The following is a 57671-nucleotide window of genomic DNA, read 5'->3' on the forward strand; positions in this document are numbered from 1 at the left end:
ATTTTCGCTGAGCCATGGATGGCGAATCGAAAATCCCCGTTCGAAGCCCGACCCGCCCCGTAGGGGAATAGATATACGGCCGCGGAGCGGCCTTTCCTTGACGGGTCGCCGCAGGCGTGGCCCCGAGGGGGCTACCCGCCGGCTCTTGCTCCAAGGCGCCAACGCTCGAAAGCCAAACGCGATGCCGAAGGCGAGCCCACCCCCAGCGGATTTGCGAAGAACCTTCGTCCTACCCCTCGACCTCGCACCACACAGCTACCGGCAAGCCATCGAACACCCGCTCAAGGCCAACACGACCACCCGCCAGGTCCGCACCTGAAAAAACGCTCACCCAACGACCCTCGGGCAGAACCACCGATGTGCCCGCCCAGCAATCGTCGGCAATGGCCGGCGTGTCCTGGCCGGCGACCCACTCCGCCGTGTGCCGTGCCACAGCCACGAACAACCGCTGCCCCCGGTACTCACGCGTAAAGCCGATCACGTGCTCGCTGGCCAAACCCTCGGCCGTCAGCGGGCGGTAGTCGCCGCGGGCGAACAGGTCGGGGTACTCGCGGCGCGTGTCCAGCAGACGGGCGATGACCGCCTGCTTGACCGCGCCGTCGCGCCAGTGCTCGATCGCCTCGCGGGGCGATTCGCCCTGCGCCAGCGAAGCTGCGCGCGCCGGGAAATCCACGGGGCGGCGATTGTCCGGATCCACGAGGCTGAAATCCCAGTAGTCGCTGCCCTGGTAAAGATCGGGCACGCCGGGCGTGGTGATGCGCAGCACCGTCTGGGCCAGGCCGTTGGCGGCACCCGGCGTGGCGATGTAATTCGCGAACGCGGCGAACTCCGCTGCCACCTCGCTGGACAGGATGGTGCGCAGGAAATCCTCGCAGGCGTCTTCGTAAGGCTCGTTGGGCGAGGTCCAGCGCGACCAGCGCTTGGCTTCGCGCAGGGCCTTTCGCTGCCATGCCGCGATACGCGAGGCGAAGCGCTCGACGCCCTCGGTATCGTCGGGGGCGAGGTTCAGTGGCCACGCCCCCACCAGCATCTGGTAGAGCATCAGTTCGTCGCCGGCGGCCGGCGCCATGCGGCCCTCGGCGCGCTGGCGGAAATCCGCATGGCGGACACGCCAGCGCTCCGCCGTGACCACCCAGCGTTCGGCCACCTCGGACAGCACGGCCAGGCGGGCGCGCAGGTCTTCGCCGCGCTTGTGGTCGTGGGTCGCCGTGGCCAGCAGGTTGTGCGGCAGGGTCTGCATCCTTTCCGCGCAGCGGGCATGGAAATCGTCCACCGACATGGCCAGGCGACCGGCATCGACACCCACCTCGTTACGTGAGAGCAGTCGGCCGTACCGATACCCCGCCGTATCCTCCACGGCCTTGGCCGCCACGGGAGACGTGGCCTGCTGGAACACCGCTATCGCGCGCTCGCGCGCCCGGCGCACGGGGCCCGGGGGCAGCGAACGCGGCGCCTCGCCGCCCAGCCACGACGACACCAGGGTCAGCAGGTCGCCGTCCTCGGTGCGCAGCGTGCGCGACGCGCCTTCGACGGCGCGGGCGAAGAAGGCTTCGTCGATCTCGTCCCGGCCCATGCCGCCGGCATAGGTGCGGTACACGGGGAAATGGACCAGCAGTTCGACGAGGACGCGGCGCACCGCGGCCAGCGACACGTCGCGCGTGGCGACATCGGCACGCGCCGCGGCGAACAGGGCGCGCGCGGTGCGGTCCAGCTCGGATTCGAAACTGTCGACCAGGATCTGCCGGCGCGCCCTTACCGACTGCGTCCCGAAATCCGCCGACTCACCGGTCAGCTTGCGCCAAAGCTCGGTCAACGGGGCTTCGCCACGCTGGCAATGCAGCACCGCCGAGACCTGGTCCATGAACTCGTAGCCGGTGGTGCCGTCCGTGCGCCAGTCGAGGCGCAGGCCTTCGTCCTCGGCCAGGATCTTCTCGACCACGATGTATGCGCCGCCTTGCGGTGCCGACGCCGGACGCTGCGGACGCAGCTTGTCCAGGCGGTGACGCAACTGACGGCAATAGCGACGCGGATCGGCCAGTCCATCGACATGGTCGCAGCGCACGCCGTCGATCAGGCCTTCGGCGTACAGGCGGAAGATGGTCTTGTGCGTGTCCTCGAACACTGCCGTGCGCTCGATGCGCAAGCCGACCAGTTCGTTGACGTCGAAGAACCGGCGGTAGTTGACCATGTCGCTGGCCAGCTTCCAGAAGGCCAGGCGATAGTGCTGTTTTTCGATCAGCGCGTGCAGCCGCTGCCGGCCCTCGTCCGTCGAGGGATCGTGCGCGGCCACCGCGTCGTCGCCCAGGCCGGCGACCGATGCCGGCGACAACGGCAGGCGATCGTCGTACACGCCGAGCATCCAGGTCTCGCCGCGGCGAACCAGCCGAAGGTGGCCCGCGCGCAGCGTTTCGTCATAACCGGCGCCCAGCATCGGCAATAGCAGGCGTCCGCGTAGCAACGGATCGGGCGTGGTCCACTCGATATCGAAGTACCCCGCGTAACGGCTTTCCCGGCCGTGCCGCAGCACGTCCATCCACCAGCCGTTCTCACTGCCGACACCCATGTGATTAGGCACGATGTCGACGACCAGACCCATGCCGTGTTCACGCAAGGCGGCGATGAGACGGCGCAGTGCATCTTCGCCACCGATTTCCGGATTGACCTCGTGGCAGTCGACCACGTCGTAGCCGTGTGTCGAGCCGGCACGGGCGCGCAGAATGGGCGAGGCATAGAGATGGCTCGCGCCGAGGCTGGCGTAATAAGGGACGACCGGCACGGCGTCGTCGAGCGTGAAGCCGGCATGGAACTGCAGGCGAGCCAGGGCGCGTGGTGGGGTCATGTACGGTTCCGGGTCTGGTCGATCGCCGCGCAGACGGCATGGGCAATGGGGCCGTCGAAAAGTCGTGCCGACGAATCAGGCATGCGCCGCCGCCAGTTCGGATGAATGGCGTCGGTGGGTCCCGGGAGGTTGGGTTGTTCGTGCAGGCCGAGCACATCCTCCACGGGGAAGATCGCCAGCGGTGCGGGCGCCTGCGAGACGTGGCGCGCGGCAGCCACGACCACCGGGGAGATGTCGTCGACTCCGGGCGGAGCGTCCTCGTTCCAGGCCGAACCGGAAGCGCACATCGCACGCCAGAGGGCATTGCGCTCTCCCGCGCGCTGGGCCACCTCGTCCACGGCGGGATCGTCCAGGCCAGTGAGCTTGCGCCACGCCACGTCGCGCCCGCTCCACCAGCCCGCGACGGTCGGGATGTCGTGGGTGCTGGTCGTGGCCATGGCGCTATCGGACCATTCGCGCGGCGAGACGAAACCGCCGTCCTCGGCGCGCTCGAACCACAGCACGCGGATACCCAGCACGCCCTTGTCGGCAATCGCATGGCGAAAGTCGGCCGGCACGGTGCCGAGATCCTCACCGATCACGATGGCGCGATGCAGGTGCGACTCGAGCGCGATCAGCCGCAGCATGTCGGTCAGCGGGTAACGCAGGTAGGCGCCTTCGGTGGCACCGGCCCCGTGCGGCACCAGCCACAAGCGCTTCAATCCGAGCACATGGTCGATACGCACGCCGCCGGCATGTGCCAGCGCGGCGCGCAGCATTCCGATGAAGCCGCGGAACCCCGTCTCGCGCAGACCGCGGGGCGAGAAGGTGGTGAGGCCCCAGTCCTGGCCCAGGCGGTTCAGGGCGTCCGGCGGCGCACCGACGGACAGGCCGGAAAGCATTTCCGTCTGGTGCGCCCAGGCATGGCTGCCACCGGAGTCCGCACCCACCGCCAGGTCGGCGACGAGCCCGATGGCCATGCCCGCATCCCGGGCGGCTTTCTGTGCCCCTTCCAGCCCCTGCGCGGCCAGCCACTGCAACCACGCATGGAAGGCCACCTCACGGGCGTGCTCGTTGACGAACGAGGTAACCTCGCGCGATGCGGGGTCGTGGTACTCCTTCGGCCAGCCCTGCCAACCGCCCGGGCGGCCGTGCGCGGTGAAATGGCCATGCAGCGCCTCGAAGCGCGCATGGCGTTCCAGCGGCTCGCCCTGCTCGCGCCGGAACGCCATGAAGCGTTCGGAGTGCGCCAGGTCGACGGACGCCCACTCGAACAACGAACGCAAGACCGTCATCCGCGCGCGGGCCGCGCGCGGCCAGTCGATCAACTCGAGCCATTCCAGCTCGGCCAGTTCCTGGCGCAGGTTGTGCGTATCGATTACCGCGCGTACCGTCTGCTCGCCGCTGGTGCGCACAGGATCGACATACAGCCCGTTGAGAAACAGACGGCTGGACGGCGCGTAAGGACTGTAACGTTCCGGCGCCGCGGCAAACAGCGCGTGCAGCGGGCTGATGGCCAGGGCGTCGGCGCCCTTCTCCGCGGCGGCCTTCGCACAGAGCTCGAGTGCGCTGAAGTCGCCGATGCCACCGTCGCCGGGACGACGCAGGGCGGCCATCTGCACGGCCATGCCCCATGGCCGGCGGGCACCGGCGATATCGCCGACGCCGAAGCCTCGTGGCGGTGCGATGGCAAGAGTGATCTCGTCCTCGTCCAGCATCAGGGTGTAGTACCCCGGGATGGACGGGGCGGCGATGTCACCGACGCCCGAGGCCAATTCGCCTTCAGCCACGCGGCCACCTTCGCTGTCCAGCACCTTCCACACGCGTCCGCGTGGCAGTGGGGGAATGGCGACCCGCTCGCCCGCGTCGGCGGTAATCATGCGCGGCGGTCGGCGCCCCGTGCGCTCCAGCTCGAGCAGGCGCAGGCTGGCTTCGACATCGTCGCCGTTGTCGGCCGGCAAACCCACGGCACGGAGCACCGCGCGCAGGGTGGCATCGGGCGTCGTCTGCGGCCGGCCCAGCGCATCGCGCCAGTCGACATCGATACCGGCCTGTCCGGCGAGCAGCGCAAGACGATCGTCGAGGGGGACGTTCACGGATCAGGACTCCAGGCAGGCGACGGTGCGACGGGCCGGAATGGACCCGCGCGAAACGGAAGCGACGTCCGCGGCATCGCCGTGCAGCCAGGCCGCGGACGGCGATGGTGGCTGCTGGATCGTGATGTCGGTGTCGCCGAGGTTGACGTACAGGGTCAGCGTAGCCGCACCGAGTTTCCATGCGGCACGGAAGGCGCGAACGCCCAGGGCCTCCGCACCGCTGGCGGTGGCTTCGCCGATATGCGGCGCCACGTGCTTGTTCCGCTGCGCGATCAGTTCCTTCAGCAGGTGGCGCCGCGCTTCGCCAGCGCCTTCCTCGCGAACGGGAATGGACGCGGTAAACGTGTCGTAGGCGTTGGGATCGGGAATTTCCTCACCGCCAAAACTGGTGAATGCCTCGAATTCCCGGCGCCGGCCGTCGCGCACGGCCTTGCGCAGGTCGTCATCCTGGAAATCGGTGAAGAACAGGAATGGCGTACGGCTGGCCCATTCCTCGCCCATGAACAGCATCGGCACGAAGGGCGCCAACAGCAACAGGGCCAGCGCCGCGTCCATCGTCTCCGCGTGCACCAGCGTGGTCAGGCGATCGCCGAAGGCACGATTGCCGACCTGGTCATGGTTCTGCAGGAAGTTGACGAAACGGCTGGGCGGCAGGTGCGCGCTGGACTCACCCCGGCGCTTGCCACCCATGGCCTCGCCCTGGAAGACGAAGCCCTCCTGCAGGCTGCGCAACAGCTTCGGCAACGCCGGATGGTAATGCTGGTAGTAGCCCTCGTCCTCGCCGGTGAGCAGCGCGTGCAGGGCGTTGTGGAAATCGTCGTTCCACTGCGCATCGAAACGACCCCGTCCGAGCAGGCTGGCCTGGTTGGCCTCGTTCTCCAGCACCAGGTGCACGTGCCGCTCCGGCCCGACGGCCGCATGCACACGCGCGGCCAGCGAGGCGAGCCAGCCGGGGTTGCCGATGGCGTGCACGGCGTCGAAGCGCAGGCCGTCGAAGCGGAACTCCTCGATCCAGTACAGGGCGTTGTGCACGAAGAAGTCGCCCACCTGGGGCAGGGCGACCCCGATGGCGGCACCCCATGGCGTATGCACCGATGCATCGAAGAACGGCGACGCATAGGCGCCAAGGTAATTGCCGTCCGGACCGAAGTGGTTGTAGACCACGTCGAGGAAGACCATGAGGCCCAGCCCGTGGGCCGTGTCGATCAACGACTTCAGGTCATCGGGCGAGCCGTACGCGTCGGCGGGCGCATACGGCAGCACGCCGTCATAGCCCCAGTTGCGCTCGCCGGGGAATTCGCCGATCGGCATGAGTTCGATGGCGGTGATGCCTAGCGAGACCAGGTGCGGCAGCATCATCTCCACGCCGTGAAACCCGCCCAGGGCGCCGACATGCAGTTCGTAGAGGATGGTTTCGTGCCACGGCCGGCCCTGCCAGGCGGTATGCCGCCATGAGAACGCGCGCGGGTCGACCACCACGCTGTAGCCGTGCACGTCACCGCCGCGCTGGCGGCGCGACGCCGGGTCCGGGACGACCGTGCCGTCGGCCAGGCGGAACCGGTATCCGGTGCCCGCTTCCGCGGGACAGATGCACTCGAACCAGCCGTCGTCCAGGGCGCGCATCGTCGAGGCCTGTCCCGTATCGCATTCGATTGAAACCTCCTCGGCGTCGGGTGCCCAGAGCCGGAAGCGTGCGGTGCCCTCCCCCGTGAGCTGCGCACCGTACGGCATGGTGTGCGCGTAGTCGCGGGTCATGCCGGCTCCGTCCGTACCGTTGCCGCCAGCAGCACCACGCTCCTGCCCTCCACGTCGATCGTCGGTTCGGTCCACGGTAGCTCCGGCGCCAGTGGCGCGGCAGTGTTGCAACGCAGCCGCCAGTTCGCGGCGGGCTGCGGCAAATGAAAGAGGTGCGTTTCCGGCGTGGCGTTGACCAGGATCAGGGTCACGTCGGCACGTTTTTCGGCATGCACCTGGGCACGTCGCAAGGCAAGCAGGCGGCCCTCGGTGTAGCCCCAGGTCTCCAGGGTCATCTCCGCGCCGCTCTCGTCGAACCACGCGACTTCGCGCATGCCCGGGGCCACCTCGGTGTCGCCGCGGAGGAAGTGCGCGGCGCGCAGCGTGGGATGCTGCTCGCGCAGGCGGACCAGCCGCGCGACGAACTCGGTCAGCTCACGCCCACCATCGGACGTGGCCAGTTTCCAGTCGTACCACGACAGCTCGGTATCCTGGCAATAGGCGTTGTTGTTGCCGTGCTGGGTGCGGCCGAACTCGTCGCCGCCCAGCAACATGGGCGTGCCGTGCGAGAAGAACAGCGTGGCCAGCATGGCCCGCTTCTGCCGGTCGCGCTGCAGACGGATGGCCGGGTCGTCCGTTGGGCCCTCGACGCCGTGGTTGAAGCTTTCGTTGTCGTTGCCGCCGTCCCGGTTGTCTTCACCGTTGGCGTCGTTATGTTTGTCGTTGTAGCTGACCAGGTCCTGTAGCGTGAACCCGTCGTGGGCCGTGATGAAGTTGACCGACGCCCACGGCTTGCGCTTCTGGTGGTCGAAAAGCTCGCCGGAGGCCTGCAGGCGGCCGGCCAGCGCACCGCGCATGTTGGAGTCGCCCTTCCAGAACCGGCGGATATCGTCGCGGAACTGTCCGTTCCACTCCGCGAAGCCTGGCGGATGGTTGCCCAACTGGTAGCCGCCGGGCCCGATGTCCCAGGGTTCGGAGATCAGCTTGACGTTGGCCAGCACCGGGTCCTGGCGCATCGCATCGAACAGGCCGCAGCACGGATCGAAGCCGTGCTCCTCACGGCCCAGGCTCACCCCCAGGTCGAAGCGGAAACCGTCCACGTGGAAGGTCTGTACCCAGTAGCGAAGGGAATCCATCACCAGCTGGATCACGCGCGGATGCGCCGTGTTGACGGTGTTGCCGGTACCCGTGTCGTTGATGCAGTAACGCGGATTGTCCGGCATCAGGCGGTAGTAGCTCTTGTTGTCCAGCCCGCGGAACGACATGGTGGTGCCCAGCTCGCTGCCTTCGCAGGTGTGGTTGTAGACCACGTCCAGGATGACCTCGATACCGGCGGCATGCAGGGCCTGCACGGCGGCGCGGATCTCGTTCAGCGCACCCTCGGCGAGATAGGCGGGCTCCGGTGCAAAGAACGCAAGGGTGTTGTAGCCCCAGTAATTGCGCAGCTTCATCTCGGCCAGGCGGCGATCCTGCAGGAACGCGTGCACCGGCAGCAGTTCCACCGCGGTGATGCCCAGCTTGACCAGGTAGTCGATGACGTAGGGATCGGCCAGCGCGATGAAGGTGCCCCGCTCGTGCGGGCGGATGCGATGCAGCATCCGCGTGATGCCCTTCAGGTGGGTCTCGTAGATGATCGTCTCGTTCCACGGCGTATGCGGACGATGGTTGTGCGTCCAGTGCATCGGCTCGTCGACGACCACGGCCTTGGGCATGGCCGCGGCGCTGTCTCGCCGGTCGAACGACAGATCCGCGCGTGGCGAGGCCACGCGGTAACCGTGCAACGCATCGGACCAGCGTACCTGGCCGTGCAGCAGGCGCGCATAGGGGTCCAGCAGCAGCTTGTTGGGATTGAAGCGGTGCCCCTCTTCCGGCGCATAGGGGCCATGCGCGCGGAAGCCGTACAGCGTGCCGCCACGTACGCGTGGCAGATAACCGTGGAAGACCTCGTCCGTACACTCGGGGAGGTCGTAGCGAGCGATCTCGCGCTTGCCGGAGGGATCGAAGAGACAGAGCTCGATGCGTTCCGCGTGGGCGGAAAACACCGCGAAGTTCGTGCCCATGCCGTCGCACGTGGCACCCAGGGGGTGCGGCGTGCCGGACTGCATGCGCTCGGGAAGTGCAGGCATCGGATTCCTCGTCAGTCGGCCACGAAGATGACCGTGGACAGTGGCGGCAGGCTCGCCACCAGCGAATGGTCGAAACCGTGGGCGGGTACGGCCTCGGCATGCCGCGCCCCCTCGTTACCCACGCCCGAACCGCCGTAGTCGACGGCATCGGAATTGAAGGCCTCGCGCCAGCGCCCGCCTTCGGGCACGCCGAGGCGGAAACCGTGCCGCGGCGTGGGCGTCATGTTACTCACCACCAGGGCCGGGCGGCCACCCTCGGCAAAGCGCAGCCAGGCGAACACGCTCTGCCCGGCATCGTCGCCGACCACCCAGCGGAAACCGCGCGGATCGGCATCCCACGCGTGCAGGGCCGGCGTGGCGGCATAGAGGTGGTTGAGGTCGCGCACGGTCTTCTGCACGCCCAGGTGCAAGGGGGAATCCAGCAGTTCCCAGGCGATCTGGGCGTCGTGGTTCCACTCGTGCGGCTGGGCGATTTCCGCGCCCGTGAACAGCAGCTTCTTGCCCGGGTGCGCCCACATGAACCCGTAATAGGCGCGAAGGTTGGCGAAACGCTGCCATTCGTCGCCGGGCATCCGGCCCAGCAGCGAACGCTTGCCGTGCACCACTTCGTCGTGCGACAGCGGCAGCACGAACTTCTCGGAATACGCATAGACCATGCTGAAGGTCATCTCGCCATGGTGGTACTGGCGGTACAGCGGGTCGCGCGACATGTATTCCAGCGAGTCGTGCATCCAGCCCATGTTCCACTTGAAGTCGAAGCCAAGGCCGCCCTGCTCCACCGGCTGCGTCACGCCCGGCCAGGCCGTGGATTCCTCGGCGATGGTCATGCAGTCGGGATGGCGCTCGGCCACGAGCTGGTTGACCCGGCGCAGGAAGGCGATGGATTCCAGGTTCTCGCGACCACCGTACTGGTTGGGCACCCATTCGCCGTGCTTGCGCGAGTAATCGCGATACAGCATGGAGGCCACCGCATCCACGCGCAGGCCGTCGATATGGAATCGTTCCAGCCACGCCAGTGCGCTGGCCACCAGGAACGCAGACACCTCGTTGCGCCCCAGGTTGTAGATCAGCGTGTTCCAGTCCTGATGGAAGCCCTCGCGCGGGTCGGCATGTTCATACAACGGCGTGCCGTCGAAATGCGCCAGACCGTGGATATCCGTGGGGAAATGGGCAGGCACCCAGTCGACGATGACGCCCACCCCGGCCTCGTGGCAGCGGTCCACGAAACGGGCGAAGGCTTCCGGCGTGCCGAAGCGCGACGCCGGCGCGAACTGGCCCAGCGGCTGGTAGCCCCACGATCCGCCGAACGGATGCTCCGATACCGGCAGCAGTTCGATATGACTGAAACCCATGCCGGCCACGTAGGGAATAAGGCGTTCGCCCAACTCGTCCCACTGCAGTTCGCGTCCGTCCTCGCCACGCAGCCAGGAGCCGGCGTGCACTTCGTAGATCGACAGCGGCGACCCGGCGTGATGCATGGCACCGCGTCGACGCAGCCACTCGTCGTCGGTCCAGCGGAAGGCGGTGGGGTCGGCGACGATCGACGCCGTGGACGGCGGCAGTTCGGCGGACAATGCCACCGGATCCGCCCGCTGCAGCACCGAGCCGTCGGCGCCCCAGATCTCGTACTTGTAGCGCGCACCGGGCAGCAGGCCCGGCACGAACAGCTCCCACACGCCAGCCGGCACGCGCTTGCGCATCGGCAACCGACGACCATCCCAGCTGTTGAAGTCGCCCACGACGCTGACGCGCTGCGCATTGGGCGCCCAGACCGCGAAACGCACGCCGGCCACGCCGTCGATGGTCATGGGGTGGGCGCCCAGGCAGAGGAACAGCTCGGTATGCGTTCCCGCGGAGAGCCGCGCCAGGTCGTCGTCGCCCAGCAGGTTGCCGAAACGATAGGCGTCGTCGATCTCCTGCGTGGCCGACGGCCAGTGGATGCGCAGTCGATACGCCGCATCGGAGTCCGGGAAGCCGGCAAACAGGCCAACGTCATGCACGCGTTGCAGCTGGCCCAGCGTGTGGCCGTTGCCGTCGATCAGCTCGACGTCCTGCGCGCCCGGTTGCAGCGTGCGCACCACGCGGCGCCCGTCCACGGTGTGCGCGCCGAGCAACGCGAAGGGGTCGCCATGACGCCCGTCGACGAGCGCATCGACGGCGGCGGTATCGGTCAGGCCGTAGGTACGGGGATCAGTCACGTCGCATCCTTCAGTTCGTTGGACATGTCGCCGCGGGCGGCATGGAGCAGTCCACGCACCGGCACGTCGACCCAGCCGGGTCGGTTCGCGGCTTCATAGTTCACTTCGTAGGCAGCCTTCTCGATGACGTAGAGCTCCACGATCGGCGCGAGGGCATCGGATTCCACCCAACGCACGGGAGCCGCGTCGAGCACGCGACGGTAGGCGTCGAGGAACGTGCGCGACGAACGCTCGCGGAACCGCGCGAGAAACTCGACGAAGCCGGCGTCCTCGACCGGAGCCAGACCATCCTCGCCACGGCGGGCCATGGCAGCGGCATAGTCCAGCGATCGCAGGAAGCCGGCCACATCGCGCAGCGGCGAGCCCTTGGCCCGACGCTCGTCCAGCGTTCGCGCCGGTTCGCCCTCGAAGTCGATGATGTAGGCGTCGTCCTGTACCACCAGGATCTGGCCGAGATGGAAGTCGCCATGGACACGCGTCTTCAGCGAGGAGACGCCCGCACTGGCCAGTTTGCCTACCCGCGCTTCGAGAGCGCCGGCCACGCCGCGGAGGGACTCGATGTCCGAAGCCGCCGGCTCGGCCACGTCCTTGAGCTGATCGATCGAGGCCAAGGCCCGGGCGATCTGCGCGCGGATGCTGTCATGCACCGCCTTGACGTCCGCGTCGCCGGCTCGCTCGGGCGAAAACGCCGACACGTCGGACGGCTGTGCCAACAGCGCGTGCAATTCACCCAGGCGCGTGCCCACGGCCGTGGCGAAGGCATCGTATCCGCCATCGATTTCCGTCTGGCGCGCCGCATCCTCCGAATGGCTGTATTCGTCGTAGCTGCGACGCAGGTAATCGAGCGTCCAGCGCCACGCATCGCCCTGGTTACGCAGGAAACCCTGCAGCACGGCAAGCGTGGTGCGTTCGCCGCCTTCCTGGATGCGCACCACCTCGCCCAGCAGCGGCGACGTATTGGCGTAGCCGCGCTCGGTCAGGTAGCGGCCCATCTCCACTTCCGGGTTGATACCCACGGCGGTGCGGCGGAACAGCTTCACCACCCCCGCGTCGTGCATGATCATGGAGCTGTTGGACTGCTCGGCCGACAACCAGCGACTGGGGATCTCGGCATCGAAATGCACGCCGGCGAACGCATCCGTGGTCTCGAAGCGCACCACCCCGCCATTGACCGGCAGTTCGGTGCCCTGGCGCAAGCCGATCAGCAGACCGGAAGCAAAGGCATCCAGGGTGAAACCGTCGGTAAGCAGGCCGATGCGGCGACCGCGGCGCACACGCGCCAGCGCCAGCTGCTGCGCGCGTGCCGTGGGATTTTCGTCTTCCCAGACGATACCGGCCGGCAGGCTGTACTGCTCGACGCCGCCGTCGGCCAGGCTGACCTCCACCTCGGTAAAGATCAGGTCGTCACCATGGTCGGGCCAGGGCACCGCATACAGAATCCTGGCGCTGGCGATGCCGCGGTCCTTCGAGGCGAACCAGCGACGCACGCCGAGGTAGCCCGGCAACACCTGGGTTTCGATCACGCCACGATGGTGGGCCATGACCGGACCTTCGATGAGCGCACCGCGCACCACCAGCGTCTCGTAGTCCGGCAGCGGCTCGGCCGGCACCTCGTGCCAGTCGGGCATCTGCGCGTTCGCGCAGATCTGGAACGCGTAGAAACCGTACGGCGGCAGGGTCAGCAGGTAAGGCAACTGCCCGATCGGCGGGAACGAGGAACCGCCCATGATCTCGATCGGCACCTGGCCGTCGAAGGCGGCCACGTCCAGTTCGACCGCCTGCAGTGAGCGCGACATGTTGGCCACGCACAGCAGGTGCTCGCCCTCGAACTCGCGCAGGTAGGCAAGTACCTTGCGGTTGCCCGGGTAAAGGAACTTGAGCGTGCCGCGACCGAACGCCTTGTAGCGCTTGCGCACGGCCAGCATGCGCCGCGTCCAGTTCAGCAGGGAATGCGGATCGCGCCCCTGCGCCTCGACGTTAATCGCCTGGTACCCGTACAGCGGATCCATGATCGGCGGCAGCACCAGGCTGGCCGGATCGGCACGCGAGAAACCGCCGTTGCGGTCGACCGACCACTGCATCGGCGTGCGCACGCCGTCACGGTCGCCCAGGTGGATGTTGTCGCCCATGCCGATCTCGTCGCCGTAGTACAGCACCGGCGTACCGGGCATCGACAGCAGCAACGCATTCATCAGCTCGATGCGCCGGCGATCGCGCTCCAGCAGCGGCGCAAGGCGGCGACGGATACCCAGGTTGATGCGGGCGCGGCGATCGGCGGCGTAGGTCTGCCACAGGTAATCGCGCTCGTTGTCGGTCACCATCTCCAGCGTCAACTCGTCGTGGTTGCGCAGGAAGATCGCCCACTGGCAGTTTTCCGGAATGGCCGGGGTCTGCCTCATGATGTCGGTGATCGGGAAACGATCCTCGCGGGCGATCGCCATGTACATGCGCGGCATCAGCGGGAAGTGGAACGCCATGTGGCATTCGTCGCCGTTGCCGAAGTAATCCTGCGTGTCTTCCGGCCACTGGTTGGCCTCGGCCAGCAGCATGCGATCCGGGTAGTGCTGGTCGATCTCCGCACGCATCAGCTTGAGGATGTCGTGCGTCTCGGGCAGGTTTTCGTTGTTGGTGCCTTCGCGCTCGATGAGGTACGGCACCGCATCCAGGCGCAGGCCATCAACGCCCAGGTCAAGCCAGAACCGCATCACGTCGAGCACGGCCTTGATCACCGCCGGATTGTCGAAGTTCAAGTCGGGCTGGTGGGAAAAGAAGCGATGCCAGAAGTACTGACCGGCCACCGGGTCCCAGGTCCAGTTCGACTTTTCGGTGTCGAGGAAGATGATGCGCGTGCCATCGTAGGCCTGGTCGGTATCGGACCAGACATAGAAGTTGCGCGCCGCCGAGCCCTTCTTGGCCAGGCGAGCGCGCTGGAACCACGGATGCTGGTCGGACGTGTGGTTGATGACCAGCTCGGTGATGACGCGCAGGCCGCGTCGGTGCGCCTCGGCGATGAACCGCTTGGCGTCGGCCAGCTTGCCGTAGTCCGGATGCACGGATTTGTATTCGGCGATGTCGTAGCCGTCGTCACGTCGCGGGCTGGGATAGAACGGCAGCAACCACAGCGTGTTGACACCCAGTTCGGCGATGTAGTCCAGCTTCTGGATCAGGCCTTCGAAATCGCCCACGCCATCATCGTTCGCATCGAAGTACGACTTCAGGTGCACCTGGTAGATGATCGCGTCCTTGTACCAGAGCGGGTCGTTCGAAAAATCGGGGGCGCTCGCCTGCTTCTTGCCTTTGGCACGTGTAGCCATGGATCAGACTCCCGGAAGGCGGACGTGCCAGATGGCGTAAGGCTGGCCGAGGCCGAGCCAGACGTCCTGTCGCGTACCGCGCCATGCGATGGGTTGGTTATGGAGGAGATCCTGGACGTCCAGCGCGGCATCCGGGGCCAGGCCCCAGTCTTCCAGCGGCAGCGTAAGGTCGGAGGACTGGGTGTTGTGCGGGTCCAGGCTGATGGCGACCAGCACGAGATCGTTCTGCGTGCGCTTTTCGAAGAACAGCACCTGGTCGTTCCCGGACGGCAGGAAGCGCACGCCCAGATGCGATTGCAGCGCGGGATGGGCGCGGCGGATATGGTTGAGCTGGGTGATCTCCGCCACGATGTTGCCGGGCGCGTCGAAGTCGCGCACGCGGATCTCGAATTTCTCGGAGTCCAGGTACTCTTCCTTGCCTGGCAGCGGTGCGGCTTCGCAGATCTCGAAGCCCGAATACATGCCCCACAGGCCGGACAGCGTCGTCGCCAGCGCCGCGCGGATGAGGAAGCCCGGCCGCCCGGAGGTCTGCAGGAAGTACGGGTTGATATCCGGCGTGTTGACGAAGAAGTTCGGGCGGAAGAAATCCTTCGGCGCGGTCGTGGTCAGCTCGGTCAGGTAGTCGATGAACTCCTGCTTGGAGTGACGCCAGGTGAAATAGGTGTACGACTGGCTGAAGCCGACCTTGGCCAAGCGATACATCGGCTTGGGCCGGGTGAAAGCCTCCGACAGGAACAGGGCGTCCGGATACTTCGCACGCACCCTCCCGATCATCCATTCCCAGAACGGGAACGGCTTGGTGTGCGGGTTGTCCACGCGGAACGTGCGCACGCCTTCGGCCGCCCAGAACAGCACGGCGTCGCAAAGCGCCTGCCACAGCGAGGGAATGGCGCCGTCCGCGTAGAAGTCGACGTTGACGATGTCCTGGTATTTCTTGGGCGGGTTTTCCGCGTACTTGATGCTGCCGTCCGGACGCCAGTCGAACCATTCCGGATGCTCCTTCAGCCACGGATGGTCCTGCGAACACTGGATGGCGAAGTCCAGCGCCAGCTCCAGGCCGTGCTCATGGGCGGCGTCGCGCAGCGCGCGGAAATCGTCCATCGTGCCCAGTTGCGGATGCACCGCCGTATGGCCGCCATCCGGCGAACCGATGGCGTACGGGCTGCCGGGATCGTCCGGACCCGGCGTCAGCGTGTTGTTCGGCCCCTTGCGGAAGGCCTTGCCGATCGGATGGATCGGCGGGAAATACAGCACGTCGAAGCCCATGTCGCGGATGGCCGGCAGCCGCGCGATCGTGTTGCGGAACGTGCCGTGTTTCGCCTTGTCGTCGGTCATCGACCGCGGGAACAATTCGTACCAGCTGGCAAAGCCGGCCTCGCGACGGTCCACTTCCAGCGTGAACGTCTCAGTGGCGGACGCGCGGACGCGCGGATCGGTGGCCATCATGAGGGCGACGGTGGCCTCGTCCAGCAACGAGGCAAGGCGTTGCTCGTCGTCGGCCTTCGCCAGCGATGCCGCCAGGCTGCGCAGCGCCTTGGCCTTCGGGCCGGCGGCGTCCTTCGCCCGGGCCTCGACCATCAGGCGGCCCTCTTCCAGTTCCAGGCCCAGCGGTACGCCCGCGGCATGCTTGACCTCGATTTCGTGGTGGTAGCTGGCGAAGCGATCGTGCCATGCCTCGACCTGGAACTCGTAGCGCCCTACCCGCGTCGGCACGAAGCTGGCCGCATGGATGTCGTTGTTGACCGGCTGCATGACGACCTCGCGCCAGGCGCGTTCGTCCTGGGCGCGATAGCGCAGCCGTGCGGCCAGCACCTCATGCCCGTCCATGAAAATGTCGGCGGTGACGTCCACGGACTGGCCGACCACGCGCTTGGCCGGGAAACGCCCGGCATCCACGACCGGCTGCACGTTCTCGATCATGACGCGATCCGCTCGCGATGCTGCCTGTAGCCATTCTTTCTGCACGCTGCTTCCCAGTTTGCGTTTCGCCGGAACAGCCGGCTGTCCTGTCAGGGTCAGGACGCCGCCCGGTGCCAGCACCAGGCTGTCGCCCTGGTCGAACACCTTGCGCCCTTCTGCCGAGGTCCACGGGGCGAAGTGCGTCGCCGCACCCACCAGTCCCTGCGCCGCGGTGACCACCGCATCCCGATCCAGCGAGGCGTTGACCAGCGTGAGGGTCGCGCCGGGGGCGGTCCTCGGATCGGGACCGTGCACGGTCAGGAACGACGCCACGCCATGACCGACAGCGACGAACGGTGCCGCCGGCACCTCCTCGCGCACGGCCGCATTCGCGGCACGAACGGTATCGCTCACGTCGAGGATCGCACCCTGCGCGAGCGATGCCGGTGTAACCGGCTGGCCACGACGCGGGTCGAGGCGTTCGTGCTGGGCGAACTCGAAACCCATCGGCATCATCCAGCCGCCCGGGGACGTGGCGGCGAAGGCGATCGCACGCTGGTGGGCATGTTCCAGCTGGTTGTGCTCGCCCATCTGTTCACCAAAGCGCGGGCCGAACGGCTCCTCCACACAGGCCACGGCCGGTGCCACCGCGGCAAGGCGCTCGGCCTCCTCCGCGAACCAGGGCGCCCTGAAATCCCACCAGTTGGCGGAAGACACCACCGCATCGAAGCCCGCGCCGGACAGAGCGGCGAGATCCTCAGGCGCCAGGCCCGGCGTCCAGGCCAGAAACGCCGCTTCCGCCGCATCGGTGTGCGTGCCACGCACGGCTGCGATCAGCGGCTTCCAGCGTTCGGCGCGCAGGCGTTGCGGGTGCACCACGCGAAAACCCTCGACGCCAGCAGCAGTCCAGCGGTGCATCCGGTCGACCCACCACTGCGTGGCCGCCTCGGCCACGTCGGGATCGTTGAAACGCCAACGCACGCTGTCGCTTTCCGCCGGTGTCCAGCGGGGGTCCGGCGTGCCGTGCTGGGCGGCCACGGCACGGAACCACTCGGGATGCGCCTGGCGCACCGGGGCGTCCGAGGACACCTCGTCCAGCGACAGGTCCAGCCACAACTCCATGCGGTGGTTGCGACATGCCTTGGCAATCTGGGCCAGCCGGTCGGTGGCCTCGCCTTCGTCGGACACCGACGTGTTAAGACGATCGAAATCACGTGTAACGAAAACGTCACCGGTGGCCGATGCATCGAAGGGAGGCGCTATCAGCAACTGGCGGAAGCCGAGCGAGGCGGCATGCTCGATCCAGGCGTTCCACGCGGTCAGCGGACCTGCCAGCAACGGATGCAGGTAGTAGATTCGGAAGGGTGCACGCGTACTTGCAGGCATGTGACTCGTGTTCCTCGAAGGGTAATCACAAGCATGCCGGGCATCATGTATGCATCGTGCCAATCCCGGACATGCCAAGACCTTCACAGTGACGCACAGGGGTGTTTCGGAAGCGTGAACAGGCGTCGTGGATTCGTACGCGGGGTTCAGGCGCCCATATCGCGCATGAGCGCCGCCACGGCCTGCTCGTCGTCACCCTGCCGCTGCGCCAGCAAGGCGGCCGCGCCATGGCGATCGGCCTCCGTGCGGTTCTGGCCGAGCTTCCATTTTCCCTCCATTCGCGCGATGGGGATGCGGATGCCCACGATGCCGCGATACATGGCAGCGAGATAGTCGTCGGGGGCATCGCCGACCCGCCACGGTGTGGGCTGGGTGGCATCGTGCTCGGCCTGGGCCGTCAGCCGCTCGAGCAGGTCGCGCAGCGACTCAGGGTCGGTGAACGTATGCGCCGGGCCGTAGGCATGGACGGCGATGTAGTTCCAGGTGGGCACCTCGCGATGGTGCTCGGCCTTGCCCGGATAACCGTTGGGCGAGATATAGGCGTGCGGCCCGGCGAAGATCGACAGGACCTCGCCCTCGCTGCGGTGTACGTGGTCGTTGCCTCTGGCCACATGGCAATACAGCGTGCCCAGCGGACCTTCGTCGGGGGCCAGCACGAAGGGAACATGACTGGCCTCGATGCCACCCTGCCCCGCGGTGACCAGCGTGCCGAAGGCGATACGTCGGATGGCCCCGTGCAGGATGTGCGGCCGGTCTTCGACGAACGCCTTCGGGGTATACATGTCAGTGCCCGAACTTGATCTCTTCGCCCTCGTGGCCGCGGTCCCAGCCGCGCAGTTCGTCGCGGATGTGCGCAATGCGCTGACGCCCGAGGGCGTTGCGCTCCTCGTCCAGCACCAGGCCGTCGAGCAGTTCGCCCAGGCGCTGCGCCGTGGGCAGCATGGCGTCCCAGGCATCCAGGGCGGGCACCGGACCGGGCAGCGCCATGAAGAACGACAGGCCGGACGTCTGCAACGTGGCGATGCGCGCCATGTCGAAATTGCCAGGCTTGGTCAGGTTGGCCACGCTGAAGATCGGCCCCTGCTCGGGATGGCCGTCCACGAGGCGGTGGTAGATGCCCATGTCGCCGAATTCGAGGCCGGCCTTCTCGGCGGCGACGATCAGGTCGGAACCGTTGAACCGGCTGCCCTCGCGGGCCACCACGTAGAGGCTGACGATGCGCTCCACGGGCGCGTTCGGCGGGCGGCGACCGAGGTCGGAGCGCGGCGGCGTGCGCGGGGGAGCCGGTGCAGGCGCAGGGGCTTGCGGGCGGGGCGGCGGCACCGGTGAGGGCGCAGCGGCGGAGGCGTGCGTGCCACGCGGGTCGTCCAGGTCGAACGGCAGGTCGAGGTCCAGGCGCGGCTCGACGCGCTGCGACTCGTGGCGCGGCGCGGCCGGACGCGGCGGCTCGGCACGGTGCGCATCGCGGGCCGTGAGGTCGTCGGCCAGGGGCGCCGCGGAGGCGGTACGCTCCCCGGCCAGCGAGGCGCCCAGGCGCTCCAGCTCCGCACGCAGGTCCACATCCAGCTCGGTGTGCCGCGGGCGCGGGTTGAACAGTGGATCGTTGGCGTCGTCGACGACCTCGTGGGCGGCATCGCGCGCACTGAAGGAGGCGTGGTCCCGATCGTCGAACTCGTCGCCCTCGTCAACCTCGTCGCCGTCGTTGAACACGGGCTCGCGACGTTCGCGGGCACGCCCGGGCTGCTCGGGCACCGGCTTGCGGCGGCCCTGCTCCTTGCGTGGCTGGCCGAAGAGCCAGAGCAGCACCATCACGACGATGCCGACGAAGAGCATCGGGATGCCCACGGCGGGGTTCCAGGCGAGGCCGATGGCGGGATTCATGGTTCGATTTCCTTGAAGAACGGTACTTAGGCGACGCCGACGAGCTTGGACGCCTCGGCCAGGTCCACCTGGACGAGGCGGGAGACACCCGGCTCGCGCATGGTAACGCCGCACAGCTGATGCGCGGCCTCCATGGTGGCCTTGTTGTGGCTGACGAAAATGAATTGCACCTTCTCGCTCATTTCACGAACCATGGCCGAGAAGCGACCGACGTTGGCTTCGTCCAGCGGCGCGTCCACCTCGTCCAGCAGGCAGAACGGTGCGGGATTGAGACCGAAGATGGCAAACACCAGCGAGACCGCGGTAAGCGCTTTCTCGCCGCCGGACAGCAAGGTGATGTTGGACACGCGCTTGCCGGGGGGGCGGGCCATGATCGACACGCCGGTGTCCAGCAGGTCGTCGCCGGTGAGTTCGAGATACGCGTGGCCGCCGCCGAACAGGCGCGGGAAAAGCTCCTGCACGCCCGCGTTGACCCGGTCGAAGGTTTCCTTGAAACGCTGGCGGGTTTCGCGGTCGATCTTCTTGATCGCGCCTTCCAAAGTTTCCATCGCGCTGGTCAGGTCCAGCAGCTGCGCGTCGAGGTATTCCTTGCGCTGCGACTGCTCGGCGTGCTCCTGGATGGCGGCCAGGTTGACCGGCTCCAGGCGGGCGATCTTGCCGGACAGGTCGACCAGCTGCTGCTGCCAGCGCGCCGGTTCCGCGTCCTCGGGCAATTCGGTGAGCAGGGCATCGAGTTCGAGACCAGAGGCGACGATGGCCTCGGCGAGCTGTTCCGCTCGCAGCTGCAGTGCCTGCGCCGCCAGGCGCTTTTCGGACACGCTTTCGCGCACCTGGCCCAGCACGTGTTCGACGCGCTGGCGCTCCTGCTCGAGGCGGCGGAACTCCGCGTCGCAGTCTTCCAGCGCACGGCGTGCCTCCACCAGCTGGCGATCGACCAACAGGCGCTGGTCGAGGTAGGTCTGCCGCTCGGCTTCCAGCTCCGCGATGGGATCGGAGCCCGCGGCCAGCTGCTGGTCGATTTCGTCCCGCCGGGCCACGACCTGGCGCAGCTGCGTATCCAGGCGGGCCAGCGCCTGCTCCAGCGAGCCGAGGGCGGAGCGCTTGGATTCCATGCTGAGGGCCAGCTGGTGCGACTGGTCGGCGGCTTCGCGCGCGTTGATGCGCGCTTCCTCGCGTGCCTCCAGCAGCTCGCGGCGCTCGTTTTCCAGCCCGCGGCGCTCGTCCTCGCGATCGCCCATGAGGCCCACGGCCTCGTCGAGGCGGGCGCGGGCATCGCGGGTCTGGCCCTGCAGTTCGTCCAGCTGGTCCACGATGACCGATATTTCGCCGCCGACCTTCTCGGCGCGCGCACGGGCCGTCTCCATTTTGCCGCGGTGGCTCTGCAACTGCCCGGCCAGTTCGGACAACCGACGGTGCGCCGCGTAGAGATCGCGCTGCGCGTCGTCGCGCTGGCGCTCGGTCTCGAACTTGCTGGCGCGCAACGCTTCCAGTTGCTCGGTGCGCTCGTCGATCGTGGCCTCGAGGGTTTCGATCTGGCCGGCCAGCTGGCGGATCTCGCGCTCGCGCGCCAGCACGCCCACCTGGTTGCCCTGCGCGCGCAGGATGCGCGCCCAGCCCGGACCCATCCAGGCGCCATCACGGGTGATGACCGACTGGTGCGGCTGCAGCGTGGCCACGCGCGCGGCGGCGGCCTCGGCCGATTCCGCGACCATGACTCGGGCGAGCAAGGCCATGGCGGCCACGGGGCCACGCACGTGCTCGGCCAGCGTGCCGGCCGGCCCGGCGACACCGTCTTCCCGGGCGAACAAGGCGACATCAGCCTGGCCCAGCGCCTCGAATTCGGGCACCAGCGCTTCCGGCGCATCCACCAGCACGCCGTCGAGCAGGCCCGCCAGCACGGTTTCCACGGCCGATTCGTAGCCGGCATCCACCTGCAGCGACTCGCCCAGGCGGCGCGAGCGATCCAGCCCCAGGCGCGCCAGCCAGCCGCTGGCGGCGGTTTCCTCCTGGCCCAGCGCGGCGCTCTGCAGGGCTTCGAGCGAGGCCTGGCGGCCGCGCGCGGTCTGCAACTGCTGACGACCGTCGTTCAGCGCGGTCTGCACCTGGCGCTCTTCGTCCAGCACGCGCTCGTAGACCACCTTGTGCTGGTCGAGCACGCCGCCCAGGTGCTCCACGCGCTCGCGCTGCGTGTCGTGTTCGGTATCGAGCTGTTCCGCCGCGGCGTCGAGGGCAGCGATGTCCGTGGCGCGTTGTTCGGTCTCCAGGGCGTCCTTGCGGCGCGACAGGTCGACCGTCTGCCGGTCGAGGTAGGCGAGCTTGGTCCGCTCCACCTCGGCCGCGCGGCTGGATTCCGATGCGCCGCGGGTATGCGTGTCCCAGCGCTGCTGCCAGTCGGCCAGCTTCGCCTCGGTGGCACGCATGGCGTCGCTCGTTTCATCCTGCATCTGCTGCAGCGATTCGAGCTTCGGCTCGCCCTCGGCCAGCGCCATGCGCAGGGTTTCCACCTGCTCGCGGTCGGCACCGATATGGCCCTGCAGTTCCTCGAATTCGCGCTCGGCATCCGCGCGGGCGCGGGTCAGCCGCTCGCTCAGGTCGCGGTTGTGGCGCACCTGTTGCTCGACGCGGGCGATTTCCGCGCCCACCTTGTACACCTCGGCCTGCACCTGGTTCAGGTGCTCGCTGGCGCCCTGGTGACGCTCGCGCACGCTTTCCATCTGGGCTTCCACCTGGCGCTGCCCGGCCAGGTGCTTCTCGATTTCGAGTTCGGCCTCGCGCAGGCCGGAGCCCTCGCCCTCGTGGCGCCGGTGCAGCGTGCGGTATTCCAGCGCGCGCAGCTCGGCCTCACGGCGGGTGTGTTCTTCCTTGAAGGCCTTCCAGCGCTCGGCCGCGCGGGCCTGCCGGTTCAGGTGGTCCAGCTGCTTGTCGACCTCGTCGCGCACGTCGCGCACGCGGTCGAGGTTCTCGCGCGTGGCCTTGATGCGGCTCTCGGTTTCCTTGCGACGCTCCTTGTACTTGGAGATGCCGGCGGCTTCCTCCAGGTGCGTGCGCAATTCTTCGGGGGCCGCCTCGATGATCTGGCTGATCATGCCCTGCTCGATGATCGAGTAGGACCGCGGGCCCAGGCCGGTACCCAGGAAGAGATCGGTGATGTCGCGCCGGCGGCAGCGCGCGCCATTGAGGTGATAGGACGACTGGCCGTCGCGGCTGACGATGCGCTTGACCGAGATCTCGGCGAAGCTGGCGTACTCGCCCTGGATGGTGCCGTCGCTGTTGTCGAAGATGAGTTCGACCGCAGCCTGGCCGACGGGCTTGCGCGCGCTGGAGCCGGAGAAGATGACGTCGGTGAGCGAGTCGCCGCGCAGGCGGCTTGCCGCGGACTCGCCCATGACCCAGCGGATGGCGTCGATGATGTTGGACTTGCCGCAGCCGTTCGGCCCGACGACGCCGGTCATGTTGGTGGGCAGGTGCAGCGTGGTGGGGTCGACGAACGACTTGAATCCCGCCAGCTTGATCGTGGTCAGACGCATGATGGTTTCCGTGGGGACGCGGCCGCGAGCTCCTACAACCGATAACCGGGAGTGTAGCGACTTTGGCTTATTCGCCGGGGGCCCTGGCCTCGATCGCCAGCGCGTGGATGCCGTCGGGCATCATCTCGGCAAGGGCGGCATAGACCATGCGATGGCGCTGGATGGGGTTGGTGCCGGCAAAGGCCGGGCTGACGATGCGGGCGAAGAAGTGCCCCCTGCCCTCACCCGCGTGCCCGGCGTGCTTGTGGCCCTCGTCGATCACGTCCAGCTCCACCGGGGCCAGCGCCGCGGTCAGCAGGGCCCGGATTCGCTCGACCTTTTCGACCGTCACGGCAGCACGGCGCGGAACGGCCGCACGCTGACATCGCGGTAAACGCCAGCCTCGACGTACGGATCGGCCTTGGCCCAGGCCTCGGCGGCGGCCAGGTCGGTGAACTCCGCCACGATCATGCTGCCGGTGTAGCCGGCCTCGCCCGGGTCGTTCGCGTCGATGGCCGGGAACGGGCCGGCCAGCTTGAGGCGGCCTTCGTCTTTCAGGGCATTCAGGCGTGCAAGGTGCGCCGGGCGCGCGGCAAGGCGCTTTTCCAGCGAATTCGGGTGGTCGAGCGCGACAATGGCGTAGAACATGGGGTGTCTCCGTGGGCGAAGCCGGTCAGGCCTCGGGGCGCATGGTCGGGAACAGCAGCACGTCGCGGATGGACGACGAGCCGGTCAGCAGCATGACGAGGCGATCGATGCCGACGCCGAGGCCACCGGTGGGCGGCAGGCCCACCTCCAGCGCGCGGATGTAGTCGGCATCGTAGTGCATGGCCTCGTCGTCGCCGGCATCCTTGGCGTCCACCTGGGCCTGGAAGCGCGCGGCCTGGTCTTCGGAGTCGTTGAGCTCCGAAAAGCCGTTGGCGATCTCCTTGCCGTTGATGAACAGCTCGAAGCGATCGGTGATGCCCTTGTCGGTATCGCTCTCGCGGGCCAGCGGCGAGACCTCCACCGGGTGGTCGGTGATGAAGGTGGGCTGGATCAGCGTGTGCTCCACGGTGGCCTCGAAGATCTCCAGCAGCAGCTTGCCCCAGCCGTACGACGGCTTCACCTGGATCTTCAGGCGCGCGGCGTGCGCGGCCATGGCGGCGCGGTCGCGCAGGTCGGCCGGCTTGATCTCGGGGTTCAGTTCCAGCACGGCGTCTTCCATGCGCCAGCGGCGGAAGGCCGGGCCCACGTCGACGGAGGCGCCATCCCACTCGATTACCGTGTTGCCGATGACCTCGGTGGCCGCCGTGCGGATCATGCCCTCGGTGAGGTCCATGATCTCGTGGTACGTGGCATACGCCTGGTACAGCTCGAGCATCGTGAACTCGGGGTTGTGCCGCGTGGACACACCCTCGTTGCGGAAATTGCGGTTGATCTCGTAGACGCGGTCGAAGCCGCCGACCACCAGGCGCTTGAGGTACAACTCCGGCGCCACGCGCAGGAACAGCGGGATATCCAGCGCGTTGTGATGCGTGGTGAACGGACGCGCGGTGGCACCGCCCGGGATCACGTGCATCATCGGGGTTTCCACTTCCATGAAGCGGCGCGGTTCGGCTTCCAGCCAGCGGCGCACGTGGCTGATGATCTTCGAGCGCAGCGCGAAGGTGCGGCGCGACTCCTCGGTGACGATCAGGTCCACATAGCGCTGGCGATAGCGCTGCTCCACGTCGGCCAGGCCGTGGTGCTTGTCCGGCAGGCCGCGCAGCGACTTGGTCAGCAGGCGGACGGTCTCGACCTTGATCGACAGCTCGCCGGTCTTGGTCCGCATCAGCACGCCTTCGGCGCCCACGATATCGCCCAGGTCCCAGCGCTTGAAGGTGTTGTAGCCCTCTTCGCCCACGGTGCCCTGGTGGACGAACAGCTGAATGCGGCCGGTGCCGTCCTGCATCTGCACGAAGCTGACCTTGCCCTGCCCACGCATGAGGATGATGCGACCGGCCACGGCGACCCGACGCGGCGCGGCCTCGATGGCTTCGGCCGTCCAGGTGTCCTTGTCGGCGAATTCGTCCTGCAGGTCACCCGCGAAGCTGTCGACCTTGAAGTCGTTGGGATAGGCGATGCCCTGCGCACGCAGCGCTTTCAGTTTCTCGCGGCGCTCGGCGATGAGGCGGTTCTCGTCGCTGCCGGGTGTCTCGTCGCGGGTATCGTCAGTCATGGCTTCGCTGATGGTTACGGAGGAAGACGGGGGCGCCCATGCGCCCCCGGTGGGATCAGGCGTCGATGCGCTTGGAACCGGCTTCGAGGCCGGACTTCAGGCTGGCCTCGACGAATTCGTCGAGGTCGCCATCGAGCACCTTCTGCGTGTCGGAGCGTTCGATGCCCGTGCGCAGGTCCTTGATGCGGGACTGGTCGAGCACGTAGTTGCGGATCTGGCTGCCCCAGCCGATGTCGGACTTGGTGGCTTCCAGGGCGTCCTTCTCCGCGTTGCGCTTCTGCACTTCCAGCTCGTACAGCTTGGCTTTCAGCATCTTCATCGCGCGGTCGCGGTTGGCATGCTGGCTGCGCTCGGTCTGGCAGGCCACGACCGTGTTGGTCGGCACGTGGGTGATACGCACCGCCGACTCGGTCTTGTTGACGTGCTGGCCGCCGGCGCCCGACGACCGGTAGACGTCCGTACGCAGGTCGGCCGGATTGATGTCGATCTCGATGTTGTCGTCGACTTCCGGCGAGACGAATACCGAGGTGAAGCTGGTATGCCGGCGGTTGTCGGAGTCGAACGGACTCTTGCGGACCAGGCGGTGCACGCCGATCTCGGTCTTGAGCCAGCCGTAGGCGTAGTCGCCCTCGACCCGGAAGGTGGCGGACTTGATGCCCGCGACTTCACCCGCGCTGACTTCCATCATCTCGGTCTTCCAGCCACGCGACTCCGCCCAGCGCAGGTACATGCGCAGGAGGATTTCCGCCCAGTCCTGGGCCTCGGTACCGCCGGCGCCGGCCTGGACATCGACGAAGGCCGCCGCCGAGTCGAGCTCGCCGGAGAACATGCGCTGGAATTCGAGCTTGCCCACGCGGGCGTCGACTTTCTTCAGGTCGTCGACGATGGACTGCACCGTGGCCTCGTCGCCATCGGCGGCGGCCATCTCGAGCAATTCGTTGGAGTCGTCGAGCGAGCCGGACATCTCTTCGATGCCGGTGACGATGCCGTCGAGCTGGGCGCGTTCGCGGCCGAGCTCCTGTGCGCGCTTGGGATCATCCCAGATCTTGGGATTTTCCAGCTCGCGGTTGACTTCTTCTAGGCGTTCTTTCTTGACAGCGTAGTCAAAGATACCCCCTAAGCGACTCGACGCGGCCCTTGAGGTCCGCGATCTGCGCAAGGATCGGATTGGTCTCGATCATGGTGTGTCTGGCCTGGCTGATCCGGCGCGGAGGGCGCCGGCTAAAGCGACCAATCCTAGCAAATAAGGAGGTGTAGGAGCGCACGCACGTGCGCGAAGGGTTGCCCCGGACCCTCCAGGCTAAGGAAATGTAGGAGCGCACGCAGGTGCGCGAAGGGGGTCCCGGACCCTCCAGGTACGCGCCAGCCTGCAGGGCCGGCCTCAAAATATGTCGCGCACGTGCGTGCGCTCCTACACACCCCCGCCCCGGGTTGGCGGCCAGGGGTGGCCGGGTGGCTCAGGCCGGCAGCGACTCCCGGTGCACGCCGCGAACGGCCCGGCCCGAGGGATCGGCGGCGGCGGCGAAGGCCGGGTCCCAGGCCAGGGCGGCCGGGGACGAACAGGCGATGGACTTGCCGCCGGGCACCGTGGCGGCGCAGGCCTCGCCCGGGAAATGCGTCTCGAAGATGCTCCGGTAGAAGAATGCCTCCTTGGTGGCCGGGGTGTTGGTGGGGAAACGGGACGCGGCGGCGGCGAACTCGCGATCGGAGACCATGGCCTCCGCGTGGGCTTTCAGTCCGTCGATCCAGCCGTAGCCGACGCCGTCGCTGAATTGCTCCTTCTGGCGCCACAGGATGGTGTCGGGCAATGCGCCCTCGAACGCCTCGCGCAGCAGGCCTTTCTCGATGCCCTTGCGGGCGACCATCTTGGCCTCGGCGTCGATCGACATCGCCGTGTCCAGGAACGCCACGTCGAGGAACGGCACGCGTGCCTCGACGCCCCAGGCCGACATGGATTTGTTCGCGCGCAGGCAGTCGTAATAGTGCAAGGCATCCAGCTTGCGCACGGTTTCCTCGTGGAAGGCACGGGCCGACGGCGCCTTGTGGAAATACAGGTAGCCGCCGAAGATCTCGTCCGCGCCTTCGCCGGAGAGCACCATCTTCACGCCCATCGCCTTGATCCGGCGGGCCAGCAGGAACATCGGCGTGGAGGCTCGGATGGTGGTGACGTCGTAGGTCTCGATATGCCGGATGACTTCGGGCAGCGCGTCCAGGCCCTCCTCGAAGGTGTAACGGAACCCGTGGTGGACCGTGCCCAGCGCCTCGGCGGCGACCTCAGCCGCCTTCAGGTCCGGCGAGCCTTCCAGGCCGATGGCGAACGAGTGCAGGCGCGGCCACCAGGCTTCGCCACGGTCGTCTTCCTCGATGCGCCGGCGCGCGAAGCCCGCCGCCACCGCGGCCACCAAGGAGGAGTCCAGCCCGCCGGACAGCAGTACGCCGTAGGGCACGTCGGTCATCATCTGGCGGTGCACCGCCGCCTCGAACGCGGCACGCAGGTCTTTCGGCGTGATCGTCCTGCCGGCGGTGGCATCGTAGTCGCGCCATGCGGGAGTCCAGTAGCTCACCGCCTCCCCGGTCTCGCTGTCGTAGACATGGCCGGGAGGAAACGGCGCCACATCCGCACACACGCCCACCAGCGACTTCATCTCGGAGGCGACGCACAGGCGCCCGGCACGATCGTGTCCCCAATACAGCGGACAGACACCGACAGGATCACGCGCGACGATCAGCCGCTTGCGCCCCGCATCCCACAGGGCGAAGGCGAAGATGCCGTTGAGCTTGCCCAGGAAATCGGCGCCGTGCTCGCGGTACAGCGCGTTGATGACCTCGCAATCCGAGCCGGTGGTGAAGGGGTAATCGCTGGCGGCGCGCAGTTCGCGATGGTTGTAGATCTCGCCGTTGACGGCCAGGGCCAGGTCGCCCTCGGGGGACCGCAGCGGTTGCGCGCCGCTGGCCGGATCGACGATGGCCAGTCGCTCATGCACGAGGATGGCGCCCTCGTCGACATAGACCCCGCTCCAGTCCGGCCCGCGATGGCGCTGGCGTTGCGAAAGCGCCATGGCCTCGCGGCGCAGCGCGACAAGGTCGTCACCGGCCTGCAGGCCGAACATCCCGAAGATCGAACACATGGTGTTGCTCCTGACTGGCAAGGTTTAAGACATGGTTGGGAAGAACGAACACGGACGGCGGAACATCTACGGACGGACAGAACGAAAAAAGGCCCGCCTGGTGAGGGCGGGCCTTCGATGTATTCGGTGGTTTCAGTTGCAACCGCCTACACGCCGACCCTCCCGAGGTTCCGGGCATTATTGGTATTGGCGTTATCGGCGGCGAAGCGGCTCATGCCCCGAATAAACCACGATCCCCGCCGCATTGCAACAACCCGTAACCGCCGCGCTCAACGCCGACGCACGCCTGACACGCGCATCTACAACGCGCACCCACCACGCGCCTCTACAACGCGTCTCTACAACGCGCCTCTACAACGCGCCTCTACAACGCGCCTCTACAACGCGCAGGTAGGAGCGCACGATGTGCGCGAAAAGCCAAAAAAGCGAAGAAGCGGAATATCCCCATCGTGCAGATCGTGCAGATTGTGCGTCGAGGCGCGCCGATCGCATGTCGATCGCGTGCCGACGCGTCCCGATCGCGCACATCGTGCGCTCCTACGACAGATGTGCGGGTATGGTTGGACGTCCGCAAAAACAGGTCTTCCCATGCTTAACCTGCTGGCCCTCGCCCTGCTCTCCACCGCCCCCCAGCCCGCGGCCGCGCCGGCGTGGCTGCTCGGCGACTGGGAGCCCTACAGCAACGCCTTCACCGGCCTGCGGCTACTGAGTGTGGGCAAGAACGCGCTCAGCTGGCACGGGTGTACCGGCGCGCGCTTCGCGGTGATCGAGAGCAAGGACGACCGGCTGACCTTGCGCCTGGCCGGGGACAGCACCTGCCGGCTCGACGACGAGCCGCCTTCGCGGATGGACACGGTGCGCTTCACGCTGCGCGAGAACCGTTGCGACCTGGCCGTGTCCATCTACGCCTCGCCCGAGGCGGCCGCGAAAGACCAACCGTCGGCCGAAGGCCTCTACGGCCGGCTGAAATGCCCGTCAGGGCCGGTCCCTCACGCGGCGGCCAGCCTCTCGACGACACCACGGTAAGCCTCCGCCGCCCGCGCCTCGGCCACGTGCGTGAAGTCGCGCACGCGCCAGTGGCCACCGACCATGACGTCGCGCACCAGCGGCGTGTTGCCGGCGAACAGGAAACTGTCGATCACGTCGGCTTCGCCGCGGGCCGCCAGCAGCGGCGAGGTATCGTCCAGCACGAGCAGGTCGGCGCGCGAGCCGCGCGTCAGCCGGCCAACGTTCACTGCGGCCGACTGCGCGCCGCCGTCCAGCGCGCGCTGCCACAACACCGTGCCCACGCTTTCTTCCGGACGACGGGCGGCGACGTTGCGATGCCGTGTGACGAGGCGCTGGCCGTATTCCAGCCAGCGCAGTTCTTCCACTGGCGAGACCGAGATGTGCGAATCCGAGCCGATGCCCAGCGTGCCACCCGCATCGATGAAGGCCCCCAGGGGGAACACGCCATCGCCCAGGTTGGCCTCGGTGGTGGGGCACAGGCCGGCGACCGCGCCGGTCTTCGCCAGGCGGTCCGTCTCGTGCGGGGTGAGGTGCGTGGCGTGGACCAGCGTCCACCGCGCATCCACCTCGGCATGATCGAGCAACCACTCGACGGGGCGTGCCCCCCGTGCCGCGAGGCAATCCTGCACCTCGCCGATCTGCTCGGCGATGTGGATATGGATGGGCATGTCGCGGCATACGCCGGTGGCCAGCAAGGCCCGCATCGCATCCTCGGGTACGGCCCGCAGCGAATGCAGAGCCACGCCGATCCGCAGCATGTCGTCCTGCAACGGCGCCAGGCGTTCCAGCAGGGCGACGTACTGGCCGACGTCATGACGGAAACGCTGCTGGCGCTCGTTGAGGGCACGGCCGTCGAAACCGCCGGTCATGTACAGCACGGGCAGCAGTGTCAGGCCGATGCCGGCATCGCGAGCCGCCTCGATGAGCGCCAGCGACATCGCTGCGGGGTCGGCGTAGGGCACGCCGCGCGGGCCGTGGTGCAGGTAGTGGAACTCGCAGACCTGGGTATAGCCGGCCTTTACCATCTCGACGTAGACCTGGGTCGCGATGGCCTTCATGTCGTCGGGATCGATCGCCTCGGCGAAGGCGTACATCGTCTCGCGCCAGGTCCAGAAGCTGTCCTCGCCCGGGCCACGCCGCTCGGCCAGGCCGGCCATCGCCCGCTGGAAGGCATGCGAGTGCAGGTTGGGCATGCCGGGGAGCACGAAACGGCCGACGCGCTCCCGCGGGCCGGCCGTTTCGTCGGCGAAGCGCCCGTTTGCCACGGCGATGCCGTCGCCTCCCGCGCGCCATGCGCGGTCGTGCCAGAAGTAGTCGGCGGCAAGCGTGGCGTGCGACATGGCGGCAATCCTCGAAAGATGTCCCGTCATGGTATATCGCTGCGGCGCCGCGGCCACGGACCGGCGTCGCGCTGTCGGCGGCCCGGCCCACGGGCGCATAATGGGAAGATGATCCCGACCATTCCACCCGAGCGCCACGCGACATCGTCGGCGCGCATGCCGGAGACCCCGTGAGCGACCTGCCTCCCCACGACGACGCGGACGCTCCGCATCACCCACGCTTCCAGCGCCTGCGCAAGCTGCGCCAGCACGACCTGCTCTCACCCCTGCAATGGCGGCGGCGCGTGCTGTTCTGGACCGGCGCGATCGTGGTCGGCCTGTCCGCGGTCTTTTTCGCCAAGGTGGCGGACTACGCGTTCGAACTCTTCCACAGCGTGGCGTCGCATGGGTGGTGGGTGCCACTGTTTATCACGCCCCCCATGTTCGCCCTGCTCTGCTGGCTCACCCAGGGGGCGCTGAAGGCGACGCGTGGCTCGGGCATCCCGCAGGCCATCGCGGCCCTGAAGGTGGAAGACGAAGACTTCCGCACGCGCCTGCTGGCCCTGCGCGTCGCCCTGGGCAAGATGGCGCTGACGCTGGCGGCGCTGCTCGGCGGCGCGTCGGTCGGCCGCGAGGGCCCCACGGTGCACGTGGGCGCCGGCCTGCTTTATTCGATGGGGCGCCGCTTCGGGTTCGACGATCCCACCGCGGCGGGACGCTTCATCCTCGCCGGCTCCGCCGCCGGCCTGGCCGCGGCGTTCAACACGCCTCTGGCGGGCATCGTGTTCGCCATCGAGGAAATGTCCGGCACCTTCGAGCACCGCATGAGCGGCACGCTGCTGACCGCCGTCTTCGTCGCCGGCGTGGTCTCGCTGGGCGTGCTGGGCAACTATGCCTATTTCGGCGACATCAGTGCCTCACTGCCGCTGGGTCGCGCATGGCTGGCGGTCCTGCTCACCGGCATCGTCGGTGGCCTGGCCGGCGGTCTGTTCGCACGCCTGATCATTCCCTCCACCCTGGGCCTGCGCGGCGTGGTCGGCCGGCTCCGCGCGAGGCAGCCGATCGTGTTCGCCGCCGCCTGCGGGCTGGCGCTGGTGCTGCTGAGCCTGCTGAGCGCCAATGGCCTGTACGGCACCGGCTACGCCCAGGCGCGCGACATCCTGCAGGGCCACAGCGATACCGGCCCACTGTTCGGTGCACTCAAGTTCCTCGGCAACATCGCCTCGTCCTGGGCAGGTATCCCCGGTGGCATTTTCTCGCCGGCCCTGGCCGTCGGCGCGGGCCTGGGCGGCAACATCGCTCACCTGCTGCCGGGCGCGGACACCTCGGCCGTGGTGCTGCTAGGCATGGCCGCCTATCTGTCCGGCGTGACCCAGGCGCCCCTTACGGCCACGGTGATCTCGCTGGAACTGACCGCCAACCACATGATGGCGCTGCCGATCATGGCCGCCTGCCTGCTGGCGCGTGGCACCTCCGCCCTGGTCTGCCGCGTGCCGGTCTACAAGGCCCTGGCGGATGCACTGATCGTGCAGTACGAAGCCGAGCGCGTGCGCCGCGAGCCAGCGCCGGCTACGGATGCGGGGCACGCCCCGTGAACGGGGGCGATCGCTGGGACCACCTGCTGCTCGACGTCGGCCTCGCCACGCTGGCATCGACCGGCACGGCCTATGGCGCCATCGAGAACGGCGCTATAGGCTGGCGGGACGGCGTCATCGCCTTCGCCGGCCCGCGCGCCACCCTGCCCGGCGACCCGCATGCGCTCGCCCACCGGGTCGAATCGCTGCCGGGCCATTGGGTCACCCCGGGGCTGGTCGACTGCCACACGCACCTGGTCTTCGGCGGTGAGCGTTCCCGCGAGTTCGAGCAACGGCTGGAGGGCGCGACCTACGAGGAGATCGCCCGCGCGGGCGGCGGCATCGTTTCCAGCGTGCGGGATACACGCGCCGCGGATGAGGACGAACTGCTGCGCCAGTCGCTGCCCCGTGCGCAGGCCCTGCTGGCCGACGGCGTGACCACCCTGGAAATCAAGTCGGGCTATGGCCTGGCGCCCGATGCCGAGCGGCGCATGCTCCGCGTCGCCCGTCGCATCGGCGAGACGCTGGGCATCGACGTGCGCACCACCTTCCTCGGCCTGCACGCGCTGCCGCCGGAGTATGCGGACCGCCGCGACGACTACGTCGCGCTGGTCTGCGACAGCATGCTGCCCGCGCTGGCCGACGAAGGCCTGGTGGATGCCGTGGATGCCTTCTGCGAGGGCATCGGTTTCACGCATGCGGAAACCGAGCGTGTGTTCGCCCGGGCCGCGGCCCTGGGCCTGCCAGTGAAGCTGCATGCCGAGCAGCTGTCCGACCTGGGTGGCGCGGCACTGGTCGCCCGCTATGCCGGCCTGTCCGCCGATCACCTGGAGTGGACCAGCGACGAGGGCGTGCGCGCCATGGCCGCGGCCGGCACCGTGGCGGTGCTGCTGCCGGGCGCGTACTACGCGCTGCGTGACACGCGCCCGCCGCCGATCGCCCGTTTTCGCGAACACGGCGTGGCCATGGCGGTGGCCACCGATCTCAATCCCGGCACCTCCCCGTTGCTGTCGCTGCGCATTGCCATGAGCATGGCCTGCACGCTGTTCCGCCTGACGCCCGAGGAAGCCCTGCGCGGGGCGACGGTACACGGCGCCCGTGCCCTCGGGCTGGACGACCGCGGCACCCTGGAAGTCGGCAAGCGCGCGGACCTGGCGGTCTGGAACGTCAGGCACCTGCCCGAGCTGTGCTACTGGATCGGCGGCACGCTGCTGCGCGAAAGCTGGATCGCCGGCGCGCGGTTGTCGTCGCCGCGGGCGTGACCGCCACGGGCAACATCCGACTGATTTTTCAGAAAACTTCCATCGATCATAGGGGCGACGCCCTCTAACATCACGGTCCCTTCGCCCATCCGGGCGTTGGCGACCCTGATTGTCGAGGATCGTCGATGTTGCGGCCTGCCGCCCGTCTCACGCTGCTGGTCTGTCTGCTCACGGGCTGTGCCGGCGCCGACGACCCGGAAGACCGGCGTGCACGTCGCGCCCGGCAGATGCGCGATGTATCGCGCATGCTCGATGCCATGGAACACCCCGACCGGTCGCCCGGTCCACGCGAAGCCGCGCCGCTCCCCGCGGCGCCACCCGCGGCACCCACCGTCCGCGACGCGCCCAGGTACGGCACCTGGCAGGGCCGCGGGCGGATGGTCGCGGCAGCCATGGGCCTGGGCCTGTTCGGCCTGGCCGTGGCCGTACGCCTGGCGAGGCGATGGCACAGGCGACGGCACCGGTCGCGAAGCGTCGCGGAAGCACCGTCCTCCATCGTGCATTTCGCCGAGACCCCGGTGCCGACCCAAGGCATAACGGGCATGCAAGCCCGCCCCACGTGGATCTATCGCACGTCGCCCTACGAGACGCCGCTGCTGCACATGGTGCCGGCGCCGGTCGACCTGCTACCGCCCTGGCTGCCCGAACCTACCCCGACCGCCGCCCTGGCCATGGCGCGCGCGGCGCTGCAGCGGGCGCGGTCGCTCACCGGCAGCGAGGCGGACGAAGCCTGTTCGTTCGCGCTCATGCACGCGTTCCTCGCCGAACAGGAGCCCTCGCTGCGGGCGGAGGCCACGGCATGCCGGCAGGCGGTCACGGCGCTGTACGAGGCGCTGCCGCATCGCCGGCACTGAGCAGCCCACCAACGAAAAACCCCGCCGAAGCGGGGTTTTTCGTCTCACGCAAGGCAGGCTTTACGCCTTCTTGCGCGGCGCGGCCTTCTTGGCAGCGGCGGCGGCAGGCTTAGCGGCAGCCGGCTTGGCCACGGCAGCGCCGGTGACGACATCGACGTGCGGACGGGCATTGCCGTAGCTGGAACGGTAGATCTTGCCGCGACGGGTGCGGCGGTCGCCCTTGCCCATGGGAAACTCCTTGATTCGGAATGATGAAGAGGATCGGCCGGCCATCGTATCAGCGGCGGCGCAAATGGCAAGCACCGCCCTTGGGCGGCAGGGTCAGTGGGCGTGGCTGCCGCCGTCCTGGCCGCAGCCTTCGCGGTCGTCCTGGCAGCCGCCGGGATCCACCTGCACGGTGGCGTGGCCGACCCGCCAGCGCTCGCTGAGGGTGGCCTTGATGACGGTCAGCACCCGGCCCGCGTCCGTGCCGGGGGCCAGTTCCGCATGCAACGTGGCCATGCGCGAGCCGGCGGTCACCTGCCAGATGTGCACGTGGTGGATATCCACGATGCCGGGATCCGCCGCCATCAGCTGCCGCTGCACCTCCGCCAGGTCCACGCCTTCCGGCGTGCCCTCCAGCAGGATGTGCCCCGAGCGGCGCACCAGCGACCAGGCGCTGCGCAGGATCAGCAGGGAGACCAGGATGGACAGGACCGGATCGGCCCAGTTCCAGGCCAGCCAGCGCACGGCCAGCGCGGCCAGGACGGCCGCCACGGAACCCAGCAGGTCGCCCAGCACATGCAGGCTGGCGCCGGCGATGTTGACGTCGTCGGGGTCGTGGCCGTGGAGGGTGCGCAAGACGATGACGTTGGCGGCCAGGCCCACCAGCGCGACCGCCAGCATGATGCCGGACAGGATGGGCGCCGGATGGAACAGCCGCATCACCGCTTCGTACACGATGAAGGCGACCAGGGCGAACTGGGTCAGCGCATTGACGAACCCGGCCAGCACCTCGATGCGGCCATAGCCGTAGGTGCGCCGGGCATCGGCCGGGCGCGCGGCGAAGCGCGCACCCAGGAAGGCCAGCAGCAACGCCAGCGCATCCACCAGCATGTGGCCGGCATCGGCCAGCAGGGCCAGCGAACCGGAGGCCAGTCCGCCCGCCGCCTCGACGACGAGCATGATCGTGGTGAGGACGAAGGCGAACAACAACTTGCGCTCGCTGCCACCGGCGGCGTTCGCATGGTCGTGGTCATGCGCGTGGCCGGGCGCGTGGCCGGGCGCGTGGCCGGGCGCGTGGTCGTGCGGATGGGCGTGATCGTGTGACATGGGCGGAAGGCTAGGCGCCGGGGCCGCGGTTACACAATCACGGGTGGACGCAGGACGGCCCGTGGAGGTGCCCCGCATGATCGCCGTGGTCGACGCGCAGGTTGACGAAGTGCGCCGAGGCCACCAGCAGACCCCCGCAGGTCACCAGTGCGCTATGCACCAGCAGCGAGCCTTCGTGCAGCACGGTGACGCCCGCCACCAGCAGGACGAGACCGGGCAGCGCTAGCATCAGCGGCAGGCGCCGGCGGTGCCGCCGGTAACCGGAGACCAGCGCCAGCGTCGCCAGTACGCAGGCGAAGCCGACGAAACCCGTTTCGAAGCGGTGATCGGCCAGGAACGACAAGCCCATCACCGGCAGCAGCGCGATCACGAACGGCATGGCAGCGCAGTGGATCGCGCACAGGAACGACGCCGTGGCGCCGAAACGATCGGCCACATGCCACCAGCGGCGGGGCGTGGCGGCGTCGTCGGAATCGAGGCGAAGGTCGGTCATGGGATGCATAGCGTGACTTCTTGCACAGGTCCAGGCAAGTGATGATACTTTATAACATCTCAGAACACACCATGGAGTGACCTCCCGATGCGCCGAACCCTTCTCGCCCTGACGCTCGCCACCACGTTCGGTAGCGCTGTTCCCGCCATGGCCGAAGATGCGCCGCAGGATGCCACCGCCCCCGCCTCACCCAAAGAGGGCCAAGGCAAGTCGCGCAAGAACGCCGACAAGCTGGACGCCATCGTGGTGAACGCCGTGCCGCTGGGCCAGAGCGCGGACCAGATCGTTGCGCCCGTGGCGGTACTGGCCGGCTCCGCCCTCGACGACGCGAAGGCGGTGTCGCTGGGTGAAACGGTGTCGGCTATTCCGGGCGTGCAGAGTTCGGCCCTGGGCACCGCCGTGGGCCGGCCGATCATTCGCGGCCTCGACGGCCCTCGCGTGGCGGTGCTGGAGAACGGCCTGTCCTCGCAGGATGTGTCCAACGTCAGCCAGGATCACGCCGTCACCCTGGAGCCGTTCCTGGCCGACCAGATCGAGGTGCTCAAGGGCCCGGCCACCCTCCTCTACGGCTCCGGCGCCATCGGCGGCGTGGTCAACGTCGTCGACGGTCGCGTGCCCGAGAAGGCACCCGACAACGGCTTTGCCGGCCGCGCGGAGCTTCGCCACGATTCCGTCTCCGACGGCAAGACCGGCCTGCTCCGCCTCGACGCGGGCAACGATGCCTTCGCGATCCACGTCGATGGCATGCATCGCGACAACGAGGATTACGACATTCCCGGCGGCACGCTGGCCAATAGCGCGGTAAAGACCACCTCCGGTGCCGTCGGTGCGTCGGTGCTCGGCTCGTGGGGTTACGTCGGTGTGTCGGTGTCGCGGTTCATGGACCTCTACGGCAGCCCCGCCGAGCCCGGCGATGCGGCCGAGGGCGAGGACCCGGTGCACATCAAGATGGCGCAGACCAACTACAGCCTGAAGGGCGGCCTGGTCCAGCCCATCGACGGCATCGCCAGGGTCGAGTTCAACCTGGGGCACGGCGCCTACCAGCATGTGGAATACGAAGGCGACACGCCGGGCACCACGTTCACGACCAACAGCAACCAGGGCCGGCTGGTCGTCACGCACGAGGAATTCGCCGGCTGGAACGGCGCCTTCGGCGTTCAGACGCAACATCGCCGGTTCTCCGCCGTGGGCGAGGAAACCTTCGTGCCGCCGACGACGACCAGGGGCGCCGGCGTCTTCCTTACCGAGCAACGCGAATTCGGGCCGGTGAAGGTGGAACTGGGCGCACGCCACGACAAGCAGGACGTCGAGCCGGACAACGGCGCCAAGCGCAACTACAGCCCCAACAGCTTCTCCGCCGGTGCCGCCTGGCGCTTCGCCGACCAATGGCACCTGTCGCTCAACCTCGACCATGCCGAGCGCGCGCCGTCGGAGGAAGAACTCTTCGCCAACGGCCCGCACGCCGCGTCGAACACCTTCGAGATCGGCAGCGATCTCAACAAGGAAAAATCGAACCAGGCCGAACTGGGCCTGCATTTCCACGGCGACGCGGTCGAGGGCAAGGTCGCGGTGTATTACAACAAGTACAAGAACTTCATCTACCTGGCCGACACCGGCGAAGTGGAAGACGACCTGCCGGTGCGCATCTGGTCGCAGAACGACGCGACCTTCCGCGGCGCCGAGGCGGAAGCGACCTTCCACCTGGCCAAGGGCACGTCGGGCAACTGGGACCTGCGCGTGTTCGGCGACACGGTACGCGCCACGCTATCCGACGGCGCCGGTAACGTGCCGCGCATTCCCGCCGGCCGCGTGGGTTCCACGCTGAGCTGGAGCGCCGACAGCCTGCGCGCCAGCCTGGGCGCGGTGCGTTACATGAAGCAGGACAAGATCGCCGCGTTCGAAACGGATACGGCGGGCTACACCCTGGTCAACGCACACGTTGCGTGGACCTTCGTCAACGACGATCGCAGCCAGTGGGAAGCGTTCGTCGACGGCAACAACCTGACCAACAAGACGGCGCGCCCCGCCACCTCGTTGTTCAAGGACGTGGCACCCATGCCCGGTCGCAACGTATCGGTGGGCGTGCGCGCGTTCTTCTGAGTGACCGACCCGGACGCTCCCCCCTCCCGGCCCGGTCGGAAACGGAACGGGGCATCGCAGTGATGCGACGCCCCGTTTTTTTTGCGCCGGAGCCCGAACGTGGCGTAGGAGCGCACGATGTGCGAGATAGGATTTCTAGCGGCAGTTCTTGCAGATGCCGTGGACTTCGAGCGTCTGCGCCTGCGGACGAAAACCCAGCGCGCGGGCCTGTGCTTCGATCAACTCGGCGACGCGCTCGTCGCAGACTTCCTGCGCGCATTGGCACTTGTCGCAGATGAGGAACGGGACCTGGTGCGCCTCTGCCGGATGGTGGCAAGACACGTACGCGTTGATCGACTCCAGCTTGTGGATGAAGCTGTTTTCGAGCAGGAAATCGAGCGCGCGATAGACCGTGGGTGGCGCAGCGTTGCCGTGTTTCTCGCGCAGGCGATCCAGCAGGTCGTAGGCCTTGATCGGCTTGCCCGCGCCGGCGACCAGTTCGAGCACCTCGCGCCGCAGCGGCGTGAGGCGCAGGCCACGCTGGATGGAGGCCTGCTCGACCGCGGCGACGAAGCCGCGGGCATCGTCGTGGTGGTCGTGCGTATGTTTGTGCGCTGCGGGCGTGGTCACATCGATATCCTCGTGTGCGTCATCCTAACATGTGGATCGCTCAGCGCTTTTTCGACCCCGGTAGCGGCGGCGGCAAGCGTGGCGGCTTGCGCGGAAGAAACGGCACCACCCAGCCGAAGGGGCCCAGCACCAGTGCGGCGACGATACCGGCGACGAGGCGACCGCGCCACCAGCCGAGCGCGGCACCTACCACGATGAAGACGACCTGCCACAGGATCAGTTCGCCCCATGGCACCAGCCGCATCAGGTTGGCGAAGATCGCCAGGAACGCACCGGGGGCGTCCGGATCGACGCCCTGCATCGCCCGGGCGAGCAGTTCATCCACGAGCGCGGGCGCACGCCTCGTCGATCCGTGACAGCGCGCCGTCGCGGCCGGCCAGGTAGATGGTGTGTTCGATCGACGGCGATACCTGGGTGCCGGTCATGGCCACGCGCAGCGGCGCGGCCACCTTGCCCATGCCCAGTTCCAGCGCGGCGGCCACGCGCTCGACGGCGCCATGCACCGCTTCGGGCGTCCACTCGGCCAGCGCGGCCAGTTCGGCCCTGGCCTGTTCGAGTGCCGATACCGCGGTATCGGTGCGCAGGTGTTTTTCGACCGCCTTGTCATCCCAGGCCAGGATCGGGCCGTACCAGATCTTTGCGCGCTCGGCCATTTCCTTGAAGGTCTGCACGCGATCGCGCAACGCCACCACGACATCCGCGGGGTTCGGGCCCTGCGAAGCATCGATGCCGATCTTCGCCAGGTGCCAGGCCAGCTCGGGCCCGAGCGTGGCGGGATCGTCGTGCTTGAGGTAATGCTGGTTGAGCCATGACAGTTTGGTGACGTCGAAGCGCGACGCCGCCTTGTTGACGTCGGCCACGTCGAACAGCGTTTTCATGTCGTCGACGGAGAAGATTTCCTGGTCGCCGTGCGACCAGCCCAGCCGGACCAGGTAATTGAGCAGCGCGTGCGGCAGGAAGCCGTCGTCGCGGTACTGCATGACGCTGACCGCGCCGTGGCGCTTGGACAGCTTCTGCCCGTCCGGGCCGAGGATCATGGGCAGGTGGGCGAACTCGGGCACGGGTGCGCCCAGCGCCTTGTAGATGTTGATCTGGCGCGGCGTGTTGTTGACGTGGTCGTCGCCGCGGATCACCTCGGTGATACCCATGTCGATGTCGTCGACCACCACGGCGAAGTTGTAGGTCGGGAAACCGTCGGAGCGGAAGATGACCAGGTCGTCCAGCTCCTCGTTGGACCACTCGATGCGACCCTTGACCTTGTCGTCGAACACCACCGACCCCGTGGACGGGTTCTTGAAGCGGATGACGCGGTTGGGGTCGTCGCGCAGCGGCTCGTCGCGGTCACGGTAATAGCCGTTGTAACGCGGCTTCACGCCCGCCTCCATGGCGGCGTTGCGCATGGCCTCGATCTCTTCCTTGGTCTCGTAGGCGTAATACGCCTTGCCCTCGCGCAGCAGCTGGTCGGCCACCTCGCGGTAGCGATCCATGCGCTGCGTCTGGTAGTACGGGCCTTCGTCGTGGCCGAGGCCCAGCCACTGCATGCCGTCGAGAATGGCCTGCACGGCCTCCTGGGTGGAACGCTCGCGGTCGGTGTCCTCGATGCGCAGCACGAATTCCCCGCCGCGGCGACGCGATTCCAGCCAGCAATACAACGCGGTGCGGGCACCGCCGATGTGGAGGTAGCCCGTGGGGCTGGGAGCGAATCGGGTGCGGACGGTCATCGTGGGGATCATCGGGCTGACAAGACCGGGATTTTAACCGATACGCCTGGCGCGCGTCGTAACCGCGCGGTCATCTGGCCATCATGCCCGCGACATGCCCGCACGCAAGGATGGCTCAGGCTCAGGACACAAGGGGCACCGCCATGCGACTCGGCATCGTTACCGAGACCTACGCACCGGACGTGAACGGGGTTGCCCTGACCGTCCAGTCGCTGGCCCGCGGCATGCTGCGGCGGGGCCATACGGTCGACCTCATCCGTCCGATCCACCCGGATGCACCGGCCTCGGCGGATGCCGGCATGGACGTACTGGCAGTGGAAGCCGCCGCCGTGCCCCGCTACGACAGCCTCCGCTTCGGCCTGCCCTCCCGCTTCCGCCTCGAACGCCGCTGGCGCTCCGATCGCCCGGACGCGATCTACGTGGCCACGGAAGGCCCGCTGGGCTGGAGCGCGGTCAGTGCCGCGCGCCGCCTGGGTATCCCCGTTGCCACCGGCTTCCATACCCGCTTCGATTTTTACGTCGGCCATTACGGCTTCGGCGCGCTGACGCCCCTGGTACGCCAGTACCTGGCTCGCTTCCACCGCCGCGCGCACGCCACGCTGGTGCCGACCGGCCAGCTGGCCGCCGAACTGAACGACCTGGGCGTGCACGACGTGCGCGTGCTGCGTCGCGCGGTGGACACGCAACGCTTCCACCCGGACCGCCGCGACGAGCGCCTCCGCGACGCCTGGGGCGCCGCGCCCGACGCGCCGGTGATGCTCAGCGTGGGCCGCCTCGCCCCGGAAAAGAACCTGCAGGTGGTCGTCGATGCCTATCGTGCCCTGCAACGACGCGTGCCGACGGCGCGCTGCGTGATGGTCGGCGATGGTCCGGCACGCGCCGCACTGGAAGCCGCCCATCCGGACATCGTCTTCCCCGGCACACGCCGTGGCGACGAACTGGCGGCGTGCTACGCCAGTGCCGATCTTTTCGTGTTCCCCAGCCTCACCGAAACCTTCGGCAACGTGGTGCTGGAAGCCATGGCCTCGGGTACCCCGGTGGTCGCCTACGCCGAAGCCGCTGCGCGGGAGTTCATCCGCAACGGGCAGAACGGCATCCGCGTGGCACCGGGCAACGAAGGCGGCCTGATCGAACGTGCCGCGGTGCTGGGTGCGGACCTGTTTGCCTGCCGCTCCATGGGCACGGCGGCACGCGCATCGGTGGCCGGTTCGTCGCCCGAATCGGTGATTGCCGAGTTCGAACTGATCATGACATCCCTGTCCGAGGAGAACGTCCATGCATCGCGTACCGCCGTCGCCGCGTAGGGCCAACCTCGACCGCCGCATGTGCGTCGCCGCCAACCGGTGGGGCGCACGCCGGGCCATCGGGATCTTCTTCGGTGCCGTCAGCCGGCTGGGCGACGGCGTGTTCTGGTACGCGCTGATGAGCGTCATCGCCCTGGTCGGCGGCTGGCACGGCGTGGCCGTGGCGCTGCAGATGGCCGTTACCGGGCTTACCGCGCTGATGCTCTACCGCGTGCTGAAGCGCTGGACGCGTCGTCCGCGTCCGTTCCGCACCTGCCCCGGCGTCATTGCGCACATACCGCCGCTGGACGAGTTCAGCTTTCCGTCGGGCCACACGCTGCAGGCCGTGTCGTTCACCGTCGTGGCGGTGGCGCACTACCCCGTGCTGGCACCGTTCCTGATCGGCTTCGCCGCTCTGGTCGGCGCATCGCGCGTGGTGCTGGGGTTGCATTACCCCAGCGACGTGCTGGCGGCCACCGTGATCGGTGGCGCCTTGGGTACGCTGTCGCTATGGGCGGAGCGCGTACTGGTCTGATCTGGTCGATCAGGCGACGGCGCGCGGTGCCTTGCCGAGGATGCCGAGGACCGAGCCCAGCGTGTCGCGCATCTCGCGACGGTCGACGACCATGTCGAGGGCGCCGTGTTCGATCAGGAAGTCCGGACGCTGGAAGCCTTCCGGCAGGGTCTCGCGCACGGTCTGCTCGATGACGCGAGGGCCGGCAAAGCCGATCAGGGCCTTGGGCTCCGCGACATTGAGGTCGCCCAGCATGCCCAGGCTGGCCGAGACGCCACCGGTGGTCGGGTGGGTCAGCACCGAGATGTAGGGCACGCCGGCGTCGCGCATGCGCGCCAGGGCGGCCGAGGTCTTGGCCATCTGCATCAGCGAGAACAGGCCTTCCTGCATGCGTGCGCCACCCGTGGCGGCGAAGCAGACCAGCGCACTACGATCGGCCAGGGCCTTCTCGGCGGCGCGGGCGAACTTCTCGCCCACCACCGAGCCCATCGAGCCGCCCATGAAGGCGAATTCGAAGGCGACCGAGACCACCGGACGCTCCAGCAGGCGACCGGTCATCGCGATCAGCGCGTCGCGCTCGCCGGTGGACTTCTGCGCGGCGACGACGCGGTCCTTGTACTTCTTCTGGTCCTTGAACTTCAGCGCATCGACGGCCTCGAGCTTCGGCCACAGCTCGGTGGCGCTGCCCTCGTCGAAGAACGCATTGAGGCGCACGCGCGCCGAGATGGCGTGGTGATGCCCGCACTTGGGGCACACCATCAGCGATTTCTCGAGTTCGGGCTTGTAGAGCACGGTGCCGCAACCGGCACACTTCTCCCACACACCTTCGGGCACCTTGCCCTTGCCGGCGGCCGCGCTGGGTGCGCGGGTCTTCGGCGTCATGATTTTCTGCAGCCAGTTCATGGTGGTTCTCCGAAAGGGTGGTGCGGATCAGCGCGCGTCGAGCGCGGCGCGGATGGGCGCAAGGAAATCGTGCGCGCGGCGGGCGGCATCGTCGGCGGACTCGGCGCCGGCCAGGCGATCGACCAGCGCGCTGCCGATGACCACGGCATCGGCGAAGGCACCGATCGCCACGGCGCTGGCCGCGTCGCGCACGCCGAAACCGACGGCCACCGGCGCGTTGGACCGCGCCCGGATACCGGCCACCCGCTCGGCGATGTCGCCGGTGCTGAGCTGGGCCGAGCCCGTGATGCCGGCGAACGACACATAATACAGGAAGCCCGAAGCCGCCTTGCAAAGGGCGTCCAGCCGGGTTTCCACCGTCGTGGGCGAGGCCAGCACGATCTGGTGCAGCCCCGCCGCGCGCAGGGGCTCCAGGACGTGGGATTCCTCCAGCGGGCAATCGACCATCAGCAGGCCGTCGACACCTTTCTCCGCGGCATCCTCGGCGAATTCCGCGTATCCGTACATCTCTACGGGGTTGAGATAACCCATGAGGACGATCGGCGTCTCGTTGTCGGTCTCACGGAACGCCGCGACCCAGGCCAGTACGTTGTTCAGGCCCACGCCCTGGGCGATAGCCCGCTCGCTGGCGTGCTGGATGACCGGGCCATCCGCCATGGGATCGGAGAACGGCACGCCCAGCTCGATGACGTCGGCGCCAGCGGCCACCAGGGCATGGAGCATGGGGACCACGGCGTCAGGCAGGGGATCGCCCGCGGTGACGAAGGTGATCAGGCCGGTGCGACCGGCGGCTTTCAGGGCGGCGAAACGCGTGTCGAGGCGGTTCATCAGAGCAGGATCCCCTCGCGCTCGGCGATGGTATGGACATCCTTGTCGCCACGCCCCGAAAGGTTGGCCAGGACCAGGCCGTCTTTCGGCAGTTCGCGCGCCAGCTTGATCGCCTGGGCAATGGCGTGGCTGGATTCCAGCGCCGCCAGGATGCCTTCGGTGCGGGCCAGCAGGTGGAAGGCCTCGAGGGCTTCGTCGTCGGTGACGCCGACGTATTCCGCGCGGCCGGCATCTTTCAGGAACGCGTGTTCCGGACCGACGCCGGGGTAGTCGAGACCGGCCGAGACGGAATGCGTCTCCACGATCTGGCCGTTGGCATCCGACAGCACGTAGGTACGGTTGCCGTGCAGCACACCGGGCTTGCCGGCCGCCAGCGAGGCGGCATGGCGACCCGTGTCGATGCCGTCGCCCGCAGCTTCGGCGCCGACGATGCGCACGTCGCGGTCGTTGAGAAAGGCGTGGAACAGCCCGATGGCGTTGGAGCCGCCGCCGACGCAGGCGGTGATGACATCCGGCAGGCGACCGAACTGCTCGAGGGTCTGCTCACGCGCCTCGCGGCCGGCGATGGCGTTGAAGTCGCGGACCATCTGCGGATACGGGTGCGGGCCGGCGACGGTGCCGATGATGTAGAAGGTGTCGGTCACGTTGGTGACCCAGTCGCGCATGGCCTCGTTGAGGGCGTCCTTGAGGGTCTTGGAGCCGGACGTGACCGGCACCACCTCGGCGCCGAGCAGGCGCATGCGATAGACGTTGATCTTCTGCCGCTCGATGTCCACCGCGCCCATGTAGACGATGCACTTCAGGCCCAGGCGGGCGGCCACGGTGGCGCTGGCCACGCCGTGCTGGCCGGCGCCGGTCTCGGCGATGATGCGTGTCTTGCCCATGTGCCGGGCGACCAGCGCCTGGCCCACGGTGTTGTTGATCTTGTGCGCGCCGGTGTGGTTCAGGTCCTCACGCTTGAGGATGATGCGCGCGCCACCGACGTGGCGGGTCAGGCGCTCGGCCAGGTAGACCGGGCTGGGACGGCCGACGTAATACTTGAGGTCGCGGTCGAGCTCGGCGATGAAGGCGGGATCGACACGCAGCTTCTCGTACGCCGCGGTCAGCTCGGCCAGCGGTTCCATGAGCGTCTCGGCCACGTAGATGCCGCCGTAGTCGCCAAAACGGCCGTGCGCGTCGGGGTAGGCGTGGAAATCCGTGATCTCGGTCATTGCGTTCTCGCTATCGTCGTACGGCGGACATGAAGCGTTCCATCTTAGCCGCTTCCTTGATGCCCGGCGAAACCTCGATGCCGCTGGAGACATCCACCGCCCACGGCCGCGCGATGCGGATGGCCTCCGCCACGTTGTCCGCGTCCAGGCCGCCGGCCAGGATCAACGGCTGCGCAAGATCCTGCGGCATGGTCGACCAGTCGAACCGCTGCCCGCTGCCGCCCTGCTCGCCCAGGCCGTGCCCGTCCAGCAGCAGCCCCGCGGCGCCGGGAAACAGGTGCAGCCGGGCCAGGGCCGGCGCGCCCTCGCCCATTGCGATGGCCTTGGTATAGCGCACGCCGTGGGCGGCGCACTGCGCATCGGTTTCCGTGCCGTGGAACTGGAGCATGTCCGGGCGTACCACCCTGACCACCTCGTCGATGAAGGCGGGCTCGTCGTCCATCACCAGCGCCACGACGCTGACATAGGGCGGCACGGCGTCGCGCAGGCGCGCGGCGGCTACGGGATCGACGAAGCGCTTGCTCCGGCGCGTCATCACCAGGCCGATGGCATCCACGCCGAGGCGTACAGCCAGCTGCACGTCGTCGATGCGGGTCAGGCCGCAGAACTTGATCCGGGTCATAGGGTCACTTCCTGTGGCAGCCCCCAGTGGGCTTCATAAAGCGGACCGAGGAAGGTCAGGCCTTCCGCGGGCGCAGTGGCACCGGCCACCTCGCGGTCGCGGCCGGCCAGCAGCTCGGCCATCCAGCCGACGGCTTCCTCGCCGCGGCCGATCCGCAGCAAGGACCCGACGATGTTGCGGACCATGTGGTGCAGGAAGGCGTTGGCCTCGATCTCCACCACCACATGGATATCCTCGCGGAACACGCGGATGGCGCGCACGTTGCGCCGTGCATGCGCGGCCTGGCAGGAAATGGCCCGGAACGCCGTGAAGTCGTGCTCGCCCACGATCGCCTGCGCCGCCTCGTGCATGGCATCCGCATCGATCTGCCGCCGCTCCCAGGCGACGAACCGCGCGTCCAGCGCGGGGCGCACGAAGCGCGGCAGGATGCGATAGCGATAGCGACGCGCCCGCGCCGAGAAACGTGCATGGAAGTCATCGGCCACCGGCTGCGCCCACGTGACCGCCACGCTGTGCGGCAGGTTGGAACACGCACCGAGGATCCAGCCGCGCATGTCGCGCACCACCTCGGTATCGAAATGGACCACCTGGCAGCGCCCGTGCACGCCGGCATCCGTGCGGCCGGCCGCGGTGACCTCCACCGGGGCATGCGCGACGAAGCCGAGCGCCTTCTCCAGCGCACCCTGCACGGTCTTCGCATGGCTGAGCCGCTGCCAGCCGAAGAAATCGGTGCCGTCGTATTCGACGCCAAGGGCGATGCGCATGGGAAAGGTGTCGGGGGCCGTGGAAACCGCAAAGGGTACCATTCGTGCGCCAGGCGGTGCGTTCGGGGGCGTAGGGACACACCCACGCCGACCCGGGGCTGCCACAATCGCGCCTCCGGGAAGCCCCGTACAGCCCGCATGATCGCAGCGGACTACCGATCACGCAGGCCTGACCCCATGGCATCGTTCACCTACGCAAGCCTCTTTTGCGCCCTGCTCGTCCCGATAGCCTTCACCTGTAGCGCTGCGCCAGCCAGCGACGACGCCCGGGACGAAGCGACCGGACAACCCGCGACGACGGCATCGAACGCGCCGTACCGGATGTCCACGGACCTGCGCCGGAACATCGCCGCAAGCCCATCATGGACCGCCCCGCAGAAGCCCTTCCGCATCTACGGCAACACGTGGTTTGTCGGCCCCAGGGGGCTGGGCGTTTTCCTCATTGCGTCGCCTGCAGGACACATCCTGATCGACGGTGGCGTGCCGGGCGACGCTGCCCTGATCGAGGCGAACCTGCGCCAACTCGGCGTACGCCTGCACGACATCAAGTGGCTACTCAACACGCACGCGCACTCCGACCATGCAGGCGACCTGGCCCGATTGGCCGCCGATACGGGTGCACAGGTGATCGCCAACGCGGCAGACGCTTCCCTGCTGGAACGTGGGGGTACCGACGATCCCCAGTACGGCAACCGGTTCGCTTTCCCGCCCGTGCGCGTGGACCGAACGGTCGTGGACGGCGACGTGTTGCACCTGGGCGACCTGACGGTAACGGCCCACGCGACACCCGGCCATACCAAGGGCAACACGACCTGGACATGGACGTCCTGCGAGGGAAAGCGCTGTCTCGCCGTGGTCGACGTGGGCAGCCTTTCCGCCCCAGGCTTCCATCTGGTGGGAAATGCCCGATATCCCGAGATCGTCCGGGATTTCGAACGCAGCTTTGCCGTCGTCGCCGACTTGCCTTGCGACATCCCCATCGCCCCGCATCCGGAGATGGTCGATTTCTGGGAGCGCGTCGCAAAGCGCAAGCAGGACGGCACGGACGCCATGATCGATCCCGCCGGCTGCCGCGCCTACGCGACCGATGCACAACAAAACTTCGAGGCCGAACTAGCCAAGCAACAAAAGTCCAGGTAGGAGCGGACGATGTCCGCGAACCCTCAAGGCATCCGCCACGAATGAAGCCATGCACAACATCAACGCAGGCGTCTCCACCTGCGAAAACGAATGCATGATGCGATGCGGAGAGGATGGTACCTTCCATCGGCATGCCGTTGTAGGCGTCGCATGCGCCGACAAGCGCACCTCCACCACGTCCCCATCGCAACAACGCACAAGGCAAGCCATGGCGCTCATAGGAAAGCTGTTCGACGGACCGCTCGACCTGATCGGCGATGTACACGGCGAAATCGAGGCCCTGCATCATCTTCTTTCCCGCATGGGCTACGACGCAGAGGGCCGCCACCCCGAGGGGCGACGCCTCGTCTTCGTCGGTGACCTGTGCGACCGCGGCCCGGACAGCCCCGCCGTGCTCGACCTGGTTGGTGCGCTGGTCGCCGCGGGACGTGCGCAATGCGTACTCGGCAATCACGAGCTGAATATCCTGCGTGGCTCGCGCAAGGAGGGCAACGGCTGGTTCTTCGAGGACAACCACGACCGCGACGAAGGTAAGTTCCTCGCCTCGACCGATGCGGATGCCGATAGGCGGAGGCACTACCTCGCCTTTCTCGGCGAACTGCCCATCGCCCTCGAGAGCCCGGAACTGCGGGTCGTGCATGCCTGCTGGAACGAGACATCGGTGCAGGAGATAAAGACGGCGAGCGTCGCCACCGTGGCCGACCTGTTCACGGTGGCGGACGATGCCGCCGAAGCGCGGCTGGCGAGCAGTGGCTTGCTCGTCACGGCCGACAACGAAGCAAAGCACATCGGCGACTCCCTTCGCGACCCGGATGCCGCCATGAGCATGCTCCATGGCATGGCGCAGGTCGACGAGGTCCGCCAGATGGGCAATCCCGTTCGCGTGCTGACCTCCGGTGTGGAGCGTATCGGCGAGGCGCCTTTCTTCAGCAGCGGAAAATGGCGGATGGTCGAGCGGGCCGCCTGGTGGAACGACTATCGTGGCGCCGTGCCCGTCGTCATCGGCCATTACTGGCGCTGGCCGGTATCGGTCGACAGGCGTGCCTTCGGCAAGGGTGGCAAGGACCTGTTCGAGGGCGTTCCCTTCGACGAGGCGCTCGGCCCCGACCGCAACGTCTACTGCATCGACTATTCGGTGGGCCGACGGTTCCAGGAGCGACTGGCAGGGCATGCCTTCCTGACCCGACTGGGCGCCCTTCGCTGGCCGGAACGCGAACTCGTGTTCGACCGGACATAGATGCCCTGACACGAAACGACGAAGGCCCCGGTGCACGCACCGGGGCCTTCACGGGGGCGAACCGCCGGGTCAGACGATGTCGTCGAGGATCCGCTTGGCCGTGTCCTTCTGCATCTGCGTTCCTTCGGCGATCACCTCGTCGAGCATCAGGCGGGCGCCTTCGGCGTCGCCCATGTCGAGGTAGGCACGGGCCAGGTCGAGCTTGGTGTCGACGGGGTCGTCGCTGAAGTTGTCGCGAACGTGATCCGTGAGCGGTTCGTCGTCGGGGAACGTCGGGAACGCCGGCGGCTCGTCGAAGCGGGGCTCGTCCAGACGATGCTCGTCGGGACGCCCTTCATCGAAGCGGGGCTCGTCGAATCGCGGCTGCTCTGCGTGATGTTCGTGCCCGTCGACCAGCGTATCGGCGCGGTGCGACTCGTCGAGCGGTACGGGCACGTCGGCCAGCCCGTCGCGATCCCCGTCGAACGACCAGCTCGGCGCGGGTTCCTCGTGCGCCCGGGTCTGCTCACCCAGGATGTCGCCGAAGGTGGACGCCGGCGGCACGTGCCGCTCGTCGACCGCATCGATGTCGTGATGTGCCGCGTCGTGCAACGGCGCCTCGTGGTACGGCGACTCGGGCGCGTCCACGTCGAAGACGTCGGGTGCGTTGGCGCGATGCTCGGCCTCGGCGCGCTGCACCGGGGTCAGGTCGAAGTTGAAGTGGTACTCGCTGTGCTTCTGCGGCTCGGCGCGCGGCGGCAACTCGTCGTCTTCGGCACTGGTCACGTAGTGGCCCAGGTCGAATTCCTCGAGCGCGGCGACCTCGTCGGCGGTGTGGGGCGAGCCGGCGGTGTAGGTGTCGTACGGCTCGTCGATCTCGTCCACCGGGACGCCGCCGAACAGCGGATGGGTGGGCGCGAGATCCTCACCCATGGTCACCACCTCGCGCCACTCCGGCTGATCCGGGTCGGCGACGTGGGCGAACATGGCTTCGGCCGCGGCCTCGAAATGGTCGACGTCACGGCGGCGGTAATAGAGGCTGACCAGCTCCAGGTGCAGGCCGATATCGTCCGGGTGCTCGGCCAGGGCGTCGAGGATCTCGCGCTGGTCCAGGTCGATCGCATCGTTGTGGCCGTACTCGCCGAAGGTCGGTTCCTGCTGGCCGAACCGGTCGGCCAGCGAGGCCGGTGTCGCCTCGGCCGGCGTCGGCTTGCGGCGGCCGAACACGGCCGCCACCAGGAGCAGGAGGATGACGATGGCGCCGCCACCCCAGGCCCAGGGCTGCATGTACCAGGGATCGTCGTCGACCCGCACGGGCGTCACGCCCGTGGGTTTCGTGACGGGCGTGGCGGCCGGTGCGGTGTTCGCGGCATCTTTCAGCGGCGCGGTGGCCACCGTGGCGGCGGGCGCCGCCGATGCGGGCCGGGCCGGGCCGGACGATGCGGGCGTCGCCGGCGAGGTCGCTACCGCCGGTGCCGGCGCGGCGGCCGACGTAGCGGCGGGCGTCGCGACCGGCGGCTGCGCGGACGCGGGCGTCGGCTGCACGGCGGCAGCGGCTGCCGGCGCGGCCTGACCGCCCGCCTTGCGCGCGTCGGCCAGCTTGCGCTGGAGCTCGGCGATCTCGGCGTCCTTCAGGCTGAGCAGCCGCTCGTTCTTGCTGTTGATCGCCTCCAGGTCGCTGACGCGCGAGGTGAGTTCGGCGCCCTGCTGCTTGAGCGAGGCGACGTTTTCCTGCTGGGTGGTCAGCGCCTGCTTGAGGCCGGCCACTTGCGCGTCGCCCTTGCCGTCACGGGTGCCGGCACGAGTGGAGGCGGCTTCACCGCCCTCCTTCGAGGGGACGATGGCGAGCCGGTCGTTGGCAGCCGGCGTGGGCTTGCCGGTGTCCTGCGCCGCGCCGGTCGCGGCACCGTCGGCCACGACGGATGGCTTGCGGGCCGAGCCCGAACGCCATGCCTCGTTCTGGCGACGCACCTCGGCCAGGGCGGACGCCGCGGACTGGGCCTGGACATCTTCCGGGGACGGCACGCGCAAGACCGCGCCGGTCTTCAGCGCGTTGATGTTGTCCCGATAGAACGCATCCGGGTTGGCCTTGTGCAGGGCCAGCAGCATCTGGTTCATGTCGCCGCCACCGGCGTGGTCCCGCGCGATGGCGGACAGGCTCTGCCCCCGCTGCACGGGGCCATAGGAACCGCTGGCCGCCGGCGCCGCACGCGGGGACGGGCGCGTCGGCGCCCTGTCCGGAGCGGCAGACGGTGCCGCGGCGGCGGACGGTGCCGCGGCTTCGCTGCGCGATGGACGAGGCTGCGCGGCTTCGGCCGTGCGCGAGGGCACGTCGGACGTACGCGACGGACGCGCGGTGGGCGTCGGCGCACCGACGGACGGCGCGGAGATCGGGGTGCCCGGCGGGTCCAGCAGCATGGTGACCTCACGGACCACCTTGTTGCCGCCCGTGGATACCTCGACGAGGAAATCGAGATAGGTGTCGCGCACGGGCGCGCCACTGGTCACGCGGATGACGGGTTGGCCACCGGCATTGCGGGCCACGGTGAAGCTGAGGGCGACCGGCAGGCCCTCGCGGCTTAGGCCGGCGCGGGAGAAGGCCTCTTCGGAGGCCAGGGCGACATGAACGTTGTCGAGGCTACCCGACACGCCGCTCAGCGGGATTTCCGCGACCAGCGGCTGTTCCATGGTGGAGCGCATCTGGACCGGGCCCAGGTTCTGCGCCCATGCCTGACCGCCCCCCGTGAGCAGCGCCAGCATGATCGACAGCTTCAACGTACGGTTCATTACGGCTTCCCCCGAACTAAAATCATGCTGACGGCGCGCCTCTTTCGGGCGGTCGGCCGCGAAGGCGCCACTGTAGTGCACCCCAGCAACAACTAACAATAGCGTACACGGGCAGTTACGCGACAACCCTGCTGTCGTTCGCGAACCCCGTACAGCTCCCTTTGTCGCTCAAACCGCGCCGACCGAGGCCGTCACGGGTGTTGTCCGGCGAGTTGCTTCTGCAACTCGGCGATCTTGCGATCGCGCTCGGACAGGGCCTTCGCCGCCGCATCGGAATGCGACTCCAGCGTATCCACCCGGGCCTTGAGTTGCCTGACCCGGAGGTTCTCGGCATCCGCCTGCCGCTGCGCCGCCTCCAGCCGCGCGCGGGCAGCAGCAGGGCTTTCGGTCGGCGCCGCCGGCGTCACCTGCGCTGCCGCCATCGCCCAGGGCGAAAGCGACACGAGCAGGCAGGCGGCGACGACGCGTGGATGCATTACAGGTAATCCTCGATCAGGATCTCCGCGATCTGCACGGCATTCAGCGCAGCGCCCTTGCGGATGTTGTCGGCCACGACCCAGAGGTCCAGGCCGCGCTCGTGGGAGATGTCCTCGCGGATGCGCCCGACGAACACCGGGTCCTTGCCGGCCGCGTCGCCGACCGGGGTCGGATAGCCGCCGGCCCTGCGCTCGTCCTGCACGACGACGCCCGGGGCCGCCTCGAGCAGTTCGCGGGCGCGCTCGGCCGTGATCTTGTCGCGGGTTTCGATATGCACGGCCTCGGAATGGCCGTAGAACACCGGAACGCGCACGGCGGTCGGATTCACCTGGATCGAAGGATCCTCGAGGATCTTCCGGGTCTCCCAAACCATCTTCATTTCTTCCTTGGTGTAGCCGTTGGGCTGGAAGTCGTCGATGTGGGGAATGACGTTGAAGGCGATCTGCCTGGGGAACTTGCCCGCTTCCACTTCCTGGAAATTGAGCATCTGGGCGGTCTGCTTGCCCAGTTCCTCCAGGCCACTGCGGCCTGCGCCGGACACCGACTGGTAGGTCGCCACATTGATACGCTCGATGCCTACCTCCCGATGGATCGGCGCCAGCGCCACCAGCATGCCCATCGTCGAGCAGTTGGGGTTGGCGATGATGCCGCGCGCCGTGTAGTCGGCGATGGCGTGCGGGTTCACTTCGGAGACCACCAGGGGGATGTCGTCCTGGTAACGGAACTCGGAGGTGTTGTCGATCACCACGGCACCGGCCGCCGCCGCGCGCGGGGCATGCTCGCGGCTGACCGAGCCGCCAGCCGAGAAGAACGCGATGTCCACCCCGTCGAAATCGAAAGTGGCCAGGTCCTGCACCACGTGCGGTTTTCCCGCGAAATCGATCGTACCGCCCGCCGAGCGCTCGCTCGCCAGGGGCACCAGTTCGCTGATCGGGAAATCCCGTTCGGCGAGGATCGAAAGGAGGGTTTCGCCGACCGCGCCGGTCGCGCCCACCATGGCCACCTTGTAACTCGTCTTCTTGCTCATCGGTCGCTTTCGTCAGGGCGTGGGGAACCGGGAAGGCCGGCGTCGGCCAGCACCCCGGGATTGAGGATCGAGGGAGGCCGGCCGGCGTGGGGACCGTGTCCGAACGCCGCCAGCACATTGTCCACAGCCAGCGCCGCCATATCGCGACGTGTGTCGCGGCTTGCACTGGCGATGTGCGGGCTGAGGACGATATTTTGCAGCCGCATCAGGTCGGGATGGACCCGGGGCTCGCCTTCGAAGACGTCCAGAGCGGCCGCGCCGATACGGCCGTCGGCCAGCGCCCGGGCCAGGGCCGCGTCGTCGACGATGCCGCCACGCGCGATGTTGACCAGCGTGGCCGTGGGCTTCATCGCGTTCAGCTCCGCCTCGCCGATGGCGTGCCGGTTGGCCGGCGTGAACGGCAGCACCAGGATCAGGTGGTCGGCCTGGGCCAGCAGCGTCGCCTTTTCGACGTAGGAAGCAGCGCATTCGCGCTCGATCGAGGCATCCAGGCGCGAGCGGTTGTGGTAGATCACCCGGGCGCGGAAACCGGCGGCGCGTCGCGCGATGGCCTGGCCGATCCGACCCATGCCGAGGATGCCGATGGTGGATCCATGAATGTCCGCCCCCAGCCAGCCCTCGAAGCGTGGGCCCTTCCACTGGCCATCGCGCAGCCAGCGCTCGGCCTCGCCGACGCGCCGCGCGGCGGCAAGCATCATGGCCCAGGCGTAGTCGGCCACCGTCTCGTTGAGCACGTCGGGGGTGTTGGAGGCCCCCACGCCGGCGGCGGTCAAGGCATCCACGTCGAGGTTGTTGTAGCCCACGCCCAGGTTGGCGACAAAACGGAGCCGGGGGGCGCCTTGCAGCACGCCGGCGTCGATCCGCTCGGCCAGGCCGATGATCGCGGCGTCGGCACCGGCGAGGCGCTCGGCCAGTTCAGCCGGCGAGAACGCGCGTTCCTCGGTCTCCGCGCGCACCTCGAAGTGCTCGCGGAGCCGGTCGACGATGTCGGGAAAGAACGGGCGGGCGACCCAGACCGTGGGCCGCGTCATGCACCGCTCCCCACGCTGCCGGGGATGCGCGGCGGCACCTCGCCCACGTCGCCGCACTGCGCGCGGTGGCGCAAGGCCTGGTCCATCAGCACCAGGGCCATCATGGCCTCCGCGATCGGCACCGCGCGGATGCCCACACAGGGATCGTGCCGGCCCTTGGTCACCACCTCGGCCGGCTGCCCTGCCCGGTCGACGCTGCGGCCCGGCACGAGGATGCTGGACGTGGGCTTGAACGCCATGGACACCACGACCGGCTGTCCGGAGGCGATGCCGCCGAGGATGCCGCCCGCATGGTTGGAGAGAAAACCGTCGGTGGACAGCTCGTCGCGGTGCTGCGTGCCGCGCTGGGCGACCGCGTCGAAACCGTCGCCGATCTCCACGCCCTTCACCGCGTTGATCGACATCATGGCCGCGGCCAGTTCGCCGTCCAGCTTGCCGTAGATGGGCTCGCCCCATCCGGCCGGCACGCCGTCGGCGACCACCGTGACCTTCGCCCCGACCGAATCGCCCGACTTGCGCAGCGCATCCATGTAGGCCTCAAGCTCGGGCAGTTGTGACGCGTCGGGCCAGAAGAACGGATTGCCTTCGATCGCCTCCGCGTCGAAACCGCGTGGGACCAGTGGACCGATCTGCGCGACATGGCCGCGGACACTCACCCCATGGCGCAGGGCAAGCCACTTCTTGGCGATGACACCGGCGGCCACGCGCATGGTGGTTTCGCGGGCGGAGGAACGTCCGCCGCCGCGCGGATCGCGCACGCCGTATTTCTGCCAGTAGGTGTAGTCGGCATGCCCCGGGCGGAACGTTTCCAGGATGTTGCCGTAATCCTTCGAGCGGGCATCCACGTTACGGATCAACAGCGCGATGGGCGTGCCCGTGGTGACGCCCTCGTAGACGCCGGAGAGGATCTCGATCTCGTCCGCCTCACGCCGTTGCGAGGTGTGCCGCGAGCGCCCGGTGGCACGCCGTTCCAGGTCGGCGCGGAATTCCGACGCTTCCAGGGCCAGGCCGGGAGGGCAGCCGTCGACCACGCACCCGATCGCCGGGCCGTGGCTTTCGCCGAAGGTGGTGACGCTGAGGAGCTTGCCGAACGTATTGGAGGACACGGTGTTTCCGATGGGGTCAGTGTCTGGCGGCGCGCGCCGCGGCGAGGTCGGCGGCGTGCTCGATCAGGTCGCGACGTTCCAGCGCGAAGATACCCATCTGGCCGACCTTGAACTCGAGCCAGACGAAAGGTACCCGCGGCAGTAGCGCGACCAGCGCATGCTCGCTGTCGCCCACCTCGACGATCAGCAGGCCATCCTCGCTCAGGTGGTCGGCGGCCTCGTCGAGCATGCGCAGGGTGAGATCCAGTCCATCATCCCCGGAGGTCAATCCCAGGACCGGTTCATGGCTGTATTCGGGCGGCATGGCCGCGTATTCGTCATGGGTGACGTAGGGCGGGTTGGAGACAATCAGGTCGTAGACCTCGCCCTGGACGCCGGCGAACAGATCGGACTTGATCGCGCGCACGCGGTCTTCCACGTGCTGGAAGGCGATGTTCTCGTTGGCCAGCGACAGGGCGTCGTCGCTGACGTCGACCAGGTCGACCTGCCAGTCGGGGTTGTATTCGGCCATGGCGATGCCGATGCAGCCCGAGCCCGTGCACAGGTCCAGCGCCCGCGTGACATGGCGATCGTCCAGCCAGGGCGTGAAGCGGCCTTCGATCAGTTCGGCGATGGGTGAGCGCGGCACCAGGGCGCGGCGGTCGCTCTTGAACTTCATGCCGGCGAACCAGGTTTCGCCCACCAGGTAGGCCACCGGCACGCGCTCGGTCACGCGGCGCTCGATCAGCTCCAGCACCCTCGCCTTCTCGTCCGCCACGAGGAAACCGGCGCCATAGGCCGGCGGAATGTCCGGCGGCAGGTGCAGCGCGGCCAGCACCAGGTGCGTGGCCTCGTCGATCGGATTGTCGTGGCTGTGGCCGAAAGTAAGCCCGGCGGCCGAGAAGCGGCTGGCGCCGTAGCGGATGAAATCGATGATCGAGGCGAGTTCGTGGGTCACGGGCGGTGCTTCGGCGAGGCTGGCCCCGAAGTATAGCCGTCCGGCTGCGGTCCGTCGTGGCGCGTGTGCCCTCGCCGCCCGGCGGATCGCCGCCGGTCCGGCAGGGCACGGGGACCACCCGCGGGCGTTCGGGCGTTTTCTACTCCAGATGCACGTTATCCACGCGAAGGAGAGGATCGCGACCGCTCGTGTTGATGGCCTGCGCTATGACATAGCTGACGGTGGCGCCTTCCGGCGCACGGCACGCCATGTCTCCGTCGACGCCGCTGAAGTGCAGCATGAGATGGGTGTCATTGGAGAACTGGCAGAAAACGTAGGTAGCCGATGGATCGAATCCAGGGTTGAGCGAGTACCCGAACGACAGCCGGGTCACATCCGCCCGGGGCGTCATGACCAGCAGTTCGTTCCTGTCGCCGGGGCTGCCCTGCGTCTCGGCACGCACGTAGATGCCCGAGACCTGGGGCAGCGGTGTCGCCAGGCGCTCGACGGACAGCACCGCCGCGGTCAGCTTCAAGTCGGAGCCGATGGCGACCGACGGGTACCGTCCGGGCGTCAGTGTCTCGAAATCGATCTGGGTGACCGGTCCGGGTTCGCCCCCCGTGCCCGTCTGATCGCCCGCGAAATAATCGAAGCTGGCCTTCCCCGCGCTGGACGCGGGCAAGGTCAGGCGGATGACCGGAATGTCGATCCCGTACGCATCGCGGTATCGGGTCTGGTCGTCCTGTGCATTGGCCAGCGCGCCCGCCTTTGCCGTGACGTAGAAGAAGGCACGAATCGGCAGCGTGGCGCCCCGTCCCCGGGGCCATGTGGCGGCGCGTATTTCATCCTGGATCGCCCACGATGCCGCCGGCATGCGGCGCCGCCCGTCGATTCCCTGCATGAAGCGGTCCGCCGTGTCGCTGGCTGCGCCATGGCGCACGTTCCACCCGCACTGCCCGTGGTGCTTGTCGATGGCGATCGCATCGAAATGCGCGACCCATTGCACGCCGGTGGTGATGCCCAGCGTGTCGCACGGCCCGCTCGTGCCGGGCGCGCGCGGATGTGGACCGCAGCCCTCCTGCGAGGGCCGGGTGTTCGTGTCGGCATCCATGGGGAAGAAGCAAAGTACCTGGTAACGGTCCTTTCCCGTCGGGGCTCGCTCGCTCGGATCGAAGATGTAGCCGTTCCCGTAGCCATAGGCCAGCCGCGAGAAATTGGTGTCCTGACGTATCCACGAAAACGACACGCCGCCACTGGCGACCGACTTCGGGCTGGGATCCCATGGGTAGAACGCAGGATTGTTTTCGGT

General features: G+C 68.1%; 43 protein-coding genes (1 of these 43 running past the window's edge). 9 read left to right on the forward strand and 34 right to left on the reverse strand.

Annotated elements, in window-relative coordinates:
* Positions 1-229: 229 nt before the first annotated feature.
* The 15 genes from treY to asnB all read right to left on the reverse strand — a co-directional run bounded on the left by treY (position 230) and on the right by asnB (position 28286).
* Complete coding sequence (gene treY / locus QRN34_RS01035) at positions 230-2839, reverse strand: malto-oligosyltrehalose synthase (RefSeq protein ID WP_285401213.1); 2610 nt, start codon at positions 2837-2839, stop codon at positions 230-232.
* Positions 2836-4914, reverse strand: a complete 2079-nt coding sequence (gene malQ / locus QRN34_RS01040; RefSeq protein WP_285401215.1) for a 4-alpha-glucanotransferase — start codon at positions 4912-4914, stop codon at positions 2836-2838. The genes treY and malQ overlap by 4 nt, the downstream gene beginning before the upstream one ends.
* Before the next feature lie 3 nt (positions 4915-4917).
* On the reverse strand, positions 4918-6669 hold the full coding sequence (gene treZ, locus QRN34_RS01045; RefSeq protein ID WP_285401217.1) for a malto-oligosyltrehalose trehalohydrolase: 1752 nt from the start codon (positions 6667-6669) through the stop codon (positions 4918-4920).
* The gene (gene glgX, locus QRN34_RS01050; protein WP_285401219.1) at positions 6666-8774 is read right to left on the reverse strand and encodes a glycogen debranching protein GlgX; all 2109 of its coding nucleotides are present in this window, start codon (positions 8772-8774) and stop codon (positions 6666-6668) included. The genes treZ and glgX overlap by 4 nt, the downstream gene beginning before the upstream one ends.
* Positions 8775-8785: 11 nt before the next feature.
* Positions 8786-10972 (reverse strand): 1,4-alpha-glucan branching protein GlgB, encoded by a 2187-nt coding sequence (gene glgB / locus QRN34_RS01055; protein WP_285401221.1) that lies wholly within the window; start codon positions 10970-10972, stop codon positions 8786-8788.
* Positions 10969-14286, reverse strand: a complete 3318-nt coding sequence (gene treS / locus QRN34_RS01060; protein WP_285401223.1) for a maltose alpha-D-glucosyltransferase — start codon at positions 14284-14286, stop codon at positions 10969-10971. The genes glgB and treS overlap by 4 nt, the downstream gene beginning before the upstream one ends.
* 3 nt (positions 14287-14289) lie before the next feature.
* Entirely contained in the window at positions 14290-17571 is a 3282-nt protein-coding gene (locus tag QRN34_RS01065) for a maltotransferase domain-containing protein (protein WP_285401225.1), read from the reverse strand.
* Between the two features lie 146 nt (positions 17572-17717).
* Positions 17718-18353 carry an FMN-binding negative transcriptional regulator gene (locus QRN34_RS01070; RefSeq protein ID WP_285401227.1) on the reverse strand — a complete coding sequence of 212 codons (636 nt, stop codon included), beginning with the start codon at positions 18351-18353 and terminating at the stop codon, positions 17718-17720.
* Position 18354: 1 nt separating this feature from the next.
* Complete coding sequence (zipA, locus tag QRN34_RS01075) at positions 18355-19452, reverse strand: cell division protein ZipA (protein ID WP_285401229.1); 1098 nt, start codon at positions 19450-19452, stop codon at positions 18355-18357.
* A 26-nt stretch (positions 19453-19478) separates the two neighbouring features.
* Positions 19479-22979: a chromosome segregation protein SMC gene (gene smc / locus QRN34_RS01080; protein WP_285401231.1), complete on the reverse strand. Its 3501-nt coding sequence runs from the start codon at positions 22977-22979 to the stop codon at positions 19479-19481.
* 67 nt (positions 22980-23046) lie between these two features.
* On the reverse strand, positions 23047-23310 hold the full coding sequence (locus tag QRN34_RS01085; RefSeq protein WP_285401232.1) for a BolA family protein: 264 nt from the start codon (positions 23308-23310) through the stop codon (positions 23047-23049).
* Positions 23307-23606, reverse strand: coding sequence for a YciI family protein (locus QRN34_RS01090; RefSeq protein WP_036140774.1), 300 nt, complete (start codon positions 23604-23606; stop codon positions 23307-23309). Before QRN34_RS01090 ends, QRN34_RS01085 begins: the two co-directional genes overlap by 4 nt.
* 25 nt (positions 23607-23631) lie before the next feature.
* Positions 23632-25158: a lysine--tRNA ligase gene (lysS, locus tag QRN34_RS01095; RefSeq protein ID WP_285401235.1), complete on the reverse strand. Its 1527-nt coding sequence runs from the start codon at positions 25156-25158 to the stop codon at positions 23632-23634.
* A 55-nt stretch (positions 25159-25213) separates the two neighbouring features.
* Positions 25214-26339 (reverse strand): peptide chain release factor 2 gene (gene prfB / locus QRN34_RS01100; protein ID WP_285401237.1). Its coding sequence is split into 2 segments (ribosomal slippage): positions 25214-26263 and positions 26265-26339, totalling 1125 coding nucleotides; the frame shifts between segments, so codons are not numbered across the junction.
* A gap of 276 nt (positions 26340-26615) precedes the next feature.
* Positions 26616-28286, reverse strand: a complete 1671-nt coding sequence (gene asnB / locus QRN34_RS01105; RefSeq protein ID WP_285401239.1) for an asparagine synthase B — start codon at positions 28284-28286, stop codon at positions 26616-26618.
* Positions 28287-28874: 588 nt separating this feature from the next.
* Here asnB and QRN34_RS01110 point away from each other — a divergent pair.
* Positions 28875-29312 (forward strand): hypothetical protein, encoded by a 438-nt coding sequence (locus QRN34_RS01110; RefSeq protein ID WP_285401241.1) that lies wholly within the window; start codon positions 28875-28877, stop codon positions 29310-29312.
* Here the strand turns inward: QRN34_RS01110 and QRN34_RS01115 are convergent.
* The gene (locus QRN34_RS01115) at positions 29276-30634 is read right to left on the reverse strand and encodes a formimidoylglutamate deiminase (protein ID WP_285401243.1); all 1359 of its coding nucleotides are present in this window, start codon (positions 30632-30634) and stop codon (positions 29276-29278) included. The genes QRN34_RS01110 and QRN34_RS01115 overlap by 37 nt on opposite strands.
* Before the next feature lie 230 nt (positions 30635-30864).
* On the opposite strand from QRN34_RS01115, the gene QRN34_RS01120 reads away from it, so the two are divergent.
* From QRN34_RS01120 to QRN34_RS01130, 3 genes are all read left to right on the forward strand, one after another.
* Complete coding sequence (locus QRN34_RS01120) at positions 30865-32208, forward strand: chloride channel protein (RefSeq protein WP_345782876.1); 1344 nt, start codon at positions 30865-30867, stop codon at positions 32206-32208.
* Positions 32205-33449, forward strand: a complete 1245-nt coding sequence (hutI, locus tag QRN34_RS01125) for an imidazolonepropionase (RefSeq protein ID WP_285401245.1) — start codon at positions 32205-32207, stop codon at positions 33447-33449. The genes QRN34_RS01120 and hutI overlap by 4 nt, the downstream gene beginning before the upstream one ends.
* Positions 33450-33574: 125 nt before the next feature.
* Positions 33575-34303 (forward strand): hypothetical protein, encoded by a 729-nt coding sequence (locus QRN34_RS01130; protein WP_285401247.1) that lies wholly within the window; start codon positions 33575-33577, stop codon positions 34301-34303.
* 60 nt (positions 34304-34363) lie between these two features.
* On the opposite strand, the gene QRN34_RS01135 is transcribed toward QRN34_RS01130, so the two are convergent.
* The 3 genes from QRN34_RS01135 to QRN34_RS01145 all read right to left on the reverse strand — a co-directional run bounded on the left by QRN34_RS01135 (position 34364) and on the right by QRN34_RS01145 (position 36107).
* On the reverse strand, positions 34364-34531 hold the full coding sequence (locus tag QRN34_RS01135; RefSeq protein ID WP_081916503.1) for a 30S ribosomal protein THX: 168 nt from the start codon (positions 34529-34531) through the stop codon (positions 34364-34366).
* A gap of 93 nt (positions 34532-34624) precedes the next feature.
* Positions 34625-35614: a cation diffusion facilitator family transporter gene (locus QRN34_RS01140; protein WP_285401252.1), complete on the reverse strand. Its 990-nt coding sequence runs from the start codon at positions 35612-35614 to the stop codon at positions 34625-34627.
* A gap of 37 nt (positions 35615-35651) precedes the next feature.
* A complete protein-coding gene (locus QRN34_RS01145; protein ID WP_285401355.1) occupies positions 35652-36107 on the reverse strand; it encodes a MerC domain-containing protein in 456 nt (151 codons plus the stop codon).
* 87 nt (positions 36108-36194) lie between these two features.
* Here QRN34_RS01145 and QRN34_RS01150 point away from each other — a divergent pair, with 87 nt between their 5' ends.
* Complete coding sequence (locus QRN34_RS01150; protein ID WP_285401254.1) at positions 36195-38207, forward strand: TonB-dependent receptor; 2013 nt, start codon at positions 36195-36197, stop codon at positions 38205-38207.
* Positions 38208-38342: 135 nt separating this feature from the next.
* Here the strand turns inward: QRN34_RS01150 and QRN34_RS01155 are convergent, their stop codons facing one another.
* Genes QRN34_RS01155 through gltX form a run of 3 tightly spaced genes read right to left on the reverse strand, consistent with a single transcriptional unit; the run spans position 38343 to position 40537 of the window.
* Positions 38343-38816, reverse strand: coding sequence for a transcriptional repressor (locus QRN34_RS01155; protein WP_285401256.1), 474 nt, complete (start codon positions 38814-38816; stop codon positions 38343-38345).
* Positions 38817-38856: 40 nt separating this feature from the next.
* Positions 38857-39141 carry a hypothetical protein gene (locus QRN34_RS01160; protein ID WP_036140764.1) on the reverse strand — a complete coding sequence of 95 codons (285 nt, stop codon included), beginning with the start codon at positions 39139-39141 and terminating at the stop codon, positions 38857-38859.
* Positions 39134-40537, reverse strand: coding sequence for a glutamate--tRNA ligase (gltX, locus tag QRN34_RS01165; protein WP_285401259.1), 1404 nt, complete (start codon positions 40535-40537; stop codon positions 39134-39136). Before gltX ends, QRN34_RS01160 begins: the two co-directional genes overlap by 8 nt.
* Positions 40538-40680: 143 nt before the next feature.
* On the opposite strand from gltX, the gene QRN34_RS01170 reads away from it, so the two are divergent.
* Both QRN34_RS01170 and QRN34_RS01175 read left to right on the forward strand, forming a co-directional pair.
* Positions 40681-41841, forward strand: coding sequence for a glycosyltransferase family 1 protein (locus QRN34_RS01170; RefSeq protein WP_285401262.1), 1161 nt, complete (start codon positions 40681-40683; stop codon positions 41839-41841).
* Positions 41813-42355: a phosphatase PAP2 family protein gene (locus QRN34_RS01175; protein WP_285401264.1), complete on the forward strand. Its 543-nt coding sequence runs from the start codon at positions 41813-41815 to the stop codon at positions 42353-42355. Before QRN34_RS01170 ends, QRN34_RS01175 begins: the two co-directional genes overlap by 29 nt.
* 9 nt (positions 42356-42364) lie before the next feature.
* On the opposite strand, the gene accD is transcribed toward QRN34_RS01175, so the two are convergent.
* The 5 genes from accD to truA are packed head-to-tail and all read right to left on the reverse strand — an operon-like array spanning position 42365 to position 46662.
* Positions 42365-43237, reverse strand: coding sequence for an acetyl-CoA carboxylase, carboxyltransferase subunit beta (accD, locus tag QRN34_RS01180; protein WP_285401266.1), 873 nt, complete (start codon positions 43235-43237; stop codon positions 42365-42367).
* 27 nt (positions 43238-43264) lie between these two features.
* The gene (trpA, locus tag QRN34_RS01185) at positions 43265-44065 is read right to left on the reverse strand and encodes a tryptophan synthase subunit alpha (protein ID WP_285401268.1); all 801 of its coding nucleotides are present in this window, start codon (positions 44063-44065) and stop codon (positions 43265-43267) included.
* Positions 44065-45276, reverse strand: coding sequence for a tryptophan synthase subunit beta (trpB, locus tag QRN34_RS01190; protein ID WP_036140759.1), 1212 nt, complete (start codon positions 45274-45276; stop codon positions 44065-44067). Before trpB ends, trpA begins: the two co-directional genes overlap by 1 nt.
* Positions 45277-45286: 10 nt before the next feature.
* The gene (locus tag QRN34_RS01195) at positions 45287-45898 is read right to left on the reverse strand and encodes a phosphoribosylanthranilate isomerase (RefSeq protein WP_285401271.1); all 612 of its coding nucleotides are present in this window, start codon (positions 45896-45898) and stop codon (positions 45287-45289) included.
* Entirely contained in the window at positions 45895-46662 is a 768-nt protein-coding gene (truA, locus tag QRN34_RS01200; RefSeq protein ID WP_285401272.1) for a tRNA pseudouridine(38-40) synthase TruA, read from the reverse strand. The genes QRN34_RS01195 and truA overlap by 4 nt, the downstream gene beginning before the upstream one ends.
* 177 nt (positions 46663-46839) lie before the next feature.
* Between truA and bla the strand changes: the two genes are divergently transcribed.
* Complete coding sequence (gene bla / locus QRN34_RS01205; RefSeq protein ID WP_285401273.1) at positions 46840-47802, forward strand: subclass B3 metallo-beta-lactamase; 963 nt, start codon at positions 46840-46842, stop codon at positions 47800-47802.
* A gap of 208 nt (positions 47803-48010) precedes the next feature.
* Complete coding sequence (locus QRN34_RS01210; RefSeq protein ID WP_285401275.1) at positions 48011-49039, forward strand: metallophosphoesterase; 1029 nt, start codon at positions 48011-48013, stop codon at positions 49037-49039.
* A 69-nt stretch (positions 49040-49108) separates the two neighbouring features.
* Here the strand turns inward: QRN34_RS01210 and QRN34_RS01215 are convergent, their stop codons facing one another.
* The 7 genes from QRN34_RS01215 to QRN34_RS01245 all read right to left on the reverse strand — a co-directional run.
* Entirely contained in the window at positions 49109-51805 is a 2697-nt protein-coding gene (locus tag QRN34_RS01215) for a FimV/HubP family polar landmark protein (protein WP_285401277.1), read from the reverse strand.
* Positions 51806-51996: 191 nt separating this feature from the next.
* Positions 51997-52281, reverse strand: coding sequence for a hypothetical protein (locus tag QRN34_RS01220; RefSeq protein WP_285401279.1), 285 nt, complete (start codon positions 52279-52281; stop codon positions 51997-51999).
* Positions 52281-53309, reverse strand: a complete 1029-nt coding sequence (locus QRN34_RS01225; RefSeq protein WP_285401281.1) for an aspartate-semialdehyde dehydrogenase — start codon at positions 53307-53309, stop codon at positions 52281-52283. The genes QRN34_RS01220 and QRN34_RS01225 overlap by 1 nt, the downstream gene beginning before the upstream one ends.
* Complete coding sequence (locus QRN34_RS01230) at positions 53306-54340, reverse strand: D-glycerate dehydrogenase (RefSeq protein ID WP_285401283.1); 1035 nt, start codon at positions 54338-54340, stop codon at positions 53306-53308. The genes QRN34_RS01225 and QRN34_RS01230 overlap by 4 nt, the downstream gene beginning before the upstream one ends.
* Complete coding sequence (gene aroC, locus QRN34_RS01235) at positions 54337-55446, reverse strand: chorismate synthase (RefSeq protein WP_285401285.1); 1110 nt, start codon at positions 55444-55446, stop codon at positions 54337-54339. Before aroC ends, QRN34_RS01230 begins: the two co-directional genes overlap by 4 nt.
* Positions 55447-55462: 16 nt before the next feature.
* Positions 55463-56383 carry a 50S ribosomal protein L3 N(5)-glutamine methyltransferase gene (gene prmB, locus QRN34_RS01240; protein ID WP_285401287.1) on the reverse strand — a complete coding sequence of 307 codons (921 nt, stop codon included), beginning with the start codon at positions 56381-56383 and terminating at the stop codon, positions 55463-55465.
* Positions 56384-56522: 139 nt separating this feature from the next.
* Positions 56523-57671, reverse strand: partial view of a hypothetical protein gene (locus QRN34_RS01245; protein WP_285401289.1) — the 3' portion only. The gene runs 270 nt beyond the window's last position; only the last 1149 of its 1419 coding nucleotides appear in the window; its start codon lies beyond the right edge, outside the window; its stop codon occupies positions 56523-56525.

Origin of the sequence: Luteibacter sp. ME-Dv--P-043b (genome assembly GCF_030209605.1) — a bacterium.
In the GTDB taxonomy this organism is placed as follows: Bacteria; Pseudomonadota; Gammaproteobacteria; order Xanthomonadales; family Rhodanobacteraceae; genus Luteibacter.

Coding starts and splice junctions, on each gene's coding strand:
- treY (WP_285401213.1), bottom strand. CDS start 2,839: ATGACCCCACCACGCGCCCTGGCTCGCCTGCAGTTCCATGCCGGCTTC.
- treZ (WP_285401217.1), bottom strand. CDS start 6,669: ATGACCCGCGACTACGCGCACACCATGCCGTACGGTGCGCAGCTCACG.
- glgX (WP_285401219.1), bottom strand. CDS start 8,774: ATGCCTGCACTTCCCGAGCGCATGCAGTCCGGCACGCCGCACCCCCTG.
- treS (WP_285401223.1), bottom strand. CDS start 14,286: ATGGCTACACGTGCCAAAGGCAAGAAGCAGGCGAGCGCCCCCGATTTT.
- QRN34_RS01065 (WP_285401225.1), bottom strand. CDS start 17,571: ATGCCTGCAAGTACGCGTGCACCCTTCCGAATCTACTACCTGCATCCG.
- QRN34_RS01070 (WP_285401227.1), bottom strand. CDS start 18,353: ATGTATACCCCGAAGGCGTTCGTCGAAGACCGGCCGCACATCCTGCAC.
- zipA (WP_285401229.1), bottom strand. CDS start 19,452: ATGAATCCCGCCATCGGCCTCGCCTGGAACCCCGCCGTGGGCATCCCG.
- smc (WP_285401231.1), bottom strand. CDS start 22,979: ATGCGTCTGACCACGATCAAGCTGGCGGGATTCAAGTCGTTCGTCGAC.
- QRN34_RS01090 (WP_036140774.1), bottom strand. CDS start 23,606: ATGTTCTACGCCATTGTCGCGCTCGACCACCCGAATTCGCTGGAAAAG.
- lysS (WP_285401235.1), bottom strand. CDS start 25,158: ATGACTGACGATACCCGCGACGAGACACCCGGCAGCGACGAGAACCGC.
- asnB (WP_285401239.1), bottom strand. CDS start 28,286: ATGTGTTCGATCTTCGGGATGTTCGGCCTGCAGGCCGGTGACGACCTT.
- QRN34_RS01110 (WP_285401241.1), top strand. CDS start 28,875: ATGCTTAACCTGCTGGCCCTCGCCCTGCTCTCCACCGCCCCCCAGCCC.
- QRN34_RS01115 (WP_285401243.1), bottom strand. CDS start 30,634: ATGTCGCACGCCACGCTTGCCGCCGACTACTTCTGGCACGACCGCGCA.
- QRN34_RS01130 (WP_285401247.1), top strand. CDS start 33,575: ATGTTGCGGCCTGCCGCCCGTCTCACGCTGCTGGTCTGTCTGCTCACG.
- QRN34_RS01135 (WP_081916503.1), bottom strand. CDS start 34,531: ATGGGCAAGGGCGACCGCCGCACCCGTCGCGGCAAGATCTACCGTTCC.
- QRN34_RS01140 (WP_285401252.1), bottom strand. CDS start 35,614: ATGTCACACGATCACGCCCATCCGCACGACCACGCGCCCGGCCACGCG.
- QRN34_RS01145 (WP_285401355.1), bottom strand. CDS start 36,107: ATGACCGACCTTCGCCTCGATTCCGACGACGCCGCCACGCCCCGCCGC.
- QRN34_RS01150 (WP_285401254.1), top strand. CDS start 36,195: ATGCGCCGAACCCTTCTCGCCCTGACGCTCGCCACCACGTTCGGTAGC.
- gltX (WP_285401259.1), bottom strand. CDS start 40,537: ATGACCGTCCGCACCCGATTCGCTCCCAGCCCCACGGGCTACCTCCAC.
- QRN34_RS01170 (WP_285401262.1), top strand. CDS start 40,681: ATGCGACTCGGCATCGTTACCGAGACCTACGCACCGGACGTGAACGGG.
- QRN34_RS01175 (WP_285401264.1), top strand. CDS start 41,813: ATGCATCGCGTACCGCCGTCGCCGCGTAGGGCCAACCTCGACCGCCGC.
- accD (WP_285401266.1), bottom strand. CDS start 43,237: ATGAACTGGCTGCAGAAAATCATGACGCCGAAGACCCGCGCACCCAGC.
- trpA (WP_285401268.1), bottom strand. CDS start 44,065: ATGAACCGCCTCGACACGCGTTTCGCCGCCCTGAAAGCCGCCGGTCGC.
- trpB (WP_036140759.1), bottom strand. CDS start 45,276: ATGACCGAGATCACGGATTTCCACGCCTACCCCGACGCGCACGGCCGT.
- QRN34_RS01195 (WP_285401271.1), bottom strand. CDS start 45,898: ATGACCCGGATCAAGTTCTGCGGCCTGACCCGCATCGACGACGTGCAG.
- truA (WP_285401272.1), bottom strand. CDS start 46,662: ATGCGCATCGCCCTTGGCGTCGAATACGACGGCACCGATTTCTTCGGC.
- bla (WP_285401273.1), top strand. CDS start 46,840: ATGGCATCGTTCACCTACGCAAGCCTCTTTTGCGCCCTGCTCGTCCCG.
- QRN34_RS01210 (WP_285401275.1), top strand. CDS start 48,011: ATGGCGCTCATAGGAAAGCTGTTCGACGGACCGCTCGACCTGATCGGC.
- QRN34_RS01215 (WP_285401277.1), bottom strand. CDS start 51,805: ATGAACCGTACGTTGAAGCTGTCGATCATGCTGGCGCTGCTCACGGGG.
- QRN34_RS01220 (WP_285401279.1), bottom strand. CDS start 52,281: ATGCATCCACGCGTCGTCGCCGCCTGCCTGCTCGTGTCGCTTTCGCCC.
- QRN34_RS01225 (WP_285401281.1), bottom strand. CDS start 53,309: ATGAGCAAGAAGACGAGTTACAAGGTGGCCATGGTGGGCGCGACCGGC.
- QRN34_RS01230 (WP_285401283.1), bottom strand. CDS start 54,340: ATGACGCGGCCCACGGTCTGGGTCGCCCGCCCGTTCTTTCCCGACATC.